The organism is Pararhizobium sp. IMCC3301, from assembly GCF_030758315.1.
In the GTDB taxonomy this organism is placed as follows: Bacteria; Pseudomonadota; Alphaproteobacteria; order Rhizobiales.
This window is the reverse complement of the sequence record NZ_CP132336.1, coordinates 2,878,632-2,936,302: the sequence shown is the minus strand read 5'-3', so window position 1 is coordinate 2,936,302 and position 57,671 is coordinate 2,878,632. Positions and strand designations below refer to the sequence as shown.

45 protein-coding genes, 1 tRNA gene, 4 pseudogenes and 1 other annotated feature (2 of these 51 cut by a window edge) are annotated in these 57,671 nt (G+C 56.9%); of the genes and pseudogenes, 33 read left to right on the top strand and 17 right to left on the bottom strand.

Going from position 1 to position 57,671, the window contains the following annotated elements:
- The 10 genes from miaB to RAL88_RS14180 all read left to right on the top strand — a co-directional run.
- Window positions 1-965: the 3' portion of a tRNA (N6-isopentenyl adenosine(37)-C2)-methylthiotransferase MiaB gene (gene miaB / locus RAL88_RS14225; protein WP_306264398.1), read on the top strand. 463 nt of this gene lie to the left of the window's left edge; only the last 965 of its 1,428 coding nucleotides appear in the window; its start codon lies beyond the left edge, outside the window; it ends in the stop codon at window positions 963-965.
- A gap of 62 nt (window positions 966-1,027) precedes the next feature.
- The gene (locus RAL88_RS14220; protein ID WP_306269702.1) at window positions 1,028-2,080 is read left to right on the top strand and encodes a PhoH family protein; all 1,053 of its coding nucleotides are present in this window, start codon (window positions 1,028-1,030) and stop codon (window positions 2,078-2,080) included.
- Window positions 2,073-2,582, top strand: coding sequence for an rRNA maturation RNase YbeY (ybeY, locus tag RAL88_RS14215; RefSeq protein WP_306264397.1), 510 nt, complete (start codon window positions 2,073-2,075; stop codon window positions 2,580-2,582). Before RAL88_RS14220 ends, ybeY begins: the two co-directional genes overlap by 8 nt.
- 178 nt (window positions 2,583-2,760) lie before the next feature.
- Window positions 2,761-3,846 (top strand): hemolysin family protein, encoded by a 1,086-nt coding sequence (locus tag RAL88_RS14210; protein WP_306264395.1) that lies wholly within the window; start codon window positions 2,761-2,763, stop codon window positions 3,844-3,846.
- 108 nt (window positions 3,847-3,954) lie between these two features.
- Complete coding sequence (gene lnt, locus RAL88_RS14205; protein ID WP_306264393.1) at window positions 3,955-5,676, top strand: apolipoprotein N-acyltransferase; 1,722 nt, start codon at window positions 3,955-3,957, stop codon at window positions 5,674-5,676.
- A gap of 234 nt (window positions 5,677-5,910) precedes the next feature.
- Window positions 5,911-6,342: a helix-turn-helix domain-containing protein gene (locus tag RAL88_RS14200; RefSeq protein ID WP_306264392.1), complete on the top strand. Its 432-nt coding sequence runs from the start codon at window positions 5,911-5,913 to the stop codon at window positions 6,340-6,342.
- A 200-nt stretch (window positions 6,343-6,542) separates the two neighbouring features.
- Window positions 6,543-7,712: a methionine adenosyltransferase gene (metK, locus tag RAL88_RS14195; protein ID WP_306264390.1), complete on the top strand. Its 1,170-nt coding sequence runs from the start codon at window positions 6,543-6,545 to the stop codon at window positions 7,710-7,712.
- 7 nt (window positions 7,713-7,719) lie between these two features.
- On the top strand, window positions 7,720-8,421 hold the full coding sequence (trmB, locus tag RAL88_RS14190) for a tRNA (guanosine(46)-N7)-methyltransferase TrmB (RefSeq protein ID WP_306264388.1): 702 nt from the start codon (window positions 7,720-7,722) through the stop codon (window positions 8,419-8,421).
- Window positions 8,422-8,640: 219 nt separating this feature from the next.
- Entirely contained in the window at window positions 8,641-10,458 is a 1,818-nt protein-coding gene (gene lepA, locus RAL88_RS14185) for a translation elongation factor 4 (RefSeq protein WP_306264386.1), read from the top strand.
- A gap of 188 nt (window positions 10,459-10,646) precedes the next feature.
- The gene (locus RAL88_RS14180) at window positions 10,647-11,189 is read left to right on the top strand and encodes an ActR/PrrA/RegA family redox response regulator transcription factor (RefSeq protein WP_306264385.1); all 543 of its coding nucleotides are present in this window, start codon (window positions 10,647-10,649) and stop codon (window positions 11,187-11,189) included.
- Between the two features lie 24 nt (window positions 11,190-11,213).
- Here RAL88_RS14180 and RAL88_RS14175 read toward each other — a convergent pair whose 3' ends face one another.
- The 8 genes from RAL88_RS14175 to RAL88_RS14140 all read right to left on the bottom strand — a co-directional run bounded on the left by RAL88_RS14175 (window position 11,214) and on the right by RAL88_RS14140 (window position 21,800).
- The gene (locus RAL88_RS14175) at window positions 11,214-11,696 is read right to left on the bottom strand and encodes an MmcB family DNA repair protein (RefSeq protein WP_306264383.1); all 483 of its coding nucleotides are present in this window, start codon (window positions 11,694-11,696) and stop codon (window positions 11,214-11,216) included.
- A 9-nt stretch (window positions 11,697-11,705) separates the two neighbouring features.
- Window positions 11,706-13,763 (bottom strand): M3 family metallopeptidase, encoded by a 2,058-nt coding sequence (locus tag RAL88_RS14170; RefSeq protein ID WP_306264381.1) that lies wholly within the window; start codon window positions 13,761-13,763, stop codon window positions 11,706-11,708.
- A 65-nt stretch (window positions 13,764-13,828) separates the two neighbouring features.
- Window positions 13,829-15,034, bottom strand: a complete 1,206-nt coding sequence (locus tag RAL88_RS14165; protein WP_306264379.1) for a TIGR03862 family flavoprotein — start codon at window positions 15,032-15,034, stop codon at window positions 13,829-13,831.
- Window positions 15,035-15,037: 3 nt separating this feature from the next.
- Window positions 15,038-16,171, bottom strand: a complete 1,134-nt coding sequence (locus RAL88_RS14160) for a DUF2333 family protein (RefSeq protein ID WP_371932100.1) — start codon at window positions 16,169-16,171, stop codon at window positions 15,038-15,040.
- Window positions 16,172-16,294: 123 nt separating this feature from the next.
- Window positions 16,295-17,587 (bottom strand): DUF6638 family protein, encoded by a 1,293-nt coding sequence (locus RAL88_RS14155; RefSeq protein ID WP_306264377.1) that lies wholly within the window; start codon window positions 17,585-17,587, stop codon window positions 16,295-16,297.
- Window positions 17,575-19,491: an AAA family ATPase gene (locus RAL88_RS14150; RefSeq protein WP_306264375.1), complete on the bottom strand. Its 1,917-nt coding sequence runs from the start codon at window positions 19,489-19,491 to the stop codon at window positions 17,575-17,577. The genes RAL88_RS14155 and RAL88_RS14150 overlap by 13 nt, the downstream gene beginning before the upstream one ends.
- Window positions 19,492-19,503: 12 nt before the next feature.
- Entirely contained in the window at window positions 19,504-20,691 is a 1,188-nt protein-coding gene (locus tag RAL88_RS14145) for a hypothetical protein (RefSeq protein ID WP_306264373.1), read from the bottom strand.
- Between the two features lie 20 nt (window positions 20,692-20,711).
- Window positions 20,712-21,800 carry a hypothetical protein gene (locus RAL88_RS14140; protein ID WP_306264371.1) on the bottom strand — a complete coding sequence of 363 codons (1,089 nt, stop codon included), beginning with the start codon at window positions 21,798-21,800 and terminating at the stop codon, window positions 20,712-20,714.
- 527 nt (window positions 21,801-22,327) lie between these two features.
- Here RAL88_RS14140 and RAL88_RS14135 point away from each other — a divergent pair.
- The 5 genes and pseudogenes from RAL88_RS14135 to RAL88_RS14115 all read left to right on the top strand — a co-directional run.
- Window positions 22,328-23,559, top strand: a protein-coding gene (locus tag RAL88_RS14135; protein ID WP_306264369.1) for an IS3 family transposase whose coding sequence is annotated in 2 segments (ribosomal slippage) — window positions 22,328-22,619 and window positions 22,619-23,559 — 1,233 coding nt in all. Because the reading frame shifts where the segments join, the coding sequence is not laid out codon by codon here.
- Window positions 22,612-22,728: a sequence feature (AL1L pseudoknot), on the top strand. It overlaps the preceding gene by 117 nt.
- Before the next feature lie 47 nt (window positions 23,560-23,606).
- A pseudogene (locus tag RAL88_RS14130) lies at window positions 23,607-23,861 on the top strand (transposase); the annotation flags it as partial.
- A gap of 243 nt (window positions 23,862-24,104) precedes the next feature.
- Window positions 24,105-25,472, top strand: a complete 1,368-nt coding sequence (locus tag RAL88_RS14125) for an IS110 family transposase (RefSeq protein WP_306264367.1) — start codon at window positions 24,105-24,107, stop codon at window positions 25,470-25,472.
- Window positions 25,473-25,719: 247 nt separating this feature from the next.
- Entirely contained in the window at window positions 25,720-27,087 is a 1,368-nt protein-coding gene (locus tag RAL88_RS14120) for an IS110 family transposase (RefSeq protein WP_306264367.1), read from the top strand.
- Window positions 27,088-28,002: pseudogene (locus tag RAL88_RS14115) on the top strand (IS3 family transposase); the annotation flags it as partial.
- Here RAL88_RS14115 and RAL88_RS14110 read toward each other — a convergent pair.
- A protein-coding gene (locus tag RAL88_RS14110; RefSeq protein WP_371932098.1) for an IS630 family transposase occupies window positions 27,959-29,022 on the bottom strand; the annotation gives its coding sequence in 2 pieces (ribosomal slippage) (window positions 27,959-28,536 and window positions 28,536-29,022; 1,065 coding nt in all). The pseudogene RAL88_RS14115 and the gene RAL88_RS14110 overlap by 44 nt on opposite strands.
- Before the next feature lie 151 nt (window positions 29,023-29,173).
- Between RAL88_RS14110 and RAL88_RS14105 the strand changes: the two are divergent.
- Window positions 29,174-29,838 (top strand): annotated as a pseudogene (locus RAL88_RS14105) (integrase core domain-containing protein); the annotation flags it as partial.
- A 273-nt stretch (window positions 29,839-30,111) separates the two neighbouring features.
- Here the strand turns inward: RAL88_RS14105 and RAL88_RS14100 are convergent.
- From RAL88_RS14100 to RAL88_RS14080, 5 genes and pseudogenes are all read right to left on the bottom strand, one after another.
- Window positions 30,112-33,033, bottom strand: coding sequence for a metallophosphoesterase (locus RAL88_RS14100; RefSeq protein ID WP_306264365.1), 2,922 nt, complete (start codon window positions 33,031-33,033; stop codon window positions 30,112-30,114).
- Between the two features lie 866 nt (window positions 33,034-33,899).
- Window positions 33,900-34,679, bottom strand: coding sequence for a transglutaminase family protein (locus RAL88_RS14095; RefSeq protein WP_306264364.1), 780 nt, complete (start codon window positions 34,677-34,679; stop codon window positions 33,900-33,902).
- A 542-nt stretch (window positions 34,680-35,221) separates the two neighbouring features.
- Window positions 35,222-36,142: a hypothetical protein gene (locus tag RAL88_RS14090; RefSeq protein WP_306264362.1), complete on the bottom strand. Its 921-nt coding sequence runs from the start codon at window positions 36,140-36,142 to the stop codon at window positions 35,222-35,224.
- Window positions 36,143-36,319: 177 nt separating this feature from the next.
- Window positions 36,320-36,448, bottom strand: a pseudogene (locus tag RAL88_RS14085) (IS5/IS1182 family transposase); the annotation flags it as partial.
- 99 nt (window positions 36,449-36,547) lie between these two features.
- Window positions 36,548-36,623: transfer RNA gene (locus tag RAL88_RS14080), tRNA-Thr, on the bottom strand.
- Window positions 36,624-36,887: 264 nt separating this feature from the next.
- Between RAL88_RS14080 and RAL88_RS14075 the strand changes: the two genes are divergently transcribed.
- On the top strand, window positions 36,888-38,153 hold the full coding sequence (locus RAL88_RS14075) for a lytic murein transglycosylase (RefSeq protein ID WP_306264360.1): 1,266 nt from the start codon (window positions 36,888-36,890) through the stop codon (window positions 38,151-38,153).
- Between the two features lie 15 nt (window positions 38,154-38,168).
- Here RAL88_RS14075 and apaG read toward each other — a convergent pair whose 3' ends face one another.
- Window positions 38,169-38,570 (bottom strand): Co2+/Mg2+ efflux protein ApaG, encoded by a 402-nt coding sequence (gene apaG, locus RAL88_RS14070; RefSeq protein WP_306264358.1) that lies wholly within the window; start codon window positions 38,568-38,570, stop codon window positions 38,169-38,171.
- A gap of 343 nt (window positions 38,571-38,913) precedes the next feature.
- Here apaG and RAL88_RS14065 point away from each other — a divergent pair, with 343 nt between their 5' ends.
- From RAL88_RS14065 to hrpB, 4 genes are read left to right on the top strand one after another with little or no spacing between them, the layout of a single operon-like run.
- Complete coding sequence (locus RAL88_RS14065; protein WP_306264356.1) at window positions 38,914-40,158, top strand: ABC transporter substrate-binding protein; 1,245 nt, start codon at window positions 38,914-38,916, stop codon at window positions 40,156-40,158.
- Between the two features lie 48 nt (window positions 40,159-40,206).
- Entirely contained in the window at window positions 40,207-41,889 is a 1,683-nt protein-coding gene (locus RAL88_RS14060) for an ABC transporter permease (protein ID WP_306264354.1), read from the top strand.
- Complete coding sequence (locus tag RAL88_RS14055) at window positions 41,882-42,574, top strand: ATP-binding cassette domain-containing protein (RefSeq protein ID WP_306264352.1); 693 nt, start codon at window positions 41,882-41,884, stop codon at window positions 42,572-42,574. The genes RAL88_RS14060 and RAL88_RS14055 overlap by 8 nt, the downstream gene beginning before the upstream one ends.
- Window positions 42,571-44,985, top strand: coding sequence for an ATP-dependent helicase HrpB (gene hrpB, locus RAL88_RS14050; RefSeq protein ID WP_306264349.1), 2,415 nt, complete (start codon window positions 42,571-42,573; stop codon window positions 44,983-44,985). The genes RAL88_RS14055 and hrpB overlap by 4 nt, the downstream gene beginning before the upstream one ends.
- A 42-nt stretch (window positions 44,986-45,027) precedes the next feature.
- Here the strand turns inward: hrpB and glk are convergent, their stop codons facing one another.
- Together glk and RAL88_RS14040 are read right to left on the bottom strand one after the other, a co-directional pair.
- Window positions 45,028-46,059 carry a glucokinase gene (gene glk, locus RAL88_RS14045; protein WP_306264347.1) on the bottom strand — a complete coding sequence of 344 codons (1,032 nt, stop codon included), beginning with the start codon at window positions 46,057-46,059 and terminating at the stop codon, window positions 45,028-45,030.
- Window positions 46,060-46,187: 128 nt separating this feature from the next.
- Window positions 46,188-46,616 (bottom strand): methylglyoxal synthase, encoded by a 429-nt coding sequence (locus RAL88_RS14040; protein WP_306264346.1) that lies wholly within the window; start codon window positions 46,614-46,616, stop codon window positions 46,188-46,190.
- A gap of 263 nt (window positions 46,617-46,879) precedes the next feature.
- On the opposite strand from RAL88_RS14040, the gene RAL88_RS14035 reads away from it, so the two are divergent.
- From RAL88_RS14035 to pheS, 12 genes are all read left to right on the top strand, one after another.
- The gene (locus RAL88_RS14035; RefSeq protein WP_306264344.1) at window positions 46,880-47,878 is read left to right on the top strand and encodes a BMP family protein; all 999 of its coding nucleotides are present in this window, start codon (window positions 46,880-46,882) and stop codon (window positions 47,876-47,878) included.
- Between the two features lie 64 nt (window positions 47,879-47,942).
- Window positions 47,943-49,517 (top strand): ABC transporter ATP-binding protein, encoded by a 1,575-nt coding sequence (locus RAL88_RS14030; RefSeq protein ID WP_306264342.1) that lies wholly within the window; start codon window positions 47,943-47,945, stop codon window positions 49,515-49,517.
- The gene (locus RAL88_RS14025; protein ID WP_306264340.1) at window positions 49,514-50,611 is read left to right on the top strand and encodes an ABC transporter permease; all 1,098 of its coding nucleotides are present in this window, start codon (window positions 49,514-49,516) and stop codon (window positions 50,609-50,611) included. The genes RAL88_RS14030 and RAL88_RS14025 overlap by 4 nt, the downstream gene beginning before the upstream one ends.
- A 284-nt stretch (window positions 50,612-50,895) precedes the next feature.
- Window positions 50,896-51,870 (top strand): ABC transporter permease, encoded by a 975-nt coding sequence (locus RAL88_RS14020; protein ID WP_306264338.1) that lies wholly within the window; start codon window positions 50,896-50,898, stop codon window positions 51,868-51,870.
- 3 nt (window positions 51,871-51,873) lie between these two features.
- Window positions 51,874-52,263: a cytidine deaminase gene (gene cdd, locus RAL88_RS14015; protein ID WP_306264336.1), complete on the top strand. Its 390-nt coding sequence runs from the start codon at window positions 51,874-51,876 to the stop codon at window positions 52,261-52,263.
- Complete coding sequence (locus RAL88_RS14010) at window positions 52,260-53,093, top strand: purine-nucleoside phosphorylase (RefSeq protein ID WP_306264334.1); 834 nt, start codon at window positions 52,260-52,262, stop codon at window positions 53,091-53,093. The genes cdd and RAL88_RS14010 overlap by 4 nt, the downstream gene beginning before the upstream one ends.
- Window positions 53,090-53,845 carry a deoxyribose-phosphate aldolase gene (gene deoC, locus RAL88_RS14005; RefSeq protein ID WP_306264332.1) on the top strand — a complete coding sequence of 252 codons (756 nt, stop codon included), beginning with the start codon at window positions 53,090-53,092 and terminating at the stop codon, window positions 53,843-53,845. Before RAL88_RS14010 ends, deoC begins: the two co-directional genes overlap by 4 nt.
- The gene (deoA, locus tag RAL88_RS14000) at window positions 53,842-55,188 is read left to right on the top strand and encodes a thymidine phosphorylase (protein WP_306264330.1); all 1,347 of its coding nucleotides are present in this window, start codon (window positions 53,842-53,844) and stop codon (window positions 55,186-55,188) included. The genes deoC and deoA overlap by 4 nt, the downstream gene beginning before the upstream one ends.
- On the top strand, window positions 55,188-56,408 hold the full coding sequence (locus RAL88_RS13995; protein WP_306264328.1) for a phosphopentomutase: 1,221 nt from the start codon (window positions 55,188-55,190) through the stop codon (window positions 56,406-56,408). The genes deoA and RAL88_RS13995 overlap by 1 nt, the downstream gene beginning before the upstream one ends.
- Before the next feature lie 218 nt (window positions 56,409-56,626).
- Window positions 56,627-56,824 (top strand): 50S ribosomal protein L35, encoded by a 198-nt coding sequence (gene rpmI, locus RAL88_RS13990; protein ID WP_306264326.1) that lies wholly within the window; start codon window positions 56,627-56,629, stop codon window positions 56,822-56,824.
- Window positions 56,825-56,849: 25 nt separating this feature from the next.
- Window positions 56,850-57,206, top strand: coding sequence for a 50S ribosomal protein L20 (gene rplT, locus RAL88_RS13985; RefSeq protein ID WP_306264324.1), 357 nt, complete (start codon window positions 56,850-56,852; stop codon window positions 57,204-57,206).
- A gap of 125 nt (window positions 57,207-57,331) precedes the next feature.
- A protein-coding gene (gene pheS, locus RAL88_RS13980) for a phenylalanine--tRNA ligase subunit alpha (protein ID WP_306264322.1) crosses the window boundary here: on the top strand, window positions 57,332-57,671 show its start. 746 nt of this gene lie beyond the right edge of the window; the window shows 340 of its 1,086 coding nt (coding positions 1-340); its start codon is at window positions 57,332-57,334; the stop codon falls past the right edge of the window.

Sequence of the window (57,671 nt, the reverse complement as noted above, 5' to 3'; positions counted from 1 at the left end):
AAGAAGACAAGTTCAAGCACCTTCCGGCAGCAAAACCGGCTGTCACAAGGGCACGAGGCTTTACTGCCTTTCTGACCGTGCAGGAAGGCTGCGACAAGTTCTGCACCTTTTGCGTGGTGCCCTATACGCGCGGCGCAGAAGTCTCGCGCCCGGTGGCTGATATTGTGGCCGAGGCGCGCGCTCTGGTAGCTGCCGGGGTGAAGGAAATCACCCTTCTGGGGCAGAACGTCAATGCCTATCACGGCAAAGCCGCCGATGGCTCCAGCCAGGGCCTTGGCCGGTTGCTGCAGGAGCTGGCGGTGATCGATGGTCTGGCGCGGCTGCGTTACACCACCAGCCATCCGCGCGATATGGATGAAAGCCTGATTGCGGCGCACCGCGATATTGCCTGCGTGATGCCTTATCTGCACCTGCCGATCCAGTCCGGCTCCGACCGGATGCTGGCGGCGATGAACCGGCGCCACACGCGGCGCGATTATGTGGAACTGATCGGAAAAATCCGCGCCGCGCGGCCTGATCTGGCCTTGTCGGGCGATTTCATTGTCGGATTTCCCGGCGAAACCGAGGCGGATTTTGAAGACACTTTGTCGCTCATCCGCGAGATCGGCTACGCCCAGGCCTATTCGTTCAAATACAGCCCGCGCCCCGGCACACCGGCCGCAGGCCATGACGAGCAAGTGCCCGAAGATGTAAAATCAGCGCGGTTGCAGCGGCTGCAGGCCCTGCTCAACGACCAGCAGATTGCCTTCAACGCTTCCAAGGTCGGCAGCACGATGGAGATCCTTCTGGAGCGCAAGGGCCGTGAACCGGGCCAGCTGGGCGGACGCTCGCCATGGCTGCAGCCGGTGCATGTCATGGCCTCGGATCAGCTGATCGGCACTTTGCAGCCGGTGCGGATTACCGGTATTACAAAATTCAGCTTGTCTGCGGAACTGATAGCATCACCTAATGCCAGTGCGGCCTAGTGAGTCGCCCAAACCTGAGAGATTCTGATTTGAACCCAATGTTCTTTTTCGCCCCGGCTGACATGCGCGGCGATGCCATTCGCGATTTGGCAATTCCAGCGACAGAAAAGGACCAGATTGTTCTGGTGTTCGACGATAATCGTCTGGTTGGAGACCTGTTCGGGCAATTTGATCAGAATCTGGCATTGCTGGAGCAATTGCTGAACGTCGAAGCGCTGGCGCGCGGCAACCAGGTAACCCTGCGCGGCAGCAAGGAAGCCTGTGGCGAAGCCCGCGATGTGCTGGAAACCCTGTATCAGCGTCTTGCCGCTGGTGATGAATTGTCGCCCGGCGATGTGGATGGCGTGATCCGCATGGTGCGCGCTGAAACCGCGCAACCCTCGCTGCCGATCCTGGAAGACGACAATCGCGGCAAGGGCGCCCGTGTTGCCATGTCGCAGATTTCGACACGGCGCAAAACCGTGATTGCCCGCACGCCGACCCAGGATGCCTATATCAGGGCGATGCAGCGCAATGAGCTGGTGTTCGGTCTTGGACCCGCGGGAACTGGCAAGACCTATCTGGCGGTTGCCTATGCGGCCGCGCTTCTGGAGCGCGGCGAGGCGTCGCGGCTGATCCTGTCGCGTCCGGCCGTGGAAGCCGGGGAACGGCTTGGCTTTCTGCCCGGTGACATGCGCGAAAAGGTCGATCCCTATCTGCGTCCCCTGTATGATGCGCTGTATGACATGATGCCGCCGGAACGGGTGGAGCGGGGCCTGCAATCGGGCATGATTGAAGTGGCCCCTCTGGCGTTCATGCGCGGGCGCACCCTGGCCGATGCCATTGTCATTCTCGATGAGGCGCAGAACACGACTTCGATGCAGATGAAAATGTTCCTGACCCGCCTTGGGGAAAATTCGAAAATGATCGTCACCGGCGATTCCAGCCAGGTGGATTTGCCGCCGGGACAGGTTTCCGGGCTGGTTGAAGCCACAGGGTTGCTGGAAAATGTCGAGGGCATTTCAATGATCCGCTTCACTGATCAGGATGTGGTGCGCCACCAGCTGGTGGCCCGCATTGTCCGCGCATATGACAAGGCCGGCGCTCAGATCGCCCGCGGCAGGAAAAATGCCTGACGGAACTGCGCCTGAACCGGAACCGGGACAGTTCCGGTTGAACTGTGTGGCCGGCGATCCGCGCTGGCAGGATGTTCCCGATCCTGCCGGTCTTTGCGCAAGGGTGGCACAGGCCTGTCAGCCGGTGATCAATTATTCAGGTGCCCTTGAAGCCACGGTGCTGCTGACCGATGACGCCCAGGTGCAGGATCTGAATGCCCGCTTTCGCAATCAGGACAAGCCGACCAATGTGCTTTCCTTTGCCAATGAGGACGAACAACCGGATGCAGACAGCGGGGCGCTTTATCTTGGCGATATTGCAATCAGCTATGATACCGTGTTGCGTGAAGCTGACGAGACCGGCAAATCCCTGCAGGACCATCTGACCCATCTGATTGTCCACGGCGTTCTGCATCTGGCAGGTTTTGATCATGAAGACGATGCAGAGGCCGAGGACATGGAAGGGCAGGAAGTGGAAATTCTTCTAGGTTTGGGAATTGTTGACCCTTATATGGCAGTGTAAAGCCGTGCGGATCGGAAATCCGCCACAAAGGACGTGTCAAAACGCCAAGCATGGCCTACATTTTTTGAAATAAGACACATTGAGAATCGCAGAAATGCCCGCCTCTTCAAATTCTGTCAGAAAATCTGACAGCTCTGCTGAAAGTTCATCTGACCAATCTGGCGAGTCCGCACCCAGTTTGAGCGTTTCTTCAGTTCCCCTGCCCCAGGAAAACACCAACCCGGAAACATTGAACGGCTCCAGCCGGGATGGCATTCTGGGCCGGTTCAAGAAAATCCTTGGCATCAAAAATGGCAGCATCCGCCAGGACCTGCAATTCGCGCTGTCTGATGACAGTTTCGATGACGGCCATTTCAGCGCCGATGAACGGATGTTCCTGAGCAATATTCTGGCGTTGCGCGATGTGCGGGTAGAGCATGTCATGGTGCCTCGCGGCGATGTTGATGCAGTTTCCATCACCACCAATCTGGCCGAATTACTGCACCTGTTCCGCAATGCAGGGCATTCCCGCATGCCGGTGTTCGGTGACACGCTGGATGATCCGCGCGGCATGGTCCACATCAAGGATGTGCTGGTCTACATGACCAAGACAGCGGATTACAAACCGGATCCCGGTGTCAAGCGACGGCGCAAAATGGCGGGTGATCTGGATTTGCGGCAGATTGATCTGGCGGCCTCTCTGGAAGACACCGCACTCATTCGGCCGGTGCTGTTTGTCCCGCCATCAATGAAAGCATCGGCGTTGCTGGCAAAAATGCAGGTGGCCCGTATTCAGATGGCGCTGGTCATTGATGAATATGGCGGTACGGACGGGCTTGTCTCGATGGAAGACCTTGTGGAAACCATTGTCGGTGACATTGAAGATGAGCATGACGAGGATGAAAAGCCCACAATTGTCGCCGAAAGCGAGACCAGTTTTGTTGCCGACGCAAAAACCGATCTGGATGAAGTTGTCAGGGTTATCGGACCGGAATTCACACTTGGCGAATATTCCGAGGATGCCGATACCCTTGGTGGGCTGGTCTACGGACTGGTCGGCAGAATTCCAATTCGCGGCGAGCTTATTCCGGCACCCGGACCGTTTGAGATTGAAGTTCTGGAAGCTGATCCACGGCGCATCAAACGGCTGCGTATCCACCGCCGACGCCGCAAGATCGGCAGCAAGATTGCCACCAATCGTAACCGGGAACCGACGACTTCCGATCCCAGCGCCCAGGAGCCGGCGAATTTGCCGCACACTGAAACCCCGAGCACTCCGCAATAGGCTTTTCACCGACGCCACTTCCCCTTGGCCGTTAGCGGCCTGTTGGCTGACTGAGTCCAATTGTGCAGGCCCGTCAATCAAGACAGGTGCTGTAATATGGTGCACTCCATGTTGAAATCGCTGCTCTCGCTGCGCGGCAGACGCAGAGCGGCAAGTGTGATCCTGCTCGGAGCATTCGCGGCGCTGGCAATGGCGCCGGTTCATTTCTCGCCGGCGCTTCTGATCTCGTTCAGCGGATTCTGCCTGATTCTCGACAGCGCCGTTGCCGACCAGACAATTTGCGGGACATTGGGCCGGAAAATACGGATGGCGGCCTGGCTCGGCTGGTGTTTCGGTTTCGGTTATTTCCTTGCAGGTCTGTGGTGGATTGGCTCGGCGGTGCTGGTCGATGGCTGGACATTTGCCTGGGCCCTGCCATTTGCTGTGGCCGGAATTCCGGCGGGCCTGGGATTGTTCTGGGGCCTTGCGGCGGCAGGAAGCGTTCTGTTGTGGCGCTCCAATGCGGAGAAAATTCTCAGCCTGGTGGTGTTTTTCACACTGGCTGAATATCTGCGCGGCCATATTCTGACGGGGTTTCCGTGGAACGCGCTTGGTTACGCCGCGATGCCGACCCCGCTGTTCATGCAGAGCGCAAGTGTGCTCGGGCTGTGGGGCGTTACCTTGCTGACGGTTCTTGTGGCATCGAGTCCCGCGCTATTTTTTTTGCCAGTCAACGGGTCCAGAAATTGGCCGTCTTTGGCGGTGCTGCTGGTCGCGGCAGCGGCGCTCGCGGGTCATACCACGTTCGGCTTCTGGCGGCTTGCACAGCCGCTACCTGCGGGAAGTGACACCGCTCCGGTCATGCTGCGGCTGCTGCAACCCAACATCAGTCAGCGGGACAAATGGCGTCAGGGCAATGAAGAGGCGGTTTTTCAAACCCATCTCGATCTGAGTGCCGCACCCGGACTGGACCAGATCGATGCTCTGATCTGGCCGGAATCGGCCTTTCCATTTCTGGTGCTGCAGAATTCCAATGCCTTGTCACGGATCGATGCATTGTTGCCGAAAGGGGTGATGCTTCTGGCCGGTGCTGTCCGCGTCAGGCCGCTGGATTCAGCTTTGTCACAATTAGCTCTGGCATCTCCGGCACCTCCGGCACCTCCGGATCTGAAATTCTACAACTCAATGATCGCCTTTAATGACCGCGCCGAGCCGGTGGGATTTTATGACAAGCAGCGTCTCGTGCCATTTGGTGAATTCATGCCTTTCATGGACCTTCTGGAGCGCTTCGGAATTGCCAATCTGGTGACTGTTCCGGGTGGGTTTGCATCCGGGACAGGCAGCAACCTGATGGATCCCGGCCCAGCTGCAGCTTCCGACCCGCTCGATGTGGCATTGCCGCCAATGCGTGTGTTGATTTGCTATGAAGCGATTTTTCCAGGATTTTCCGCAGCCGATCATGACGGGTTTTCTGATCGCGACATCCGCGCCACAGGTTCAGGCGCCAGATCTGCGCAATGGATTGTGAATCTGACCAATGATGCCTGGTTTGGCCGTCTCGCAGGGCCGTACCAGCATTTCCAGCAGGCCAGAATGCGGGCGGTCGAAGAAGGACTGCCCCTGATCCGGGTGGCCAATACCGGTATCAGCGCTGTCGTGGACGGGTTCGGACGCGTTGAGCAAAGTCTGCCGCTCGGCACTGAAGGCATCATCGACACTGCCTTGCCGGAAGTGCTTGCCGACACGTTTTACAGCCGCTTCAGAGATATTCCCTTCGCCTTGCTGATGACTCTTTTGAGCACGATACTGATTTGCGGACGGATTTTTGGGAAGCCACATAGCTCCAAGTAAAACCAACACATCTCTAAGATGAAACGCCAAGGTTCTCCTGACCCTACCCGGACATCACAAGTTGTGATTTGCAAATATCGCAGTTTTTTCATTGATCGTGCGAATTTCGCACGATAAAGAAGGAACTGTAAGTTACGACATATTTCGCGACGATCAGTAGTTCTGCGGTGCAACTGCGTCGCATGAGGCCAGTCTATCGATCCTGATTTTACAGTTATGATTAAAGTGCGCGCCATGAATGACAAACCAAAGCCAATTAATAAAAAACGCCCAAATCCAATTGATGCTCATGTGGGAAGCCGGGTGCGGTTGCGTCGGATGATGCTGAATATGAGCCAGGAAAAGCTCGGCGAGCAACTTGGCATCACCTTCCAGCAGGTCCAGAAATATGAAAAGGGCACCAACCGTATTGGTGCCAGCCGCCTGCAGGCGATTGCCAATATCCTCCAGGCGCCTGTTGCGTTCTTCTTTGAAGATGCGCCGGATGTATCACCGATTGCGACAAAGGACCTGGTCGAATCCGGTGCCACCAGCCATGTCATGGAATTCCTGTCCTCCAGCGAGGGTTTGCAGTTAAACCGGGCCTTCGTGAAAATACAGGACCCGAAACTGCGCAAACGCGTGGTCGATCTCGTCCGCTCCATGGCAGGCGAACCGGAAGAATAACGGAGCGTTCTGTCGGGCTGGCGGCCTGTTCAAATAGACCCGGTGTGAGCCAGTGTATTTCAAGCGGCAGACAAGCCTTGACGATCATCCCAAAAACCGGCACATAACGAATTCCTTATATGGCCTCGCAAGTTCCGTGCGGGGCCGGATTGTTATGTGTGCGGCGCACCGGCCGCGACAAATGCAAAGGCAGCCATTTCGTGTCCCTGAAAAATTATCTGTTCACCAGTGAATCCGTGTCCGAAGGCCATCCCGACAAAGTCTGTGATCGGATTTCCGATGAAATCGTTGACGCCTATCTGGCGGCTTATGACCAGTCGCGCACAGCGATTGAAACACTGGCGACAACCAACCGCGTTGTCATTGCCGGGGAAAGCCGCGGACCTGAAGAGATCGACAGCGAGGTGATGGTCTCGCTGGCGCGCAAGGCCATTCGCGACATCGGCTATGAACAGGAAGGCTTTCACTGGCAGACCTGCGATGTGGAAGTACTTGTCCACAAACAATCCGACCATATTGCCCAGGGCGTTGATGCCAATGGCAACAAGGATGAGGGCGCGGGTGACCAGGGCATCATGTTCGGCTATGCCTGCCTGGAAACACCGGATTTGATGCCGGCTCCGATCCACTATGCCCACCGAATTCTTCAGAATCTGGCGCAGGCCCGCAAAAGCGGCGATGCCGCTGTGTTGGGACCGGATGCAAAAACCCAGATTACCCTGGCCTATGAGGACTCCCGGCCTGTGCGGGCAACATCGCTGGTGCTGTCAACACAGCATCTGGATGAAAACCTGTCGTCCGATGATGTGCGCGGCATAGTTGAACCCCATATCCGCCGGACCCTTCCCGATGGCTGGCTGACCGATGAAACCGTCTGGCATGTCAACCCGACCGGAAAATTCGTCATTGGCGGCCCCGATGGCGATTGCGGCCTGACCGGACGCAAAATCATTGTAGATACCTATGGCGGCGCTGCACCCCATGGCGGCGGCGCGTTTTCCGGCAAGGACCCCACCAAGGTGGACCGCTCTGCGGCCTATGCAGCACGATATCTGGCGAAAAACGTCGTGGCCGCCGGGATGGCCGAACGCTGCACACTGCAACTGTCCTATGCCATTGGTGTGCCGCAGCCATTGTCACTTTACGTCAATCTGCACGACACCGGCGAAGTCGATGAACAAAAGCTGGCCAGCGTGCTCAGGGAGTTGATGGACCTGACACCGCGGGGCATCCGCGAACACCTCGCCCTCAACCGTCCGATCTATGCGCGCTCTGCTGCCTATGGACATTTCGGCCGCACACCTGATTCCGATGGCGGGTTCTCGTGGGAAAAAACCGATCTGGTGGACGCTTTGCAGTCCGCTTTCTGATTTCTGAATGATCCGACGGACAAAAAGAAGCGAGTTCATCGGCCGGCGGAAAACCAAACCGCTGAAACCTGCCGCCGCTGCGCTGATGGATCAACTGTTGCCGCAATTGAAGCTGGACACCGCGAAGCCGGCCCCGGCCGAACTGACCACTCTGTTCAACGGCGCAGATTCTGTCTTTCTGGAAATCGGGTTTGGCAGTGGCGAACATCTGTTGCAGCGCGCTGAAGCCAACCCTGCTGTCGGCTTCATTGGCGTTGAGCCGTTTGTCAACGGCCTCTCCCAGGCGCTGGTAAAAATCGATGCTGCCAAACCCGGCAATATTCGCCTGCATGATGATGATGCGGGCGCATTGCTGGACTGGCTGCCGGCCGGTTCGCTTGGGCGTGTGTTTCTGTTATATCCTGATCCCTGGCCGAAATTCAAACACTGGAAGCGGCGCTTTGTCTCGCAGCGCAATCTGGATCGTATCGAGCGGGCGCTGAAGCCGGGCGGGCTGTTCCTGTTTGCGAGTGACATTGAGCATTATGTCGGCTGGACGCTGAATCAGTGCCATGATCATCAAAGCTTCCGATGGGTCGCAAGTCGCGCCAATGACTGGTCGCAGACCGAAGGCGGTGCCTTTGACGGCTGGCCCGGCACCCGTTACGAGGCCAAAGCGATACGCGCTGGCCGTCAACCGAGCTATCTGACGTTTGAGCGCGTGGAATGACGTCCCGGACATGTGCACAAAAAGCTTTGCCGGACACACAGCCGGTGCTAGATCGTTCCACGGCTGCTTTACAGCAACTGTAATTACCGACCCTATGCTCCGGCGAGACTGTCAACGCCGCGCGATGCGGCGCATCGGGCAAGTTGACTCGCAAACCGGGTCACATAATTCAATACAACCATATTCAATACAACCATGAAACGATCTCATTAGCCGCCCATGACAACACCTATCGAGACCATCCGAAATTTTTCCATCGTTGCCCATATCGATCATGGCAAGTCGACGCTTGCCGACCGGCTGATTCAACTCACCGGCGGGCTGGAAATCCGCGAGATGAAGGCCCAGGTGCTCGACAGTATGGATATCGAGCGTGAACGCGGCATCACCATCAAGGCGCAGACTGTACGGCTGCACTATAAGGCGCTGGACGGCATCACCTATATTCTGAACCTGATTGATACGCCCGGCCATGTTGATTTTGGCTATGAAGTCAGCCGCTCACTGGCCGCCTGTGAAGGCTCGCTGCTGGTGGTCGATGCCAGCCAGGGCGTCGAGGCACAGACCCTGGCCAATGTCTATCAGGCGATCGACAACGATCATGAAATTGTGCCGGTTCTGAACAAGGTTGATCTGCCGGCAGCCGATGTCGAGCGGGTCAAGGAACAGATCGAGGAAGTGATCGGGCTGGATGCGTCGAACGCAATCGAAATTTCCGCGAAAACAGGCTTTGGCATCGACAAGGTTCTGGAAGCCATTGTGGCCCGACTGCCCTCACCGGCAAAGGGCAAGCTTGCGGGCGACCCTGATGCCACGCTGAAAGCGATGCTGGTTGACAGTTACTATGATGCTTATCTTGGCGTCATCGTGCTGGTGCGGATTGTCGATGGCAAACTTAAAAGGGGTCAGAAAATCCGGATGATGGGCACCAATGCCGCCTATGATGTTGACAGGGTGGGCGTGTTCACGCCGAAACTGGTGACCGTAGACGAGCTTGGACCCGGTGAAATCGGCTTTCTGACGGCATCCATCAAAGAAGTCGCCGACACACGGGTTGGCGATACGATTACCGAGGATCGCCGTCCGACGAGCAAGGCGCTGCCGGGTTTCAAGCCGGCCCAGCCGGTTGTATTCTGCGGGCTGTTTCCTGTCGATGCGGGCGAATTTGAAGATTTGCGGGCTGCAATGGGAAAATTGCGCCTGAATGATGCAAGTTTCTCGTTCGAAATGGAAACTTCTGCGGCGCTTGGATTCGGCTTTCGCTGCGGCTTTCTCGGCCTGCTGCATCTGGAAATCATCCAGGAACGGCTGGAACGTGAATTCAATCTGGATCTGATCGCAACCGCGCCAAGCGTGGTCTATGAACTGACCATGATTGACGGCACGGAAGCCCAGCTTCACAATCCCGCTGATCTGCCGGACGTGATGAAAATCGAGGAAATCCGCGAACCCTGGATTCGGGCAACCATCCTGACCCCTGATGAATATCTCGGTCCGATCCTGAAACTGTGCCAGGACCGCCGCGGCCTGCAGATTGATCTGTCCTATGTCGGCAGCCGGGCGATGGTTCAATATGATCTGCCGCTCAACGAAGTTGTCTTCGACTTCTATGACCGGCTTAAATCGATCTCCAAAGGCTATGCCAGCTTCGATTATCAGATCAACGAATACCGGGCCGGCGATCTGGTCAAACTGTCATTGCTGGTGAATGCGGAACCGGTGGATGCGCTGGCCATGCTGGTCCATCGCAGCCAGTCGGAACGGCGCGGCCGCGATATGTGCGAGACGCTGAAAGAGCTGATCCCGCGCCACATGTTCAAAATTCCGATCCAGGCTGCCATTGGCGGAAAAATCATTGCCCGGGAAACCATTGCCGCCCTGCGTAAGGATGTCACCGCCAAATGTTATGGCGGCGATGTGACCCGCAAACGCAAGCTGCTGGAGAAGCAGAAAGCGGGCAAAAAGAAAATGCGCCAGTTCGGCAAGGTCGACATTCCGCAGGACGCATTCATTGCGGCCCTGAAAATGAGCGACTAGACCCGCTGCGGCCCGCTATTTAACGCCATAGTCTCAATAATTCACACCCATCTGCGCCGTATTGTCGCAGTTGCGGGTGATTATTTGCCGTCCACATTTTGCGCCATATAACCAAGGTCAGCATGTCGCACGTTGCGACCCGAATTTATTCTATCCGGGGTGGTACATTGGACTTTTCGAAAGACATTATGGCGTCGTCAAAGCAGTCAGTCAGAGAATTATTGCTGGTTGATGACGATTCCATTTTTTCAAACCGCATTGCACGCACGCTTGAGAGCCAGGGTTTTTCCGTCACGCCGGTTGAAACCATGGCTCATGCTAATGTGGTCGTCGACCGGGATGCACCGGATTTTGCAATCATTGATATTCGACTGCCGGATGGCCACGGACTTGATCTGGTGGCCCGGCTTCGCGACCGCAACCCGAAGGCGCGGATCGTCATTCTGACTGGCTATGGCAGCATTGCCACGGCGGTGGCGGCGGTCAAACTGGGGGCATTTGACTATCTGGAAAAGCCTGCCGATGCGGAGCAGCTCTATGGCGCCCTGACGCGAACCGAAGATGAAATGCCAACCCCACCAGAAAACCCGATGTCAGCTGACCGGGTGCGGTGGGAGCATATTCAACGCATATTCGAAGCTTGCGATCGTAATGTCTCGGAGACGGCGCGACGCCTGTCAATGCACCGCCGCACCCTGCAGCGCATTTTGTCTAAACGCGCGCCGCGCTGATCGGCGGTCGGGCTGACGCACCTGTCAAAGTCCGTTGAGGCCCGGATCTGAAAGATGGTGCAACCGAGTGGCCGCTGCCGATGCAAACCGCAGCATCACTGCCTTGCGGCGGGCAGCTGACAGGCGGTGTTCGGGCGCATCGCGCAGAATATCTGCACCGAATGCATCGGCCATGATCAGACCCTGCTCCGGCGGAAACAGCTCCGAGGGCACATCTTCATGGCTGGCAAAGAACATCCGGTCGCAATAATCCTTATAGTCAGGCCATTTCGTGTCAGCCTTGAAATCGGCGACCGATGATTTGATCTCGACAATCCAGACATCACCCCTGGGCGACAGCGCCATGATGTCGGCACGCCGTCCGGAAGCCAGCGTCAGTTCACTGACAATGGAAAATCTCTGGCCGAACAGCATGCGTCCGACCCCACGCTGGATCATCAGCGCCCTGTCACTTTGACGGCCATCGGCAAGTTGCCGCGCCAGGGAATCTTCACCGCGTACCAGCATTCAATAAGTTTAACCTGTTGACGCCGCGCTTTGAAGTCCGCGTTTTTCAAGCAAGGCATCAATGGCGGGCATCCGGCCCCGGAAACGGGTGTACAGCTCTGCCGGGTCGGCGCTGTTGCCGGCACTGTAGATGTGCTGCTTCAGCTTGCTGGCAAGGCCCGCATCAAAGGCATCTCCGGCTTCTTCAAAGGCAACGAAGGCGTCGGCATCCATGACCTCGGACCACAGATAGGAATAATAGCCGGAAGAATAGCCATCACCGGAAAAGATATGCATGAAATGCGGGCTGCGGTGACGCATCGTGATCTGTTTCGGCATGCCAATCCTGTCCAGCGTGCGGGCTTCGAAAGCCAACGGGTCCGCTGCCGCTTCCTGAGCGTTGAGATGCATTTCCAGATCGACCAGCGCCGAAGAGACATATTCAACCGTGGAAAAGCCCTGATTGAAGGTCCGCGCCGCCAGCAGCCGCTGCATCAGAACCTGCGGCAGTGGCTCGCCGGTGCGGGCATGGCGGGCATATTTGGTGAGAATCTCCGGCGTTGTCAGCCAGTGCTCAAACAGCTGGCTGGGCAATTCGACAAAATCCCGTGCAACACTGGTTCCCGATAGGAGAGGGTAGTTCACATCAGACAGCAATCCATGCAGGGCATGGCCGAATTCGTGAAACAAGGTATGGGCATCATCAAATGTCAGAAGGTTGGGCTCACCGGCAGGGGCCTTGGCAAAATTCATCACATTGACGATGATCGGGCGGATATCGCCTGACAATTTTTCCTGCGAGCGAAACGCGCTCATCCACGCGCCGGAGCGCTTTGAGGAGCGGGCAAAATAGTCCCCCAGGAACAGGCCGACATGATGGCCGGCGGCATCCCTGACTTCCCATGCCCGGACATCGGGATGATACAGCTGAAGATCCGTGACTTCGCGAAACCAGACACCAAACAGGCGGTTGGCAGCGGCAAAGGCCGCTTCAATCATGTTGTCCAACTGGAAATAAGGCTTGATTTCCGCCTCATCCAGAGCGTGGTCACGCATCCGCAGTTTTTGCGAATAATAGCGCCAGTCCCATGGCGCAATCTGCGCATTGTCGCCAAGGCCGCGGGCAAGGTCGGATAATGCCACCGCCTCTTTTTCAGCGCGGGCTTTTGCCGGGGTCCAGACATTTTCCAGCAGATCGCGCACCGCGTCTGGCGTTTTGGCCATCTGATTGTCGAGTTTGAAATGAGCAAAACCGTCAAAGCCGAGCAGCCTGGCGCGTTCGTCCCGCAATTGCAGGATTTCGGAAATGATCGCCCGGTTGTCGCTGTCATTGCCGTTCTCGCCGCGGGAGGTCCAGGCCTTGAAAGCTGTTTCACGCAAATCACGGCGGCTGGAAAACTGAAGAAATGGCTCGATCAGAGACCGCGACAAAGTGATGACATGCTTGCCCTCAAGGCCGCGTTCCTGCGCCGCAGAGCGCGCCGCGGAAATTAGAAAATCCGGCAAGCCGGCAAGATCGGATTCATCCTCCAGAACCAGTTGATAGGCCTTTTCGTCGGCCAGCACATTTTGCGAAAACTGCGTGCCCAACTCTGACAGACGTGCGGAAATTTCAGACATGCGCTCGCGATCATTCCCGGTCAATGCGGCACCGGAGCGAACAAAGCTCTCGTAATATTTGCTCAGAACCCGGCTTTCTTCCGAGCCGAGCGCGAGGCTCTCGATGGCATCGAACAGCGTCTTGATGCGCCCGAATAATCTTGCGTTCATGACGGTGGCGCTGGAATGGCGTGACAAGCGCGGGGCGATCTCGCGCTCGATCTTCTGCAAGGCATCATTGGTGTTGGCACCGGTGAGATTGAAGAATGTGCTGGCCACTTTATCGAGTTTATCGCCGGATTTTTCCAGCTCCACGATGGTATTGTCGAATGTCGGCGCATCCGGATTATCAGCAATTGCATCGATTTCGGCGCGGTTCGACACCATAGCCCGGTCAAACCCGTCGTTGAAATGCGCCGTCTTTATCTGACCAAAGGGCGGAATTTCAAAAGGTGTGGACCATTTGGCAAGCAGTGGATTGTCGGACATTTAGATTTCCTGAAACGGTTGGGATGGAGAGTGATTTTGCGGGCGGCGCGTTATCCAGATGTAAGTCAATCTTCCTTGCGTGCAAGAAATTCCACCGCCCCCTGCCCGGCCATGCGGCCGGAAGCCAGAGCAGCCTGCAGCAGATATCCGCCGGTCGGGGCATCAAAATCAAGCATTTCTCCGGCCACGAACAGACCGGGCTTTGCAACCAGCATAAAGCTGTCTGTCAGCGCAGTGGCGGCGATGCCGCCGGCCGATGAAATCGCCCGCTCCAGCCCCTGATGACCGCTGACTTCAAGTGGCAGATTTTTCACCAGAGCCGCAAGGTCACGGGCAAGGTCTGGCGGTGGTCCGGCCTCATGCAGCAAGGCCCGTTCATGGGCGGAAAATTTCAACGCCCGACGCAGCCGGTTGGCGAGGGAGTGTTTCGCCGGCGTTCGGGCGAGGCGCTCGGCAATGGCCTGTTGCGACAGCGCCGGGCGCAGATCAATGCGCAGTGTGGCCGGTCCCTGGCTGAGGGCCTGCCGCAGATCTGCGCTGAGTGCATAGATGGCGGTTCCCTCGAGGCCGTAATTCGTCACCACAACTTCCCCGGCAACAGACCTGTCTCCCAAATGAAGCCGGATTGCCTTTAACGGCGTGCCGGCAAAGCCGGATTTGATAAAATCGCTCCAGGCGATATTGATGCCCATATTGGACGGCACCAGCGGTTCGACCGGGGCCAGTGCGGCCAGATGGTCAACCCATTTGCCATCGCTGCCAAGGCGCGGCCAACTGGCACCGCCCATGGCAAATACTGTTGCTGCACTTTGAAAGGTCAGGCACTCGCCATTCCCGGTTTGAAACAGAAGCGCGCCATCCTCATCGAAGCCGATCCAGCTATGGCGGGTCAGCAGCCGGACGTTGCTGCTTTCCAGGCGCCGCAGCCATTTGCGCAACAGCGGCGAGGTCTTGAAACTGCGCGGGAAGATCTTGCCGCTTGAGCCGGTAAAACCCGGCTCGCCGAGCGCTTCCATCCAGGCACGGACAGCGTCCGGCGGAAATGCGTCAATCGCGCTGCGCAAGGCCGGCGAAGCGTGAAAATACGCCTGTTTGATATCATCTGCAGTGCCGCTATGGGTGATATTCAGACCGCCCAGACCGGCCATCAGGAACTTGCGCGCCGGACTTGGCATTTGCTCAAACAGCGTCACTTGATGACCGGCCCCGGCCATCATTTCCGCTGCCATCAACCCGGCGGGACCTGCGCCGATAACGGCGACATCAGTCATAATTCAGCGATCAAGAATTGAGCGCAGTTCGACCAGATTCGACCGCACCCGCAAAATGTAGAACCCGATAGTGGTCAGATGGGTTGGCATCAGCCAGCCATCCTCCTTGCCATTGGAGACAATCAGCGGATCAAGATTGATGGCACTGAGGGTCTGCGCCTCCATTTCGTCCCACAGGGTACCAAGGCCGCGTGAGGTGATAATGTCTGAAAAATCGGCGCGCGCGCCTTTGAGAATACCGTAATAGGCGTAAAGCTGACCCTTGGCGTTCCAGAAAATATCGTCGGCCCTGGTGTCGAACCAGCCCGCATTATAGGCCTCCGCCCGGGTTTTCAGACTGGCCGAGGTGGAGCCAATATCATTGGCAATGCGGTCGATGAACTGCATCAAATTGTCGGCTCTGGCATCAAAGGTGGCTTTACATGATACCAGATCGCTCTGATAGGCATTCAGCGATTTGATGGCGCTGCGATAATATGTCTGGCTTCTGGTGGTCGGGCCAAAAGGCCGATCACCAACGGGATTGATAAACCAGGTATACTGGTCGAATTGCAGCGAGCCGCGGGCGGATTTCAAATTGGGATCGATCTGCGAGGTGCCGCGCACCCGGCCGAGCCGGTCGGACATTTCAATGGCGGTTCTGCCGATGGCCTGATGAATGCCGCGCTGAAACGCCGCCTTGTTGTCGAGAATCCAGGTGCGGTCCCAGTCAATGCCGAAAAAGCCGAGCTTGTAGAGCGGATTACTCGACATCCAGTTGTTCTTGTTGACATTGAAATCCGTCAGATAGGCAACTGCATCGACGGTGTAGGACCGGCCGCAGGTCTGGGCGGCATTACCGGTAGCCTCCACGGCCACCTGATCGCCGGCTGAAACCGTGCGCGATGCTGTGTCGAAACTGTCGGGATAGGCCGGATCATAGTCGCGAATCCAGGCCGCGTTCCAGATCAGCAGCGCGTAACCGATGACGACCGGAAGGATAAGCAAGGCAATGACGATCCGTATCCATATTTTGCGCCGCATGACGAAACGATGCGCTGCACGAAACGGCCACAGAATCGAATGCCACAGTCCCTTGGCCAAGGCCACAAGACCAGCCCACAAGGCCTTCAGCCCTTCAATCAACGGGTCCAGCATAGTACAATCTTCCTTGATTCGGCTTCCTGGTTTCGGGCATTGGCGCTGAAGACATAGGATTTTTGGCGGTGATTCACAAGAAAGACCGCAGGCGCCGCGCCGCGCTCGGGGCTGCTGATGATCTCACTGCGACCCGTTATCGCCGAACAATTTCTGCCAGTGAACTTCCTTGTCCCTGAAATAGGTTGCCTCTATCAGGGCGACCACATAGTCGCGCAGATTGTTGGGATAGGTTTCATAATCGCGGTAGAAAGCTTCCTTGTTGACCATGAAGCGCAGCACAAAATCAAACGGCACGAATTCGGCGATCAGGCGGTTGATCAACCCGGCATCGGGGTGATCCGGTTTTGCCCGCTGCAGCAGAAAACGCAAATCCGGCGCTATTCCACCCAGATCAATTTTCTGCCCGGCAAGAAGCGTCTTTTTGCTGCGGGTCAGGAACGACAGGATGCGGTCATTGGAGACATCGGCAGCATGGGCATTGACCCATTTTTTGACATTGGCCGGGGATAATTTGCCAAGATCCGCGCCGTTGCCGGACAGGCCCATCAGCGCCCTGATATGCTGTTCGATGCGGCTATCCAGCACGCCCGAATTCAACAGCCAATCGCGGTTGAGCGGCTCCAGCCGGTCGGTTTCAGTCAGATAAGTATGCAGCGTTTTGGGATCGGCCAATGACAGATACCAGTCGACAGCTCGGTTTTTGCTGGGGAAAGGCGGCTCTTCCGGCTCGCCGACAACGATGTGGCCGTCCTCATCGCGCAGAACATATACGCCGCCGAAATGATCCGCCCAGAAGGCGTTTTTGGTGAAGCGGGTGGTGCGCGGCACCGGGTCATTCTTGCGGATATCGCCGGTCAGCGCGGCGAGGCTGATGATCTCGCCCATCAGCTCATCATTGTCCCAGGACGTGGTTTCCCGCTCAAACCGGGCAATCAGACCTTCCAGCTTGTAGGCCGCTTCCAGAACGCCATTGGCGCTGTTCAGATCAAACACCACATTGCGGATCGACAGCAGATCCTCAATCGTGGAGACCGTATAGGTATCATCCTCAATCTCGCCAAAAATCACGTCTTTCAGCGTCAGAATATCGAGCGCCATCCGGTTCGCCCGGTAAAACGACCGCATCAGTTCCGGTGTCGAAGAAAACGACACCTGAATATAGGGCAGATCATGCTGCTTCGGCGTCAGAATGATGAAACGCGGATTGACCCGGTGCGGATTGAGATACTGCGGATCGTCGAGAATTTCGGCAATCTGCGGCGAGAACCCCATCGCATCAATGAAGAATGAGGCTGGTGCCACCGGCTTGAAGCCGAACTGGGTCAGCGCGGTGTTGTAATTCTTCACCAGATGCGGCTGGGAGACCTGCATCAGCCCGCCGTAAATCATCTTGCTGGCGATCAGGCGTTCCATTGGCCATCCCGTTTCAGCTGTTCCATTTCCCGGGCGGCGCGCTCGCGGACACGCTGCTCGCGGAGGATTTTTTCCGTCGCCGCCTCATCCGACTTGTCCGAATAGCGGAATTCGGACGCCGCATAGCGGTTGATTTCCTGCAGCACCATTTCCATCGTGATCGGGCTCTGCAACTCCTTGATCATGGCCAATTTATCGTCATAGGAGCGGTGCATGAATTGCCCCGGCGTCTCAAACCACTCATCCGGCAGTTCCACATCGAAAGCGCGCATCTTGATGGCATCGGTGACATTCTTGATGGCGCGGCCAGTAAAGCGCGGCTGGGCCTGCTTGATGGCATGGAGATAGCGCCCGATATCGGCCAGGGTCTGCGGACTGCCATTGACCGCCATGACATGATCGAACACCTGTTTCAGGCCGTCTTCCTGCGGCACCAGCAGATCGCCATAGGCTTCGGTGGCGGCGCGCTGGATATTCTGGTTGGCATAAAGCTCGTGATCGCCGAGTTGCAGATTGTGGTTACCGCCAAGCAGCAGCGTGAAAATATCGACATAATCCTCGCGGCTTTGCGGCCCGTCCACCAGCCAGCGGGCTCCGGCGCGCTGGCGCAGCGCATCATCGACCATTTCCGGATAATTGGAGAACATGCCGAAGCTGCAATTGCCGCGCACCACCGTGTTGGCCCCGGAAAACGCATCCATCAGAACGGCGGTGATTTCCTGCTGACCGGCCGAAGTGTTGTTGGCGTCGGAGCGTTTGGCTGCCACCTGATCGATATCATCAATGGTGCCAAATCCGATCGAGCGCGGCTCCAGCACCGCGTCGATGAAGGCGCGGCAGTTCTGGCCGGATTTACCCTGATAGGACGAAATCTGGTCGACGCCGAAATTCTGATAGTGAAAGCGGTAGCCGCCGATCAGGCTGTATTCATGCATCAATCCGGCGATCATCTGGATCAAGGTAGTCTTGCCGGTGCCGGGAAAGCCGTCACCGATAAAGGTGAAAATGAAGCCGCCGAGTTCGACAAACGGGTTCATCTGGCGGTCGAAATCATAAGCCATCAGCATTTTCGACAATTTTACCGCCTGATGCTTGGCGATGTGATTGCCGACCACCTCATGGGGTTTCTTGAAACTCATGGTCAAAGGTTTGGTGGCCTTTGAGGGGCCGGTTTCGAGGCCATCGAGGGTAAAATCATCGGCATCGAGGCGGATATGCATCGCTTCGAATGTGCCGATCTCGTCAAACCGCCGGGCGCGGGCCGACAGGGCCTGAAGAAAATGCTGCGTCGCGGCCCGGGCGCGGGACGTCATGACGGCATCGCTGTCGGCACCCTCCAGCGCTTCATCAAGGGTTGCGACAAAGCCTTTCAGCGCATCACGCACTGTGTCGAATTGCAGGATCGGGTCGGGCTGGTCGCTCTGGCTCTCGCCATTGGCCGGCAAGGCGTCGAGCACAAACCGCGCGGCGGTAAAGGCGGCGACAAAAGCGGCAGTGTTCTGCAGAGTGTGGAAGCGTTGCGCCGTCTCGCCACCGAGGGCCCCGGCACGGTTCTGCTGCTGCAGTTTTTCCAGCTCGGTCTGACGCGCAAAGACATCCGCGACGGCGTGACCGACCGCCATGCCGCGGCGCAATTTATAGGCCAGCGCATGTTCTTCCGGCGTCAGCAGCGTATCATCGGGATGGATCGCCTGAAGCCGATGCAGAAAGCGGATATCCCTGGCCTGGCGCTGCGGCGCGGTGGACACGGTGCTGACAAAGCGCCGCCGCGTGCCGGCCAGCTCGGTGGCAGAGCGGCTGCGGTCTTCGGTCACGACAATGCTGGCGCGCTCCAGCATCGCCTGCATGATGCCGATATGTCCGGCAATGTCGTTTTCCGACAAGGTGGTCAATCCGATATCCATCGCTCTTTTCCTTTAAATTTGACGGATAATATCGTCTTCACTGACGATGGAGCACTGATAGCGCCCGAAAACCTCTGCCGCCTGGCCGCTGGCATAGACCGCCTGATAGGCGGCGTGAGGTATCAGCGCATGATATTCCACCGCACTGACGCCCTGCTGCACGCAATCGATATCATCGGTGTTGATATAAAAAATCTGCTGCGGCGGGCTTTGGCTCCAGAACCGTCTTTGACCCGGTTTTTCGCTTTCCGAAAACAGCTCTTGCATGGTCCATGTCAAAACCCAGCTGTCGGCACTGGCATCAACCTTGTCGAGCAGGCCCTGCATCAACTCGTTATGGGTGGTGATGCCGCCGGCGTAAAACGGCCCCAGCACGAAACGGCGCAATTGTTTGGGGTGCAATGCGTCAAACTGCTGATCCATCGCCGTGGCAATGGTTGTGAGGGTCAGGCTGTAAGCGGAATTGGCCTCGACAAAACCGGAGAATGCCTTTGACACTGCCGTGTTCGGCAGGCCCTCCATGCCTTGCTCGGCCCTGGCGCGCAACGGCTTGCCGGCGGGCGGACGCATGGCCGCCTCAAACACCGCCTCGGCCCTGCCATCAGCGACCGATGCGGCAGAATCCTCGACCACCAGCGTATACAGCAAGGGCAGATTGGCGGTGCCGTCATAGACCGACCAGTAGACCACATAATAGGGCCGGCCGTTTTTCGGATTGCTCGACAGGCGAATGGTTTTCGGTGCTGTGAAAGCGGGGAAAATACCATCGGCCGCGGCGGTGCGGCGCAATTCCTGGTAAAACAGCCGCTCGGCCATCTGCTTTTGCAGGGCGTGCGGCTTGTTGCGGCTGGCCAGCATCTGATCGACCATCTTGCGCTTGATGGCGGTGGGATCGGCCAGGGCCTCCAGCCGGGCGCTTGCCTGCTGTTCCGCTTCGGCCAGCGCCATGATTTCCTGCAGCACCGGAAAGCCGCTTTCCTGCAGATCAATGCGGAAGCGGTCCTGATAGCGCGCCTGCAACGCGAATGCGCTGGTGGCGTTTTCAAGCCGCGCCAGATTGGCGCTCATCACCGCGCCCAGAATATCATGCGGGCGCGCGCCCCACGGCCCCTGATCGCGCGCCACCACGGCGCGTTCGAGAAACACAATGGCGGCTTTCAGCGCATTGAAATAGCGTATCAGAACTGTTTGCGCCGTCACAGGCAACTCCCGAGCTCCCGTCAGGAGGACGCTTTATAATCTGCCGTCTGATGCTGCTTCATGACGTCGGAAAAGCGCCGTGTGAAGGCATCATCGGCCAATTTCTTGCGGCGCTGGATTTCAGCGGAATTGACCATCGACTGCTCGTGCATTTCCAGCAGATCGGCAATATGCGACTGGGCCGCCGCGCCAATGCCAGCCATGGTCTGCTCGGCAGCCAGATCGACCTTCGAGCCAAGCGTGTTGATCTTGTGGGCGACATCCTGCTGGGCGGCGGTTTTGAGGGAATCCTCGAGTGCTTTATACAGCACGATGCGCTGCTCGGTGTCGATCTTCAGCTTGTTGATCAACGTGTTCTGCGCCGCAATCTGATTGTTCAGACTGTCAATGAAGGTCTGGAACATCGAGGTGTAGCGCTCCAGCGTCTGCGAGGCGGCGAGCAGTTCCTGCTCTCTGGCCTGAGCCTGATTATACTCGGTTGCCGTTTCAGAGCGTTTGGTTTCCAGTTCGGTACGCTGCTGCTGATCGGTGGTGGCGGCAATGCGGTTTTCCAGATCCATCAGCTCCGGGTTGAGTTCCTCGATCCTGTTCTGGGTTTCCAGCAACGCATCGGTGGCGGCCTGACGCCGCTCCAGCACCGTGCGCAGGCTGGTCTCGGAGGTGGCATAGCGCGTTTCCAGCACGGTTTTCTGATTGGTCAGAATGCCGACAATCGTGTCCGATTTCGACAGAAGATCCTGCAGATTGCCGCCCAGAGACGTGGTGCGGACCCGCTCGTTGCGCATCGATTTGGCCTTGTTCTTGGAAAACATGCCGACGAATTGCTCGATGCCGGAAAAGCTCTGCATATTCTTGAATTCGGCGCCGAAGGAATTTGTGACATCTTCCAGGCTGAGGATCAGATCGGCAATATTGCCTTCCATCAGTTTCTGCTGGTTCAGCACATCCTGAATGCGGGCGTTCTCGATGTCGAAATCGACCTCCATGATGCTGTCGCTGGCGGCCAGGGTGTCGAGCACTTCGGAGGACTGATCGATCTTCGAGCGCATCGCCTCGACCATCTCGCGGGTTGTCTCGATTTCCTGATCAAATTCCTGATTGCCGGCCATATGGTCCCCCTGAAAGCGAAAATTTTCGTCAGCTAAATGTGCTGCAGGCTAATATAGGCATTTGCAGCGGAAACGCACGCAGAAGATGTTTGGGGGGATGCAGAGCTTTTCGGCGACTTTATGGGCTATGCTTCATTTAAGTAAGTCAATTTTCAACTTCGCCGTTCTCCCCATGTTCTATTTCAACAGACGCGGCTCCGCCCAATGCAAGGTACCTGCGCTCTGCCAACCATTGGAGACGCTTGGCCTGCGTCAACAAGACCCGCCGCAATCCTCCATGAACCTTTCGTTCAGAGATGACCTGAGCCAGTCTTGAAATGATGAGAGCTCGTCTAGCAATACGAAAGTCGGGGTGCGATCTAATTCTATGAACTTCGTTCGAGACGATGCAGAAACGAATAGATGGCGGCGCTGTTACCTTTGAGCTGCTGCCGGTTTCGTGGACACCGAGATAAGGTGTTTATGAGATTGGAGATTGAACCGCCCCGGGATTGTCGGAGGCTCTAACTCCTGAGTAGGATAGAGCAATGACAAGCAAGACAACGAACAAATTTTCATCTGAAGTACGTGCCCGTGCGGTGCGTATGGTACTGGATCACGAAGGCGATCACCCGTCACGCTGGGCAGCGATTGTCTCGATATCCCAGAAGATCGGCTGTGTGCCGCAGACGCTGAATGAATGGGTAAAGAGGGTTGAGGTGGACAGCGGTCAGCGTGCCGGCGTTCCCACCGATATGGCTGACAAGGTCAAGGCTCTTGAGCGGGAGGTTCGGGAACTGAGGCAGGCCAACGAGATATTGCGCAAGGCGTCCGCATATTTTGCCCAGGCGGAGCTCGACCGCCCGTTCAGACGATGATCGCGTTTATCGACGAACATCGCGGTGCATACGGGGTCGAGCCGATCTGCAAGGTATTGCCGATTGCCCCCTCCACCTTCCATCTGCATGCGGCGAAGCGACGGGATCCTGCCCATTTGTCGGCCCGTGCCAAGCGTGACCGGGATTTGCAAGGCGAAGTCAGGCGTGTGTTTGACGACAACTTTGGCGTCTATGGCGTGCGCAAGGTGTGGCGGCAAATGCAGCGGGAGGGTTTTGATGTTGCCCGCTGCACGGTGGCAAGGTTGATGGGAAGAATGGGGTTGCAGGGGGTTATCCGCGGCAAACCCGTGCGAACCACGATCAGCAACAAAGCCGCACCTTGTCCGCTTGATCACGTCAACCGGCAATTCCACGCGCCAGGACCAAACATGCTGTGGGTTTCCGACTTTACCTATGTCACCACCTGGAAAGGGTTTGTCTACGTCGCCTTCGTCATCGACGTTTATGCCCGCTACATCGTCGGCTGGCGTGTCTCGCGCACGGCCGATACAGGTTTCGTCCTCGATGCCTTGGAACAGGCACTGCATGAGCGCCGGCCCGTTCATCGGGGAGGTCTTGTCCATCACAGTGACAGGGGCAGTCAATATGTATCGATAAGGTATACAGAGCGTCTGGCAGAGGCTGGTATTGAGCCATCCGTCGGCAGCGTCGGAGATTCATATGACAATGCATTGGCCGAGACCATCAACGGTCTCTACAAGGCCGAGGTGATTCACCGGTGTGGCCCCTGGCGCAACTTTGAAGCCGTCGAGTTTGCAACGCTGGAATGGGTCGACTGGTTCAATAACCGCCGCCTGCTGGAACCCATCGGCAACATCCCGCCGGCCGAGGCAGAAAAACGCTACTACACAATGCTGGACGAACCTGCCATGGCCGCATAATTTAAACCAAACAGCCTCCGGCAAACCCGGGGCGGTTCAGATCAGCGATGACGAGAAGAGTTTACAGCCGTGAGTATAAACGCGAAGCTGCGCAACTTGTGACGATGCGCGGTGTGAGCGTTGCACAGGCTGCCAGAGATCTGGATGTGCATGCGACAGTGCTGCGCAGATGGGTGCGCGAGTTTGGATCAAGTGGCCCAGATGCCTTCCCGGGCAAAGGTCAGTTAAAGCCGGATGACGAAGAGCTCCGCAGCTTGAGGCGTGAAGTCGCAAAGCTGAAGGCGGAACGCGATATCTTAAAAAACCGTCCCGGGTTGGGGCCCGCCTGTGCGCGGTAGAAACAGCCTGTGCTACCGTTGTGCGATGGAGGGTAGCGGCCGTTAGCTTATTGGAGGCCCCGCCTATGTCGGGGACCCCGTTAAAAAACGTGGCCCATGGGTTGATGCGAACTTGAGAGTGGTGACGCCGCGCTGCGGTGATCCCGATTAGGAAGATGACGGATTTGCATAGCCCACGCCCTTCTGCTGCCAACAGGAGGATAGATGATGGCCAGAAAGACGACCCGAAAGAACCCCGCAATTGAGACTGTGAACACTGGCGCTGCTGCCATCGACATCGGTTCAAGGATGCACATGGCAGCCGTGAACCCTGACGTAGCAGATATGCCGGTTCGGGCGTTTGGAACCTTCACGCACGATCTGCATGATTTGGCGGCTTGGTTCAAATCCCACGGTGTCACCAGCATCGCAATGGAATCTACAGGAGTGTATTGGATCCCGGCCTACGAGATTCTCGAGCAGCATGGCTTTGAGGTTATTCTGGTGAACGCCCGGTACGCTAAGAACGTGCCGGGCCGAAAGACGGATGTCAGCGACGCCAGTTGGCTGCGACAGCTTCACTCCTATGGCCTTTTACGCGGTAGCTTCAGACCATCCGCCCAGATTGCTACCCTGCGGGCTTACCTGCGCCAGCGAGAGCGCTTGGTCGAATATGCGGCGGCCCACATCCAGCACATGCAAAAGGCGTTGATGGAGATGAATCTGCAGCTGCACCATGTCGTGTCAGACATCACCGGCGTGACAGGGATACGGATCATCCGCGCCATCGTTGCGGGCGAGCGGGACCTGGATGTGCTGGCCTCCTATCGGGACGTCCGGTGCCATGCCTCTGTCGAAACGATCAAAGCGGCACTGAACGGGAATGACCGACCAGAGCACATCTTCGCCCTTACCCAGTCGTTGGACCTCTACGACTATTATAAGGCCAAGATGCTCGAGTGTGATCGCAACCTTGAAGCCGTGCTGGGCGTTCTGGCTGCTGATCAGAATCATGACGCCAGTCAATTGCCACGCGTACGAACCAAGACCAAGCAGGTGGGCACGCCCTCCTTCGATGTACGTGCTGCACTCTTTGGCGTCCTCGGGATCGATCTGACCCAAATCCATGGGTTGGGGCCGTCCCTGTCCCTCAAACTGGTTGGTGAATGTGGGACTGATCTGCGCGCCTGGCCAAGCGCAAAGCACTTCACATCGTGGCTCTGTCTGGCACCGGGCAACAAGATATCGGGCGGTAAAATACTGTCATCGCGCACGAGGCGATCCTCCAGCCGCGCTGCCGCCTTACTCCGACTGGCTGCCGTCACGATCGGACGCAGCGATACTGCTCTGGGTGCCTTCTATCGTCGCTTGGCTGCACGGGCAGGCAAAGCAAAAGCAGTCACAGCCACCGCTCGAAAGATCGCCGTCTTGTTCTACAATACCTTGCGGCACGGCATGACCTATCAGGACCCAGGCGCGTCGCACTATGAAGAACGATATCGCAGCCGCGTCCTCGGCAATCTTAAGCGAAGAGCAAAGTCGCTCGGCTATGATTTGCAAGCGTTGACCAATGAGACTGAGATGTCTGTTTCTTAGGAAAAACCGTCCCGGGTTGGGGCCCGCCTGTGCGCGGTAGAAACAGCCTGTGCTACCGTTGTGCGATGGAGGGTAGCGGCCGTTAGCTTATTGGAGGCCCCGCCTATGTCGGGGACCCCGTTAAAAAACGTGGCCCATGGGTTGATGCGAACTTGAGAGTGGTGACGCCGCGCTGCGGTGATCCCGATTAGGAAGATGACGGATTTGCATAGCCCACGCCCTTCTGCTGCCAACAGGAGGATAGATGATGGCCAGAAAGACGACCCGAAAGAACCCCGCAATTGAGACTGTGAACACTGGCGCTGCTGCCATCGACATCGGTTCAAGGATGCACATGGCAGCCGTGAACCCTGACGTAGCAGATATGCCGGTTCGGGCGTTTGGAACCTTCACGCACGATCTGCATGATTTGGCGGCTTGGTTCAAATCCCACGGTGTCACCAGCATCGCAATGGAATCTACAGGAGTGTATTGGATCCCGGCCTACGAGATTCTCGAGCAGCATGGCTTTGAGGTTATTCTGGTGAACGCCCGGTACGCTAAGAACGTGCCGGGCCGAAAGACGGATGTCAGCGACGCCAGTTGGCTGCGACAGCTTCACTCCTATGGCCTTTTACGCGGTAGCTTCAGACCATCCGCCCAGATTGCTACCCTGCGGGCTTACCTGCGCCAGCGAGAGCGCTTGGTCGAATATGCGGCGGCCCACATCCAGCACATGCAAAAGGCGTTGATGGAGATGAATCTGCAGCTGCACCATGTCGTGTCAGACATCACCGGCGTGACAGGGATACGGATCATCCGCGCCATCGTTGCGGGCGAGCGGGACCTGGATGTGCTGGCCTCCTATCGGGACGTCCGGTGCCATGCCTCTGTCGAAACGATCAAAGCGGCACTGAACGGGAATGACCGACCAGAGCACATCTTCGCCCTTACCCAGTCGTTGGACCTCTACGACTATTATAAGGCCAAGATGCTCGAGTGTGATCGCAACCTTGAAGCCGTGCTGGGCGTTCTGGCTGCTGATCAGAATCATGACGCCAGTCAATTGCCACGCGTACGAACCAAGACCAAGCAGGTGGGCACGCCCTCCTTCGATGTACGTGCTGCACTCTTTGGCGTCCTCGGGATCGATCTGACCCAAATCCATGGGTTGGGGCCGTCCCTGTCCCTCAAACTGGTTGGTGAATGTGGGACTGATCTGCGCGCCTGGCCAAGCGCAAAGCACTTCACATCGTGGCTCTGTCTGGCACCGGGCAACAAGATATCGGGCGGTAAAATACTGTCATCGCGCACGAGGCGATCCTCCAGCCGCGCTGCCGCCTTACTCCGACTGGCTGCCGTCACGATCGGACGCAGCGATACTGCTCTGGGTGCCTTCTATCGTCGCTTGGCTGCACGGGCAGGCAAAGCAAAAGCAGTCACAGCCACCGCTCGAAAGATCGCCGTCTTGTTCTACAATACCTTGCGGCACGGCATGACCTATCAGGACCCAGGCGCGTCGCACTATGAAGAACGATATCGCAGCCGCGTCCTCGGCAATCTTAAGCGAAGAGCAAAGTCGCTCGGCTATGATTTGCAAGCGTTGACCAATGAGACTGAGATGTCTGTTTCTTAGGAAGGCCGCAGCCTACTTCGCCAGGGACCAACTGTGATGTTTGGGTTCGTCGCGAAACACCGAGGGGTTTGGCCGGTCAGTTGGATGTGTGACGCGCTCGGTGTGTCTCGAAGCGGTTTCCACGCGTGGCTGATACGACCACAAAGTGCGCGGGCCCGTAAGGATGAGATGCTCGGCGCTGTGGTGCGGGCAAGCTTTGTCCGATCTGATCGGACTTATGGCGCGCGCCGCGTTTGGCATGACGTCCTTGCTGAGGGCTTTGAATGCGGCCTCCATGGCATTAAACGGCTGATGCAACTGAACGCCCTCAGGGCGCGGCCGAGGCGTCGCCAGCTTCCCAAGGATCAGGGAAAGCGATCCATCGTCGCCCCAAACGTGCTTGAACGGGAGTTCGGGGCGGCCGCACCGAACCAGAAATGGGTTGCCGACTTCACTTACATCTGGACCGCTGAGGGTTGGCTTTATGTGGCGGTCGTCATCGATCTGTTCTCACGCCGCGTTGTTGGTTGGTCAATGAAGAATGCCATGACAGCGCAGATGGTCACAGATGCCCTGATGATGGCAATCTGGCGCAGGGGGCGGCCAAAGGAGTTGCTACATCACTCCGATCAGGGCAGCCAATACAGCAGCGAACCGTTCCAGCGACTGATGGCCGACAATGGCGTCACCTGTTCGATGAGCCGTTCCGGGAACGTCTGGGATAACGCCGCGATGGAAAGCTTCTCCTCATCGCTCAAGATCGAGCGGGTGAAGCGCAAAGTCTACAGAGCACGCGATCAAGCCCTTGCAGACGTCTTTGATTACATCGAGCGTTTCTACAATCCGACACGGCGCCACTCGACCATCGGATATCTAATACCAAAGTCAGAAATCACTGACCCACATGAGCCCAGTTTCTCATTCCGATTGATGTGATGACTTCTGGATGATGGATGAGATTGTTCCATGCATCGCATGCTGCATCGACGATAGCGGTGTAGTCTTTGAAGACGCAGTTTGAGAGCCAGTTTGCCCGAAGGTATTGCCAGATGTTTTCGACCGGGTTCAGCTCTGGCGACTTTGACGGCAGCAAGATGATGGTGATGTTTTTGGGTACGTTGAGTTTGCTTGTCGTGTGCCAGCCTGCGCGATCCATCAGCACCACTGCATGGGCCTTGCGGGCGACATATTTGCTGATCTCATCGAGGTGCAATTGCATCGCTTCGGTATTGGCGGAGGGCAGGACCAAAGCCGCACCTGTTCCGCGCTTGGGACAAATGGCACCGAACAGGTAGGTGTTCTGGTAACGCTGGTCGGCAGGCAGGCGTGGTCGAGTTCCTTTCTTCGCCCAGATACGGACGCGTCCGTTCTTTTGTCCAATACGAGCTTCGTCCTGGAACCACACCTCAACTGGAGTGCCCTCCGGCAGGTCGGCTATGTGGGCTGCGAGCGTATTGGCGAAGTTTTTTTGAAAGCCTCGATCACCTGCGGATTTTGAGCAGGATGCTGCGGACGGCCTGAGATATGGGAAAAGCCGAGCTCAGCCAGATAATCGGAGACGACGCTTTGAGAGCACATTACCCCGAACCGTTCGCTGATCATCCGAACCAGATCAATGCGCCGCCACCGCACAACACCATTTATCTTTCGCTCTGGTCCCGTTTCGACAATCTGCGCCAGTTCCAGCATTTGCTCATCGCTCAGCAAACGAGGGCGTCCGGCTCCTGAGCGGTTGGTCAATCCATCAGGGCCATCTTCGTTGAAGCGATGCACCCAATCGCGCAGCGTTTGACGATCCATCCCGCCAATCCGCGCCGCATCTGTCCGGTTCATACCTTCGTACACAGCGGCCAACGCAAGCAACCGGCGTATCTGACGGTTGTCACGACATCGACGCGCAAGCCGGCGCAGAGTAGGAGCATCAAAATCACAGCGAAGCGGTATGGCAGTAGGCATGGCAAATCTCCTTTGCCATGATGAATCACAAAATCAGAGCCTTGGGAATCCCACCTGAGTCAGAATTTGCTGATGTTGGTATAAGCCCTATGAAATACGAGGAGAGAGCGATGAAAGCTTAAGTTGCCGTCCACAAAACCAGCAGCAGCTCAGATATCGCCGGCTGCACTTTCTGCTGAAGCGCGAAGGCTGGCAGGCGAATTGGTAGAAGCTGAATAGGATTTACAAAGAGGAAGGGCTCACCGTACGCAAACGTGGCGGAAGGAAGCGTGCCTTGAGCACCAGAACGCCTATGACGATCCCGCAGGGGCAAAACCAACGATGGAGCTTGGACTTCGTATCTAACAGCCTGTCTTGCGGCAGAAGCTTCCGAATTCTGAACGTCATCCACGACTTCAGCAGAGAACGTCTGGCTGCAGTTGTTGATACGTCACTGTCAGGTATACGCGTGACGCGGGAACTAGACCGGATTGCTGAGATACGAGGGTATCCCAGTTTGGAGGTCGGCGACAATGGCACCGAGTTGACGTCTAACGCGATCCTGCAATGGTAAGAAGATGCAAGGTCGAATGGCACTACATCGTCCCCGGAAAACCGATGCAAAACGGCTTTGTTAAATCTTTCAATGGCCGGATGCGGGACAAACTTTTGAAAAAACACCTGTTTGACAACTTGCACCATGCCCAAAATTTAGTGGCGGCATGGCGCACCGACTTCAACCAACATCGCCCGAATTCTGGGCTAGCTGGCATGACACCGCGGGAATATGCTAATCGGTCAAAGAAAGACCAAAACCTGAACAGAGCGAAATCATGACAGCTGACTCTAATGGGGGCAGGTCACAATCGGCAGCGCACAAAATTCCTCAAAACACTGGGAGAAATTGCCAATTCGCCAGCTTCCGCCTTAAATTTTATGCTTTATGCAGGAAAGCTATCTAGCTTGAGGGATTATCGGTTTTCCTACGAACGAGTTCGGAACAATCGGTTTTCTTACAAACTCAACTTTCAAAATTTTCGTCATGCTGCTCTCCAAAGATACGACTTTTAGTTGATATGCTGTCTCGAAAAGAGTCAAAATTCAAGCGAATTAGTTGTCTGATGCATAATTATTCACCACTTTATGAGCAAATAGTAAAGAGTCTATTTCATCAACATCGTTGAGCCATTTCATCACCCTGACGAGCCAGCTATCCGAGTAACGAATCTTATCCAACACTTTTCGTACACCGCTTCGTTCGCTAGCAGCCTTTTCCAATAAGTTGCAAACGACCGTTGCAGCCCGCATGGCTTCATGCATCATGCCTACATCAACGCATACTCGAGCTAGGGTGTCAGCAGTACGATAGCTAGGAATATCCGTGTTTTCGTAACATTTGACCAACTCAATCGCCAGACGCTTGTACTCCTCGTCACTCAAGCTAGGTTTGGAGCGGAGTGATCCAGATTGATGTCGTTCTTCCCATGAATAATAAACTAGATCGTTCAATGCTTGCTTCTTAACAGCCTGATTTCTCCCAACCTCGTATACTATTGAGGCATCCGAAATCGCATTTTCCAAACCCTTGATACGATCATTTTCTGCGTAATCTCCACTCTCAAATATACGGAAATTCGCCAATCCCTTTCGAAGAAGCGCAAGGTCGCGAATTCTATTATTGGTATCGGCGTCATGAATTGGTGGTTTATCCAAATTATGAATTGTTTGATCTAGGTACTCGATTCCTTTTTGAAGATCCTGCTGTTCAATCATGAGCTGGCCCATTCTCAAAAGCAAAATGCTATCTGACGGGCAGGCGGACAAGAGATCAGTGTAAATTTGGTGTGCCGTATTCAAATCCTTTTCTGAGCCAGCGCAGAGCAACATATATGCACGCTCTTGTTTGGCGATGTTGCGAAGAAGCTCTAAAAGCGTCAGATCGGAAACTTCTTCAGAATGCCCGTTCGACAATGATTCAAAGGCTTTTGCGGCTTCACGAAATCGGGCTGCATCACCCCCAAATTGACGACTAATGTCAGCTTGTTCCCATAAGTCATACGCCTTTCGGACGCTGTTAAACACATCAGCGGGTAGTTCACTCAGCTTAGCGATTTGCTCGTCAACATTCGAAAGACTTAGGGCGCTCTCATCATAAGCTGTCCACCCGGATTGGAATTGTTTTTTATTGGAGTGTTGATTGTTGGAATCGTTTCCTGATGCTATATCTTTAATCAAGTCAACGTATTGTATTATTCCGTCGAACTGCGTTTTGAGAACATTTAGGTGTTGATGCCAACCGCCTTCTCCTGCAACACGACCCTTCTCCTTGCTTAGCGCGTACCGTAACTGACTGTCGACATGCGCCCAAAACTCCTCAAGACCGCTTCGAAGTTGAAACTCTACCGGCATCCCTTCCAAATCAGATTCGCTGCGTTTTATCATATGCCTCAAAACAATATGAACTGCCGAATATGAAGTAGATCGTTGCCTAATCTCGATCTGGCTTGGGCCAATCCACTCTCTCAAACTGTCTTTTATGTGCGGAACTACTGAGAGAGGATCAACGTCAGGTCTCGATGTATGAATTGTTATTCTTGCTTCAGTCGCTGGCCGAAACAGGGTGCCCGATCCTGTGTTGTAAGCCGACTTGAAGAGTTCGTTAGCCAACAATGGCAAGTCACTCTGAAATAAAGTAACAAATCTAAAACCACAGACATCATCTACATTCAATACCGTATAATCTTTCTTCCCCGAAATAATCTGCCGGCATATTTTGTCGGTCAGGCTTATTCTTGCCTTTATTCTGTCTGCATGCCGATACAGGTCAACCTTATTTGCAAGCTGCGCCTGCATATACGATGCAATTTCTGTACGGACACGTTCTGCATCTTGATCAATATTGGGTGTTAAACGCTCAATGTCTTTCTCGACTCGTCGACGCAGTTCGTCTGGAACCACAGTCGACGGCTTCGATCCATTGAGCGAAATTGGCTCGGTTAGAGGGTATGAAATTGGTTCCGATTCCGCGTCGTCGACGGAATTCACTTTCCGAGTTTTTCTTTGTAGTTGCGGCAACTGCGATACTATTTCCTGCGACCTTGCTGTATCTGTCAGCCAGCGTCCGGTGCTAAGGGAATAAGACATTACCGCGCTTTTAATTTCGCGATTAAGGAAATCCAGTTTATAGAATGCATAAAATTGAGGCCATTGTGAACCTTGATATGCTGCGCCACACTCCAGAGTGGACAAGCTTTCACCGCTCCCCTTTGAGATTGATTGCAGCGTTTGGTTGTGGTTGTGGCCGTGAAGATAGACGTGAGCCCCAATGGATTGGTTCAACAATCGGTCGACTTCGCTTGAATTCCAGTCTATTAGCCAAGACAGAGGATGGTGCCCAACCGCGATTACGCACTCGTCCCGTATTTCTTCAGGTTTGTCGAGTGCAGCATTTAGAGATTTTATGTCTTGGACTAGGCTAAATTCATCTTCGCTATCGCAAGACATAAGAGAAGTATTCAGTCCGACAAGCCGAATTTTTGCCGCGTGGAAATCGAGTACGTTATGAGTGCAGAATGGATTTTCATTCCAATTCGATACTACCCGATCTCCAATTTCGTCTCTGAGTTCTTTGTGCCAGTTGAAGAAATTCTCGAGGTGCGGGTGCCTAGTCTGAATCTCGTTGCGAATACTGTTAAATTTTTCCGCGTCCTCAAAGGCTCGGCGGAGATGTAACAGTGCTGCATTTCGCGTGACATCATGATTTCCAGGTACGATAAATAGCTTACAGTTAGGCCATTTCGAGAGTAACCGTAGTAGCCAATCCTGTCCTTTTTCGAATTCTTCTCCAGTCCCTGAGAAGGAAAGGTCTCCGCTGAAAACCAGTAGTTCTGGCTCCCATCCATGATCATGCGCGCTCGTAATCAATGAATTTGTGAGGCGATCTTGTTCACCTTTTTCATCGGGTGACCCAAAGTGAGCGTCTGAAATGTGAAGAATAGTTATTTCGTAATCTGAAGGTAACAATTTACTCATTTATCGCAGCCCCATTGCAATAATATCGAAAATGTTTGGTGTGTAGATAATTGATTGCAATCAAAAGTGAAGAAGTCAATCTTAGAACTCGATTTAAAAGTTGTTGAGTGATACCAGGGGAATACGATTCCGTCGGATTTGTTGAAGATTCGATGGAGACCACGATGCTCTGGACTGATATTTCCCGCGCCTGACAGAGTCGCAAATTCGCCCGCTATCCATGCGATCTGACCAACGCCCATTCGGATTTGCTCTCGAGTCTCGTTCCAATGAGAGATCGCACATTTTCATGATTTTCGGGTCCGAGTAAAATCTGAAGTGCTGTTTCATCGGTATGTGTCCGGTTCTCTGGAAAGAGACCATAAAGTTCTTCCAGAGCCAATTCACCCTTGAGGCTCCGGTAATATTCCTCGGGAAAGCCATGCTGAAATGTACGAAGAAAATGTCGCAAATGGAGCGTTCTGAAAGAAAATTGATCGCGTTCAATTGAGGCGGCGCTCTCAAACCGAGGGCGTCCCGATTCGTCCTCCAGGGACGCAAACCCTTCGCCCAGCCCGCCTGGTCCCGCAAACAAATCAACTACGGGATACCTGTTCTAAGCCATGACCGGTCTCGGTTTTCTTGCTGTCATGCGCCGCGAATAAGTATCCGGTGACTTCGAAATCGATCATACCAGAGCAATCCGGCCAAACAAAAATTACTACAACCCAAATGACTGGACCCAACTACCACAAATTCGATCAATTTGTTCGACAAACTCAACCTGCGCGTTTCCTACTGTATAATTCGCCCGCTCTGCGCCTTAGCCTATCGATTCAGAGCCCACCCGGACACTCCAAATTCGTTCTGCCGGCGCTGGCATGCCCTCAAAGTCTCGTCACGGACACCTGCTGGGTCTGCAATGTAATCGGGGCGAAGGCTGAGAGGAAGGCGACTTCTGCGGCGTCGGAGCCGACGCCGATGCGGGCGATGTTGGTGGCGTTGGACATGTTGGTCGGGTCGATCAGATGCCAGGTGCCGTCGAGATACACTTCGACAACGGCATGGAAATCCTGGGGCATGACATCCGGCGCATAGGCGCTGACAAATCGGGCCGGAATAGCTGAGGCGCGGCACAGCGCGATCAGAACATGGGCAAAATCCCGGCACACGCCCTGGCGCTGGACAAAGGTGTCGAGCGCTGTTGTCTGAGCGTTGCTGGAGCCGCTTGCATAGCGAAATTTGTCAAACAGCCACTGGCGCATGGTGTCGACACGACGGCCGCCTGACAGATGGCCAAAATCTGCCGCCACAAAGCTCTGGAATTCGTCGGAGGGGCAATAACGCGAGGGCATCAGATACCGAACCGTATCGCCGGGCAGCAGATGCGGCGGCACAGCGTCGAGCCGGGCGATATCAAGCGCCGGACGGTCAATGGCAACGATGCAGGAATAGTCGCAGCGGAAATCCTCGGCCACGCGAATCCAGGTTCGCACTCCGATGCCGTTCTCCGCTGCTACATCGGCGGTATGGATCGTATCGGGCAAGGCAACGCTCTCCGATGAGACGACCTGATCGGCCATATCCGCAACCCGTATCTGCGACAGAATATCAGTCGTCTGTGACAGACCGTAATGCAGATTCACGTCAATTTTGAGCCTTGTCATGGCGCGATTGTCCTAAAGGGGCCGGAGTTTCACGGGGCCCAGCACGAGGAACGGCCGGAAGCAGTTCGGGCCGTGTAGCCAAGCCAATAAGGGTTAACGCCTCTTGACGATGATAGTTCCCGGAGGATGGCCCTGTGCACTGCAAAACCACGTATCCTCTCGCATTGATAACCGAGAGTCATAAATTGTATAGAACGCCGCGTAGCTGACATTCCTGTATGATGTTCAGCGCATCTATTGGGTCACGCCCAAGGTGATCAATCCGAGTGATTCTCAGTTCGTCACCAGCTGTCTAAAATGCGATAACTGCTTGAGTTCCGCACGACATTCGCGCCCGCAGCCGAGAGCTTTTCATATCGTATGATTTCGCAGCCTTCAGCTTTCAAATCGGGTTAATGATCGACGCATGCGCGCAGGCCAGATCCATGCCCGGCGACACCAGATACGACGTGGACTGGTTGCGCGGCATTTTGGTCAAACGCGGGATCGCGGCCGGCATTCTCTCGAATGCCAACCGCAAAATCCCGATCCACAGGCGCCAGCTATTCGATTTCGTTGGCCGATGTAGAAATCCAGCGGTTGATTGGGGGAAGGTCGGCACCAGCAGCGCGACGATCATTCTCCATTATGCTGCCTGCACCGAACAGGAGCGAAGCTCCGATCCTGAATTCGTGAACAACAGGCGCATCGCTTTCGTTGGATGCTGCATCGCCCTCATAGTCGAAGCCGTTATAGGCAAGCATCAAGCCGACTGGAAAGTCTGGAAAGAAATGATCCAGGCGGGCACCCCAACTGATGACGTCCATCGAACCGCTCGAATTGCCATTCGCGCGATCACCGGTGAAGAAAGCCAGATCGCCGGAAAGCTTGGTATCCTCCCCGAAATAATAGCTGGTGGCAGCGCGCGCAAACCAGGCATTGCTGATTGTCTCGTCGTAATTATCGTCCGAATCCACATAGCCGATCTGGCCACCAAGGGTCAGATTGTTGAGGTAAGCCTGGCCTTCGAGCCCGGCAAACCAAAACGGAATGGAATCACCGTCATTGTCACCATCGTCAAACGACTGGCCGCCGCCAGCGAATGCACCAAGCAGATATGACGAGGGGTCGCGTGCGTCGAGATGGATCGCGCCCATGTAATCGCCGCGGGTCAGATCATTATTACCGTTGGATCCGGTGATGTTGCGCTCACCGAGAAGATCGAATTGTGCGCTGAACATCGAAGACAGTGGCAGCGAATAGGCACCCCGGGCTCCCACAATCCCCTGATCCTGATCGTCGATGTCTATCTCTTCCTTCTCATAGGCAAGATAGCCACCGTAGATGCTCAGGATCCCTCCTGCCAGCAAACCTTCGGGCGCACTGACGGGTGGCTCTTCTGCAAACGCCGTGTTGAAATCGGCGGCAAAGCCATTGCCGTTTGCCGTGAGAAGCAGTGCTGCAGCGAAAAATAACCGTTTCATACGAAAGAAGTCCCCAAAATTGATTCTTGTGTGAGGAAACTATAGCGACGTTCTAACGTTTTAGGTGTGCCTTGAAAGCAACACTCGTGATTGTATTTTTGCGAAAATGGACTTTAAAAGCCAGCCTCGCATTTCGCACTACGCATATACAAGGCTTTGCGATTGAAGCTTCCCGGTTTTTACAACCCGGCGGTAGCGGCAAAGCCAAGCAAAAACCCGCTCCACAATCCAGTGTTTCGGCTAGCGTTTGGACAAGACGACAAGATCTTTGGCCTGATCAGAACGCTTGACGATTTCAACAACAACGCCTAAAGGCGCTGTGCGAGAGTCAGTTCCAACTTCTCGTCTACGTATTCGCCATCGGCAAACAGCCCACGCACAACATACTGTTTTCATTGGGAAAAATGGTGCCGCTTATAGGATTCGAACCTACGACCCCATCATTACGAATGATGTGCTCTACCAACTGAGCTAAAGCGGCACTGGCGCGGGAAATAGCGCATTGGGGGCGGGTCCGTCAAATGACGATTGAGGCGGAGGGGCGAATTTCATCGCCCTGGTGGGGCAGCGGGTCTGTTTCATGTCGGGCGTACGGGGCGGGCCCAATTCCGGCGCTTTTACGGCCCGGTCAAACTCTTGCTTTAAATTTGTAAAACTGTGATTCTGCGGCGGTGTGATTCCCTGCCGCTGATCGCGGGATGCAGCGCTTGTCGCAGATATGTTTTCAAGACAGATGGACAATATCATGAATGGTTTTCGGTGCATGAAACTGGTTTTTGCTGCTGTTGTTTCGCTTGCAGGTGCGGGCGTGGCCTATGGCCAGAGCTGTCCGGCCGGTGCCGGGTTTGAAGCCTTCAAGACAAGCATCGCCGAAGAGGCAATCGCGGCCGGCGTTGGCGCAAATGTGGTACAGCGCATCGTGCCGGGGCTGAGCTATTCTGACAGCGTCATTGCAGCCGACCGCAAACAGGGTGTGTTTGCGCAGAGTTTTCTGGAGTTTTCAGACCGGATGGTGGCGCCCTACCGCGTCAGTGGCGGGCGCGAGCGGTTGCAGCGCCATGGCGACATTTTCCGGCGGATCGAGGCGGAATATGGCGTTCCGGGCGCGGTGATTTCGGCATTCTGGGCGCTGGAGACGGATTTCGGCGCGGTGCTGGGCAATTTCAACACGCTGAATGCGCTGGCCACCCTTGCTTATGATTGCCGCCGGCCGGAGCTGTTCCGCCCGCAACTGATTGCCGCATTGAAACTGCTCGACCGGGGCGATCTGACAGCGGCTCAGATGCAAGGCGCGTGGGCGGGAGAGCTGGGACAATTACAGATACTGCCGTCAGATTATCTGGAAAACGGCGTCGATTACGACAGCGACGGGCGCGTTGATCTGCTGAAAAATACCGGCGATGTGCTGGCCACCGGAGGCAAACTTTTGAACGTTCTGGGCTGGCGGCGCGGCGAGCCATGGCTGCAGGAAGTCAGTGTGCCGGGCAGTTTGCGCTGGGAACAGGCCGGGATCTACACCACAATGCCGGCCAGCGAGTGGGCGGCGATGGGAGTTGCCGCGCGCAACGGCCCGGCGCTGGAAGGCACTGCACTGCCGGCCTCGCTGATCCTGCCGATGGGCCGCAACGGGCCGGCGTTTCTGGCCTATCCGAATTTCGGTGTGTTTCTGGAGTGGAACCAGTCGCTGGTCTACACCGTCAGCGCGGCCTATCTGGCAACGCGCATCAATGGCGCGCCGAAGCTGGAGCGCGGCAATCCCGGCGATATTCTGTCGGTCGATCAGACCAAAGCACTGCAGACCCTGTTGCAGGCGCGCGGCTATGATGTGGGGGAAATCGACGGCATTATCGGCTCGGGCACAAGGGCCGCGGTGCGCGCCGTGCAGATGGAACTCGGCCTTCCCGCCGATGCCTGGCCAACCCGCGATCTGCTGGCGCAGCTTCAGGGCAATCAGAGCGGTGCTGCTGGCGCGCCCTCCGCTGCACCACCACTGCCGCTTGTGCGACCGTGACAGTGTTACAGCGCTCTAATTCAGCATCCGTCTGGTATAGGGACTGTCGAGCGAGAATGCCGGGATATCCGCCTGAAACCGCTCGCCGTCCGGGGTGCGCATGGTGTAGCTGCCGACCATCAGTCCGTTAGGCGTCATCAGCGGGCAGCCGCTCATATAGGAATAGCTGTCGCCGGGGTTGAGCACCGGCTGCTCGCCGACCACGCCCTCGCCGTCGACCTGATGCTGCCAGCCATTGCCATCGGTGATGACCCAGTGGCGGGCTTCCAGTAGAACCACTTCATCGCCGTAATTGACGATCTCGATGGCATAGGACCAGACATAGCGGCTTTCCAGCGGATCGGACTGATCTTCCAGAAATCGCGGCGCGACAGAGACCGCAATTCCGTTTGTCCTGGAATGGTAGGGATGGATCATGGCAATTCTCACTCACCAAATCCGGCACCGAATCCGGCACCGAATCCGGTTGTTGATCTTGACTTCAAAGCGCTGGCGCCGCCAGACGGCCGGCCGACCTTGCCGGATCGCAATCCTATGCACATTGAAAGCGCCCTTTCTACGGCACCCTGCCGGCGGTCGCGGAAAAACCCGATTTGCCCGCTGCGGCAAAGGCCGGGCTGCAATCGGGTTGCCGAGTGTGGCCTGAGGGGTGATCGCGCGTTGATCAAAAAAATGTTAGTTGACCGGAGCCATGGCAGCGCGCCATTTGCTATGGCACACACAGCCGGAGATGGGCGCCCGGCTTTCAAGGGAGAGCACAATGCTGAAATTTCTGATACGGGCCGTGATGGCCGGCTTGCTACTGGCCGGAATCGCACAGACCGGAATCGCACAAACCGGAACCGCACAGGCTGACAGCGCGCCCGATGCGGCGGACTGGCCGCAGGTTCTGGCCACGGCCAAAGGACAGACGGTGTACTGGCATGCCTGGGGCGGCGAGCCGCGCATCAATGATTATATCGCCTGGGCGGGCCGCGAGGTTGAAGAGCGCTTCGGCGTCAAACTGGTGCATGTCAAGGTCAATGATACCGGAGCCGTGGTCTCCCAGGTGCTGGCGGAAAAAACCGCCGGAACCGTGGAGGGCGGCTCGGTTGATCTGATCTGGATCAATGGCGAAAATTTTGCCGCCATGAAGCGCGAAGGCCTGCTGCTGGCGCAGGGTTGGGCCAACCTTCTGCCGAATTTCCAGTATGTCGATATCAGCGGCAAACCGACGGTAATCAATGATTTCACCGTGCCGACAGACGGGCTGGAAGCGCCCTGGGGCATGGCGCAACTGGTGTTTTACAACGACACTGCGATCAGCAATGAGATGCCGAAAAGCATGGCCGGTCTGCTGCAATGGGCGCAGAACAATCCGGGCCGTTTTTCCTATCCGCAACCGCCCGATTATGTTGGATCGACCTTTCTGAAGCAGGCGCTGTATGAACTGGTCGGCGATCCGACCGTGTTGCAGCAACCGGCGGATGAGGCGGATTTTGACGCCGTCACCGCGCCGCTGTTTGCCTATCTCGACCAACTTCACCCTGCCATGTGGCGCTCCGGCCGCGCATTTCCGCAAAATACAGCAAGTCTGCGCCAGTTGCTGGCCGATGGCGAGCTGGATATCGGCTTTGCCTTCAATCCGTCTGCGGCGTCGAACGCCATTGCCAATAATGAACTGCCCGATACGGTGCGCTCCTTCGTTCTCGATAAAGGCACCATCGGCAACACCCATTTCGTGGCCATTCCCTTCAATGCCAATGCCAAGGCGGGAGCAATGGTTCTGGCGGATTTCCTGATGTCGCCGGAAGCGCAGTTGCGCAAGCAGGACCCGACTGTGTGGGGCGATCCGACAGTGCTTGACGTCACCCGGCTGCCAGATGACGCGCAAAGCGCGTTTGAAGCGCTCGATCTGGGCATTGCCACATTGGGACCGAGCGAATTGGGCATCGTGCTTCCCGAACCGCATTCGTCGTGGATGGTGGCGCTGGAAAAGGCCTGGCTTGCACGCTACGGCGTTTGAGCCGCCGGCACCGTTGATGATGTATCATATAGGCAAGGGCGGGAAACCATGCTGAAGCATGTTCCCGCCCTCACCCTGTTTTTTCTGGTCGGTCCGGTTCTGGCCGGATTGTTCGGCGTTCTGCTGCCGGCTCTGGGTGTGCTGCCAAGCCTTGGCGGCACCAGGCTGACGCTGGAGTTTTTCAGCGATGTTCTGAACACGCCAGGCGTGCTGCGCTCCGCCGCGCTGAGCCTGGCTGTCGGGCTCGTCACCACCGGCGTATCACTGGCGATGGTGATGCTGCTGATTGCCGGCTGGCAGGGCACACGGTTCTTCAGGATACTGCAAAGCCTGCTGTCGCCGCTGCTGTCGGTGCCGCATGCCGCCGCGGCCTTCGGACTTGCATTCCTGATTGCGCCTTCCGGCTGGCTGATGCGGCTGGTCTCGCCTTGGGCCAGCGGTCTGGAGCGGCCGCCGGACTGGCTGATCGTCAATGACCCGCTGGCGCTGTCGATGATGGCGGGACTGATTACCAAGGAAATGCCGTTTATTTTGCTGGTCTCGCTGGCGGCGCTGCCGCAAAGCGATTTGCGGCGCAAGGCCGCACTGGCCGCGACCCTTGGCTATGGCCCTGTCAACGGCTTCTTCAAAACCACATTTCCGCTGGTCTACCGGCAGATCCGGCTGCCGGTTCTTGCGGTGCTGGCCTATGCCACCTCGGTTGTTGATGTGGCGATTATTCTGGGCCCCTCGACTCCGCCGCCGCTGTCGGTGCGGTTGCTGCAATGGATGAATGATCCGGACATAACAGAGCGCTTCAGGGCGTCCGCCGGTGCCATGCTGCAACTGGGCGTCACCGCTTTTGCCCTGCTGGTCTGGTTTGCCGGAGAGCGCATTGTGCGACAGTTCGGCATGCACGCCATCGGCCGTGGCCGCCGTCACTGTGCCGATTCCGCGCTGCGCCGGCTGATCGCGGTTCTGACTGTCGCATCTTCGGCCATGGTGCTGGCAGGGATCATCGTTCTTGGCATCTGGTCAGTGGCCGGTTACTGGCGGTTTCCTGACGCCCTGCCGGTCAGTTTCACTCTGGCCAACTGGACGCGGCAGGGGATGGGGCTGGAAACGCCGCTGCAAAACACGCTGCTGATCGGTGTTGCCGCAACCGCTCTGGCCGTGGTCCTGACACTGGCCTGTCTGGAGCAGGAAGTGCGCTCCGGCAAGACCGCCACCAACCGCGCTCTGGTGCTGCTCTACATTCCACTGATCGTGCCGCAGGTCAGTTTTTTGTTCGGGCTGAACATTCTGACGCTGCAACTGGGCGGCAAAGCCCATATTCTGCAGGTGGTGCTGACCCATGTGATTTTCGTGCTGCCCTATGTCTATCTCTCGCTGGCTGATCCGTGGCGGGCCTGGGACCGGCGCTATGCAGCGATTGCCCATGGCATGGGCCATGGCGCCAACCGAGTGTTCTGGTCGGTGCGCCTGCCGATGCTGCTGAGAGCAGTCCTGACGGCCGCGGCAGTCGGATTTGCCGTATCGATCGGCCAGTATCTGGCCACCCTGCTGATTGGCGGGGGACGGGTTCCGACGATCACAACGGAGGCTGTGGCGCTGGCTTCCGGGGGTGACAGACGGGTGATCGGCGTATATGCGCTGATACAGGCGGCGCTGCCCTTTGCCGGGTTTGCCGCGGCACTTGCCCTGCCGGCGCTGCTGTACCGCAATCGCCGCGACATGAGAGCCAATGCCTGATGCGACAAGAACGCCCATGACTATCGCTGCGCAAGGCCTGACCCTTGAAGATGTCTGCATCATGCTGGATGGCCGGCCCATGGTTCATGTCAGCGCCCATGTGGCACCGGGCGATGTGCTGACCATCATGGGGCCTTCCGGTTCGGGAAAATCGACTTTTCTGGCCTATATTGGCGGCTTTCTGGATGGCGCTTTTAAGGGGATGGGCAAAGTCTATCTGAACGGTCAATCGATTGAACATCAGCCGGCGGAACAACGTCATGTCGGCATTCTGTTTCAGGATGCGCTGCTGTTTCCCCATATGAGTGTCGGCCAGAACCTGCTGTTTGCCATACCGGCAAAGATCAAGGACCGGGCCGAGCGCCGCAGGCTGGCGGAAGAGGCTCTGCAAGAAGTCGGACTGGCGGGCCTGTTTGACCGCGATCCGGCAACCCTGTCCGGCGGCCAGGAAGCGCGTGTCGCGCTGATAAGGGTGCTGCTGTCGTCGCCCAAGGCGCTGTTGCTCGATGAACCTTTTTCCAAGCTTGATGCGGACCGCCGTCTGAGTATCCGCAAAATCGTGTTTGATCTGGCGAAAGCGCGCAATCTGCCGGTGCTGCTGGTCACCCATGATGCAGCGGACGCAAAAGCTGCGGGCGGGCGGGTCATCATTCCGCTTGAATCGGCGCGCGATTCACAACCATGACACTGCCGATCGAGGCGGTCAGGGCCGAACTCCTGACGCAGTTCCGGGCGCATTCCAATCTGGTGCTTGTGGCTGAACCGGGCGCCGGTAAAACTACACAGGTGCCATTATGGCTGTTGGACGAGGCGGTGCTGAAGGGCGGCAAAATCATCCTGCTTGAACCGCGCCGGATTGCGGCCCGCGCCGCTGCACATCGCATGGCCAGCCTGCTCGGTGAAGAGGTCGGACAGACCGTTGGCCTGCGGATGCGGGCGGAAACCAGAGTCAGCGCCGCGACCCGTTTGGAAGTTGTCACGGAGGGCGTGTTCTCCCGGATGATCCTTGACGATACAACACTGCCAGGCATCGCTGCCGTGCTGTTTGACGAATTTCATGAGCGCTCGCTCGACGCCGATCTTGGCCTGGCTCTGGCGCTCGATGTGCAGGCCGCTTTGCGCGACGATCTGAAGCTGATGGTGCTGTCGGCGACGATTGATGCAAAGGCGGTGTCCGCGATCATGGATGATGCGCCGGTGATTGCATCGAGCGGGCGCGGCTTTCCGATCGAGATGCATTATCTGCCGCGACACCCGCGCCGGATGATCGTGCCGCAAATTGTGGATGCGGTGCTGTTGGCGCTCAAGCAGCAAAGCGGCAGCGTGCTGGTGTTCCTGCCCGGCCGCAGCGAAATTGAAGCGGCGCGCCGTCAGCTTCAGGATGCTCTTGGCGAAGACCCGACTGTCCTGATTGCACCACTTTATGCCGGCCTGCCGCAAAAGGCCCAAATTGCCGCGCTGCAGCCAGCACCGGCGGGCAAGCGCAAAATCGTGTTGTCCACCAACCTTGCCCAGACCTCGATGACCATTGAGGGGGTTCGCGTGGTTGTCGATGGCGGCCTGTCCCGCCGTCCCCGCTTCAACCCGCAAACCGGCGTATCGCGCCTGGAAACCGTATTTGTCAGCAAGGCGGCAGCGGACCAGCGTGCCGGACGCGCCGGGCGGACCGAGCCGGGAGTGTGTTACCGGCTCTGGCCGGAGCAGTGGATGCGCACGCTGGAGGCGCAGGATCAGCCTGAACTTCTGGAAGCGAATTTGACGCGATTTGCCCTGGATCTGGCAGAATGGGGAGTGTCCGATCCAAAGCAGCTGGCATTTCTGGATTATCCGGCGAGCGGCAAATTTGCCGCAGCGCAAAGCCAGCTGAGATCATTCGGCGCGCTGACAAAGGCCAATCACATCACGCCACTCGGGCGTCGCCTGCAGGCACTGCCGCTTGATCCGCATCTGGGCGCGATGGTGCTGAAGGCGTCAGAGCGCGGCGCAACCGAATTGCGGAGCGCGCTGCTGGTGGCGGCGCTGCTGAGCGATACCCAGCGCCAGCGCGAGCCTGATCTGGGTGTGTTGTACAGCCGCGCAGCCGCGCGCGCAGAAGGCACGGTGAAGCAAAGCTTCGAGCGTCTCTGCCGGCTGCTGTCGATTTCCGCCAGAGGCCCGACACTGCCACGCGACGAAATTGGCGCTTTGCTGCTGATCGCATTTCCACAATGGGTGGCGATCACCCGCGGCGGCGGACAGTTTCAGCTTGCCGCCGGGCAAAGAGTGGCCGTCTCCACCGATCATCCGATTGCCGGCGAGCCTTATCTGGTGGTCGCCGACATGATGGGTGAAGCGGGCAATCTGCGGCTGCTGTCAGCCGCTGCGCTGGACGCAACAAGTTTTGCCGCGCATGCCGACCGGCATTCGGTCGCTGAAGAATTACTGAGCTATAACGCTGCCGATGCGCGGGTGAAGGCAGAGCGTGTGACCCGGCTCGGCGCGCTGGTTCTGGAGCGCAGACCCCTGAAGCAGTTCGACAGGTCAAAGGCGGAAGCTGTGCTGTGGCAGGCAATAGCGGAGCGCGGCATCGATGCAATTGTTTTTTCACCGAAGGCAAATGCGCTGATGCAGCGTCTGCAATTCCTTCACCGCGCCATTGGCGCTCCATGGCCGGATACCAGCCGCAGCACTCTGGGAACTACACTTGAAACCTGGCTGCGGCCATTTGTGCCCGGTGCTGTGGCGCTGTCCGATCTGACGCAAGATGCGATCATCGGCGCGCTGAAATTTCGCACGCCGCAAATCCACCAGATCGACACCTTGGCACCAGAGCGGTTTCAGCTGCCCGGCAATCGCAGTGTGGCAATTGACTACAGCGATGAAAACGGACCGGTGCTGCGGGCCCGGGTGCAGGATTTTTTCGGTCTTGATGAACATCCGGCCATTGCCGGTCATGTTCCGCTGATTCTGGATCTGCTGTCTCCGGCACGGCGCAGCATTCAGATCACCCAAAACCTGCCTGCCTTCTGGAAAGGGTCATGGCGCGATGTGCGCGCCGAAATGCGCGGCCGCTATCCCAAACATGACTGGCCGGAAAACCCTGCCGGCAAGGCGTAACGTGCATGCCTTGCTTCGGCCGAGCGCATTTCATGAAACAATCTATTCGCCGTTGTGCCAGCGCCTACCATTCAGATCAACGCCGAATAATTGCGGTGTGCGGGCAAAAGCGGCCAATCCCAAAAGCGCCGGCTTTTCATGGGTGATGACGGCGGTTGCCATGGTGTTCATCAACTCCTCATGCGGCGCTTTGGCAATAAAGGCAGCGCGGAAATCGGATTCAGCGAGAAAACCGGCGATCTTTTTGGAAATGCCGCCGGCCAGATAGACACCGCCGGTTGCCATGAAGGCAATGGCGAGATTTCCGGCGACACGACCAAGCAATCTGCAGAAAATATCCAGCGATTCCTTTGCTGTCTCGTCGGACCCGGCAAGAGCCGCTGAGGTGATCTCGCTGGGGCCATCGAATGTGACCGGCCGGTTGCGCCAGCTGGCGACGCCTTTATAGAGCCGCACCAGACCGCGACCGCATAACAGCGCCTCGGCGGAAATACGGCCATGCTCTTTTTCAAAATGCGGCCACAGCGCAAATTCATCTTCGGTGACGGGGCCCAGATCAATATGACCACCCTCGCCGGGCACCGGCACCCAAAGCGCTCCGGTATGAATCATGCCCGCCGCACCGAGCCCGGTTCCCGGTCCGACCACGACCTTGGTTCCGGTGGAAGCCATCTCGACATCGCCGATCAGTTCAAGATCGTCGTCTCGCAGCGAAGGCAGTGCCAGAGACTGGGCTTCAAAATCATTGACCAGAACAACTTCGTCGAGCTGCAGCGCTTGCATCAGCGCGTGGGGGCGGATCACCCAATGACAATTGGTCAGGGGAACTTCATCGCCGCTGATCGGACCTGCCACTGCCAGAACCGCAGAGCGGGGCGTGGTGGCGGTGCGGGACAGAACCATAGCTTCCGCCGCCTCTTCAAGGCCGGCATAATCGGCAGTCTTGGCGGTCTGGAATTCTTTCAGTTCCGCATGGGCATCGGTGAGTATACCAAAGCGTGCATTGGTCCCGCCAATATCTGCGACAAGGACCGGATAGGGAAGATTTTCGTGACTTTGGACTGACGTGGTCATGGCGCTAACTTATTCGTTTCAACTGTGCAGAACACAAACCAAAAAGCGCCTGGACCGTCAACTGCGAGAGGCAGATAATGGGCGAATGGTTTTGATGGATGCCCGTCAAGACGGCAATTTGAATTCTGTCATGAGACACTTTCCTGAGCCGGCTTGCACGGGTTGGTCAGACGTGAGGGATCCGCAATCAGCAACTCGGCAGTCGCTTCATTCAACGCCGTTGCCACATCATAGACGACGGCGAGGCGCATCAACGCCTTGACATCCACATCATGAGGCATTGGCGTCAGGGGATCGATGAAGAAAATCAGGCCCTGTATCTTGCCCTCGGCAATCATGGCACCGATCTGCTGATCGCCGCCCAGCGGGCCGCTGCGCATTGGCGTGACGGACAATGCCGGGCAGGCTTTGAGCAATCTGGTGCCGGTCGTGCCGGTCGCGACGATATCAAACTGCTGCAAAGCTGTCAGATGCCGCTTGGCAAATTCCACCAGAGCGTCTTTTTTCTCATCATGAGCAATCAAAGCCAGTCTTGCCCTTGCCGGCCGCACAATCATGTCCAATTCCACTTCTGGTTCGCCTGTGGCGCAATTTTCGCCCGATGACGGTGACCAAGCGTGCACAGGCCTGCACCGGCGTCCAAGGTGCCTGTCTCCGATTTTCCAAATGACCACGTCTTTATAAAAAAAGCGATGCAAATTTTCGAAAGCCGTGCAAAGCTGACTACACTTTTATTGGAGAAACCAAGCGCTGACGGACCTTTGAGACGCATCAGATGCTGTGTCCAGTGGACCGAAAGCCGAAACAAGAGAGCATTGTTATGAAACTCAAACTCTTTGCGACTTTGGCTGCCGCAGCGATGATGGCGACGACAGCCTTTGCACAGGAATTCAAACCTGCCTTGATCTTCGATATGGGCGGCAAGTTCGACAAATCGTTCAATGAAGCGGCCTATAATGGCGCGGAAAAATTCAAGGCAGACACGGGCATCGAATATGGTGAGTTTGAAATCACCAATGCCTCCCAGCGTGAACAGGCGCTGCGCAATTTTGCGCGCCGGGGTTACAATCCCATTGTGGTGATGGGCTTTACCCAGGCTGAAGCAATGAACAAGGTTTCAGCCGAATTTCCTGATCTGAAATTCGCCATTATCGACGAAGTGGTTGATCAGCCGAATGTGCGCTCTGTTGTCTTCAAGGCACATGAAGGATCATTTCTGGTCGGTCTGCTGGCGGGTATGAAATCGCAAACCGGCACAGTCGGATTTGTTGGCGGAATGGATATTCCATTGATCCGCAACTTTGCCTGTGGATATGTCCAGGGCGTGAAAGCTGCGAATCCCGATGCCAAAATTATCCAGAACATGACTGGTGAAACCCCGGCTGCCTGGAATGATCCTGTGAAGGGCGCAGAGATTACCAAAGCGCAGATCGATGCCGGTGCGGATGTTGTCTATGCGGCAGCAGGCGGTACCGGCGTCGGTGTGTTGCAGAAAGCCGCTGATGAAGGCAAGTTCTCAATCGGTGTGGACAGCAATCAGAATTATATGCATCCCGGCAGCATTCTGACATCCATGCTGAAGCGCGTTGATGTGGCTGTCTATGATGCCTTCATGGATGGCAAGAACAATGACTTTGCGACCGGCTTCGTTGCGGTGGGTCTGGAAGAAGACGGTGTCGGCTGGGCACTTGATGAAAACAACGAGTCCTTGATTACCGAGGAGATGAAACAGGCGGTCGATCAGGCCAGGGCGGATATCATCGCCGGCAAAGTTGCTGTGCATGATTACAACACCAGCGATTCCTGCCCTGTGATGTAGGCAGTGTCAGAAACCCCCGCGCCAGGCGCGGGGGTTTTTTACATTTGCCTGTAATTTAACAGTCATGTCACAGACCCCATCCAATCCCCAGGCCGCCTCTGCGGAAACCGCTCCGCGTGCCATCGAGTTGATCGCGATCAACAAGCGCTTCGGTTCGGTCCATGCCAACAAGGACATCAACCTGTCTGTGGAACAGGGGTCGATCCACGGCATTATCGGTGAAAACGGCGCTGGAAAATCCACATTGATGTCGATTATCTACGGCTTTTATCAGGCCGATTCCGGTGAACTCCGGATCAAGGGCGAGCCGATCACAATCAAGGACAGCCAGGCCGCAATTTCCGCGGGTATCGGCATGGTGCATCAGCATTTCATGCTGGTGGAAAATTTCTCAGTGCTGGAAAATATCATACTTGGTGCCGAAGGCGGTGCGGTGCTGGCCGGAGCCATCGGTAAAGCCCGCAAGGATCTGAAGCATCTGGAGGAAGAATATCAGCTCGATGTGGACCCCGATGCGATCATCGAAGACCTTCCCGTTGGGCTTCAGCAGCGTGTCGAAATCCTGAAGGCGCTGTATCGCGGCGCTGATATTCTCATTCTCGACGAGCCAACCGGCGTTTTGACCCCTGCGGAAGCAGACCATCTGTTCCGCATTCTTGAGCAGTTGAAAGAGCAGGGGAAGACAATTATTCTGATCACCCACAAACTGCGCGAGATCATGGCAATTACAGACACGGTGTCGGTGATGCGCCGCGGCGAGATGGTAGCAACAGTCACCACCGCTGAGACAAGTCTGGCGGAGCTGGCCGAATTGATGGTCGGGCGCAGTGTGCTGCTGAATGTGGAAAAAGCGCCTGCGGCGCCGCAAGACGTGCTGCTGGAGGTGGACGGCCTGACGGTGCGCGACGAGCGCGGCGTCATCATGGTCGATAATGTTTCCTTCCAGGTGCGCGCCGGGGAAATTGTCGGCATTGCCGGCGTTGCCGGCAATGGCCAGTCGGAACTGCTTGAGGCAATTTCCGGCATCTTTCCGGCCAAGAGCGGGCGGGTTCTGCTGAAAGGCGAACCAATACATGTCACCGGCAAAGCTGACCCGGCGCTGTTGCGTGAAAAGGGTATGGCGCACGTTCCCGAGGACCGCCACCAGATGGGTCTTGTGCTGCCATTTGAGGAAAACGAAAACAGTATTCTGGGCTATCAGACGCGTGATCCCTATGTAAACGGACCTTTCCTCGACATCACGGCAATGCGCCGGGACGCCGCCGAGAAGATCGAGAAATATGATATCCGGCCACCGAATTGCCGGCTCAAAACCGCCAGTTTTTCCGGAGGAAACCAGCAGAAAATCGTTCTGGCGCGGGAAATGGAACAGGACCCCGATGTGCTGATCATCGGGCAGCCGACGCGCGGTGTCGATATCGGCGCGATTGAATTCATCCACAAGCGCATTGTGGAAATGCGGGATGCGGGAAAGGCTATCCTGCTGGTGTCTGTCGAGCTGGATGAAATCCGGTCTCTGGCCGACCGGGTTCTGGTGATGTTTGCAGGCCGTATTGTCGGCGAGTGCGCCCCGGAAACACCGGAAGGCGAAATCGGCATGCTGATGGCCGGCATTGAACGCCCGAAGGCCGCACAATGAAGAACGATTTACCGCGCTGGGTGGATTTCGGCCTGATCCCGCTGCTCAATGTGACCGCTGCATTTCTGGTGTCCGGACTGGTGGTGCTGTTCATTGGTGAAAACCCGATCCAGGCGGTCCAGGAAATGATCTTTGGTGCGCTGGGCTATGGCGAAGGCTTCGGCTTCACGCTTTACTACACCACCAATTTCATCTTCACCGGGCTGGCGGTGGCGGTCGCGTTTCATGCCGGGCTGTTCAACATTGGCGGTGAAGGCCAGGCCTATATTGGCGGGTTGGGTGTCGCATTGGTGGCCCTGTCCTTTGGCGACATCTTCCCGTGGTGGATCACCTTTCCCATTGCCATTATCGGTGCCGGCCTGTTCGGCGCGGCATGGGCGCTGATCCCGGCCTGGCTTCAGGCGACGCGCGGCAGCCATATTGTGATTACCACCATTATGTTCAATTTTATCGCAGCGTCGTTGATGGTCTATCTACTGGTCAATGTGCTGAAAGTCCCCGGTTCGATGGAACCCGCCACGGCCCGTTTCGCTGCGGGCGGCACCTTGCCGTTCCTGCGCGAAATCATTCCCGCCTTCGGCTTTTCGCCGGCCAATATTTCGATCTTCTGGGCTCTGGCGTGTTGTCTCTTTGTCTATATTCTGATCTGGCGCACGCGGCTTGGCTATGAAATGCGGACTTTTGGATTCAACCAGACTGCAGCCATCTATGCCGGGATTTCTCCAACCAAGATCATTGTCGTGACGATGCTGATCTCCGGCGCTCTGGCGGGAATGATGGCGCTCAATGAAGTGATGGGTCAGGCCCAGAAACTGCAGGATAATTTCACCGCTGGCTACGGCTTTGTCGGAATTGCCGTGGCGCTGATGGGTCGCTCCCACCCTGTCGGCATCGTGCTGGCGGCCCTGTTGTTCGGCATTTTATATCAGGGCGGTGCGGAACTGGCCTTTGCCATGCCCGCTATCACCCGCGACATGATTGTTGTCATTCAAGGACTGGTGATTCTGTTTGCCGGGGCTCTTGAACATATGTTCCGTCCCGGCCTGACGCGGTTGTTTGCTGGACGCGAACCCCCGCTTGTACCGGCGGAATAGAGCGTTTCATGGTTACATTGAACCATTTGATGCTCCAGATCAGTTCATCGGCAAGGCAGTCAACGCCGCTCCCATTACGACTTGGGGCGGCGCATCGGGCAAGTTGGCTAACGCTGTCCGGTGGGCTGATATGGAGCACCGAAGGCCGGCTTTGCACGCCCGCCGGACGTCGTTACACTCCACTTGTGGTCATGAAGACCACGGCGCGAAGTGTGCCTCGCCGGCAAACGCGCAAAACCGGTCAAATGATGCAATGTAACCATGAGACGCTCTAGGAGGCCGCGATGGACGATTTCCTGATCAAACTGCCGCTGTTGCTGGATTCCATGGTGCGGCTCAGCGTCCCGCTGTTGTTCGCCGCTCTGGCCGGGCTTTTTTCCGAGCGGTCGGGTATTTTCGACATCAGCCTGGAAGGCAAAATGCTGGGTGCTGCCTTTGGCGCCGCAGCGGCAGCCGGTGTCACCGATTCAGCAACCCTTGGGCTGCTGGCCGGGATTCTGGTCTCGGTTGCACTGGCACTGGTGCACGGGTTTGCCTCCATCAGTCAGCGCGGCAACCAGATCGTGTCCGGTGTCGCGATTAATTTCATCGCACTCGGCCTGACGGTTTTGCTCGGACAGGCATGGTTTTCCCAGGGCGGACGCACGCCGCAGCTCAGCGCCAATGGCCGCTTTGGCGAATTGACCCTGCCATTTGCCGACACGCTGTCAGACATACCCTTCATCGGCCCGCTCTATGAAGGCATTCTGTCGGGTCACAATATTCTGGTGTATCTGGCATTTCTGTCGGTGCCGCTGTCGTGGTGGGTGCTGTTCCGCACCCGCTTCGGCCTGCGCCTGCGCGCCGTTGGCGAGAACCCGGCGGCGGTTGATACAGCTGGAATATCGGTGATCTGGCTGCGCTATCGCGCGGTTATCGTCTGCGGTGTGCTGTGCGGGTTTGCCGGTGCCTATCTGTCGATCGCTCAAGCCTCCGGCTTTACCAAGGACATGACGGCGGGCCGGGGCTTTATCGCACTGGCCGCGCTGATCTTTGCCAAATGGAAGCCGGTTCCGGTGATGATGGCCTGCCTGTTGTTCGGGCTGCTGCAGGCGATCCCGATCCAGTATCCGCAAATCTCGCTGCCGGGCATCGGCATTGTTCCCGGACAGGTGATGCAGGCCCTGCCCTATGTGCTGACAGTTGTGCTGTTGGCTGGTTTCATTGGAAAGGCAACGCCGCCAAAGGCGGGAGGCGTGCCCTACGTCAAGGAGCGCTGAACGATGTCCAGGGATCTGTTTGAAGCAGCCCTTGCTGCGCGGGCCAAAGCCTATGCGCCGGCTTCGCAGTTTTCGGTCGGGGCTGCGATTCGCGGTCGCAACGGAAAAATCTATGCGGGCTGCAATATTGAAAATGCCGCCTATCCGGAAGGCTGGTGCGCGGAAACCTCAGCCATTTCCCACATGGTGATGGATGGCGAACAAAGCATTGCCGAAGTCTGTGTCATCGGCACGGGCGATGTGTTCTGCACTCCCTGCGGTGGCTGCCGTCAGCGCCTTGCCGAATTCGGCTCGGCAGATGTGCCGGTGCACATCGCGAAAGATAGTGGCATTGTCGAGACCTTCACACTGGGTGATCTGCTGCCCGCCAGCTTTGAACTGGACCGCTCATGAGCGAGATATCCGATCTTGCCAGCGCCGAGGCGACTGACGCATTGAGACTGGTGCGCCAGTCGACCGGGCGACGCTTTTCAGCCGGTCTCATCCTCGGCTCCGGTCTGGGCGGGCTCGCCGACATGGTGGAGAACCGCATTGAAATCCCCTTTACCGAGTTGCCCGGATTTCCCGCATCCGGCGTTTCCGGCCATGCCGGCATGATGATTGCGGGGGATCTGGCCGGCTTGCCGGTGGTGCTGTATTCCGGGCGTTCGCATTTTTACGAGCAGGAAGACGCAGCGGTGATGCGCCGACCGATCGCTCTGATGAAGGCGCTGGGCTGTGACATGGTTGTGCTGACCAATTCCGCCGGATCGCTGCACCCAAAAATGGCTCCGGGTTCCGCAATGCTGATTACCGATCACATTAATTTCTCCGGCTCCAACCCGCTGTTCCGGGAGTCGTCGGACCGGCGGTTTGTCGGCCTGACCGAAGCCTATGACAAGAGCCTGCGCGACCGGTTTGACCGGATCGCAGAACGTCAGTCCATCACGCTTCACCATGGCGTCTATATGTGGTTTTCCGGCCCGTCCTTCGAAACCCCGGCGGAAATCAACATGGCGCGAATTGTCGGCGCTGACGCGGTGGGCATGTCAACTGTTCCGGAAGCCATTCTGGCGCGCTTTTTCGATATGCGCGTGGTGGCGCTGTCTGCTATCACCAATCTGGCTGCCGGGATGACCGGGCAGGAACTGTCACATGATGAAACCAAAGAGAATGCGCCGAAAGCGACGGAAAAGCTGAAAGCGCTGATTGGTGGTGTGTTGGAGGAACTGGCAAGAACATGACTGATACCGGATTGCTGAAAGGTCTGATTCGCTGTCTCGATCTGACAAATCTGAATGATGATTGCGATTCAGCGGCACTGGCCGAACTGTGCAAAAAAGCACAGACGCCGCACGGCAATGTCGCTGCGGTCTGTATCTGGCCGCGCTTTGTCAATGAGGCAAAAAAGCTGCTCGCCGGAACCGGCATCAAGGTCGTAACCGTGGTGAATTTCCCGCAAGGCGGCGAAGCCACGCTGGCGGTGGAAGAAGAAACCCGTCAGGCCCTGAGCGACGGTGCCGATGAGATCGACCTGGTGATGGCCTATCAGGCACTGGCTGAAGGCCGTGCCGGGTTTGCCGAAACGCAGATTGTGAGGATCAAGCGCATTTGCGGTGAGAAAGTGCTGAAAGTCATTCTGGAGACCGGCGCGTTGAAGACGCCCGAACTGATACGAGCAGCCTCTGAATTGGCGCTTGCGGCAGGCGCGGACTTTTTGAAAACTTCAACCGGCAAAGTCGCGGTCAATGCCACGCTGGAAGCGGCGGAAATCCTGTTGTCAGTAATCGCCGACAGCGGTGCGACAAAAGGCTTCAAACCCGCCGGCGGCATGAAGTCCGCAGCGGATGCGGTTGCCTATTTTGAAGTGGCACAGCGGGTCCGTGGTGACAAGGTGCCCGATCCCGACACATTCCGCCTTGGCGCCAGCAGCGTGCTGAATGCCCTGATCGCCGCCATAGAAGGGCGCGAGGAAACCAGGGGAACGGGCTATTGAGCTATCTGCCTCAAGAGTTGATCCGCAAAAAGCGTGATGGATTTGCGCTGGAAGCCGATGAAATCAAGTTTCTGATCAACGGACTGGTCGGGCAAAGCGTCAAGGCCGAGCAGATTTCCGCCTTCGCCATGGCGGTGTATTTCAACGACATGACCATGGCCGAACGTGTGGCCCTGACCGAGGCGATGCGCGACAGCGGTGATGTGCTGGACTGGTCGGATCTGCCGGGTCCGGCGCTGGACAAGCATTCCTCCGGCGGTGTCGGCGATAATGTGTCGCTGATGCTGGCACCGCTGGTAGCGGCCTGCGGCGGCTATGTGCCGATGATTTCGGGGCGCGGCCTTGGCCATACCGGCGGCACGCTCGACAAATTTGACGCCATTCCCGGCTATCAGACCAGCCCGGATAATGCCCTGTTCCGGAAGACCGTGCGCGACATCGGCTGTGCGATTATCGGCCAGACAGCCAACCTCGCCCCTGCAGACAAGTTGATTTACGGCATTCGCGATGTCACCGCGACGGTGGAATCGGAAGCCATGATCACCGCATCAATCCTGTCGAAGAAACTCGCCGCAGGGCTTTCGGCGCTGGTGCTGGATGTGAAATGCGGCAATGGCGCCTTTATGGCGACGGAGGCGCAGGCGCTTGGCCTTGCCAATTCTCTGGGCACGGTGGCAAATGGCGCTGGCCTGCCGACCCTGGCCCTGGTGACTGATATGAATCAGCCGCTGGCTAATGCTGCCGGCAATGCAGTTGAAGTGCAGAACGCAGTGGACTTCCTGACCCGCGCCCGGCCGATGCCGCGGATGGAGCGCATTGTGCTGGCACTGTGTGCGGAAATGCTGGTTCTGGGCGGTCTCTACAGCGATACAGCGGACGCCCACACGGCGTTGCAAAAGGTCTGGGAAAATGGCCAGGCGGCTGAAGTGTTCGAGCGCATGGTGGCAGCCCTTGGCGGTCCGGCTGATTTCATCAGCGCAGCTGGACGACATCTGCCGGTGGCACCGATTATCCGCGATGTGTTTGCTGATGAGGCCGGACCGGTCAGCCGGATCAAGACCCGCGACATCGGCCTCGCCGTCATCGGTCTTGGCGGCGGGCGCACCACGCCGGATGACCAGCTCGACTATTCGGTCGGGTTTTCGGCTCTGGCCGGGATTGGTGATATGGTGGATCATCAGACGCCGCTCGGCCGGGTCCACGCCAGCTCGCAAGCCCGCGCAGAGGCAGCGGCGGCGGCGTTGCAGGCCTGCTATGAAATCGGCGGCGAGGTAGAACACAACCCGGTTATCCTGCATCGTCTTGGACCGGAGGATTTTGCAGGCGGGCAGGAGGGTTTGTGATGGCGCGGGTGTTTTTGATTGTCATGGACAGTTTCGGCATTGGCGGCGCGCCGGATGCTGCCGCCTTCGGCGATGAAGGGTCAAATACGCTGGGACATATCGCCGAGCAGTGTGCCAGAGGCGGCGGTGACCGGGACGGCCTGCGCGCCGGGCCACTGCAACTGCCCAATCTGGACCGGCTGGGGCTTGGTGCAGCAGCAAAATTATCGACCGGGAGGCGCCCTGCGGGACTGGACTATTCCGGGCCCATTGATGCGGCCTGGGGTGTGGGACGGGAAATTTCCACCGGCAAGGACACGCCTTCCGGGCACTGGGAGATTGCCGGACTGCCAGTGCCATTCAGCTGGGGCTATTTTCCCGACACCGAACCGTGTTTCCCGGACGAACTGATTGCCGCAATTGTGGAGCAAGCCGGTCTGCCCGGTATTCTGGGTAACAAGCATGCCTCCGGGACAGCGATTATTGAAGAGCTTGGTGAAGCGCATATCAGCAGCGGAAAGCCGATTTTCTACACGTCGGCGGATTCAGTGCTGCAGATTGCAGCCCATGAGAGCCATTTTGGTCTCGACCGGCTGTACCAACTTTGTCAGATTGCCCGTGAGTTGACCTATGATCTGGTCATAGGCCGGGTTATTGCCAGACCGTTTAACGGCGAAAGCGCGGCCGAGTTCGAACGCACCGGCAACCGCCGCGACTATGCCATCGAACCCACCGAAGATACATTGCTTGACCGCCTGAAAGCCGCCGGCCGGCAGGTCATCGGAGTGGGAAAAATCTCCGATATCTTTGCCGCGAAAGGGATTACGAAATCCATCAAGGCGAGCGGCAATCCGGCCTTGTTCGAGGCGATGATGGAGGCGGAAACCCTGGCCGGGGACGGCGATCTGGTGTTCGTCAATTTTGTTGATTTTGACATGTTGTTCGGCCATCGCCGCGACGTGCCAGGCTATGCGGCGGCGCTGGAAGCGTTCGACGCCATGCTGCCGCGCTTCATCGGGCAGATGCAGGCGGGAGATATGGCGATCATCACTGCCGATCATGGCTGCGATCCGAGTTGGACCGGCACGGATCATACACGCGAACAGGTTCCGATCCTGGCCTTTGGGCCGGACATAGCACCACTGGAAATCGGTGTGCGCACCAGCTTTGCCGATATGGCCCAAACCGTGGCCGCGCATCTTGGCATTGCGCCGGGCAAACATGGCCGTAAATTCCTCTGAAGAGACAGAGGCAGCGCGCTGTTGCGCAATCAGCAGAATCGTCAAACACCCCCTTGCCCTCACCGCCACACCCCGTTATAAGCTGCGGCTTCATTGGAACTGGCCGGCAGGGCATGCCGAGTCCGTTCAAAATGCTCCAGCCCACACAGTGAGTTGCCGAGGCGCTTCCAGCGCATCAGGGAACTCCGGGCTGACAAAGACAAACCAAGGAGAGCAAAATGCCCAAAATGAAGACCAAATCGGGTGCGAAAAAGCGCTTCAAGGTCACTTCGAGCGGAAAGATCAAGGTTGCGCAGGCCGGCAAACGCCATGGCATGATAAAACGCAGCAAGAAATTCATCCGTCAGGCGCGGGGCACCACGGTGCTGTGTGCCCAGGATGCTCGTATCGTGAAGAAATTCCTTCCTTACGCCTAATTGATCTTACCGGAGAATACAGAAGATGGCCCGAGTTAAACGGGGCGTTACCGCCCACGCCCGTCATAAAAAAGTTATCAAAGCTGCCAAAGGTTATTATGGCCGCCGCAAGAATACCATCCGCGTTGCCAAGCAGGCAGTGGAGAAAGCCGGTCAATACGCCTATCGCGACCGCAAAACCAGAAAACGCAATTTCCGCGCCTTGTGGATTCAGCGCATCAACGCTGCTGTGCGTGAACATGGCTTGACCTATGGTCGATTTATCGACGGCCTCAACAAGGCCGAGATTGCTGTGGATCGCAAAGTTCTGTCTGACATTGCCATTCATGAGCCTGCTGCTTTCAAAGCTCTGGTGGACAAAGCGCAATCCGCGCTCGCCTGATTCAAAGCCGCTGCTTCGGCCCTGTTGGGGCCTGACACTGAACCCACGTTGGCGGCACCAGCGTGGGTTTTGTCATGTTGACGCGCCATCGATTGAATTGAAATCTTGAACATCGGAAGTCTCCAATGAGTGATCTGGACACATTAAAGCAATCCGTATTGTCTGATATTGCGGCAGCGGCAGATGAAGCGAAGCTGGAAGCGGTGCGCGTTGCCAGCCTTGGCAAGAAAGGCTCCATTTCCGAGGCGATGAAGTCTCTTGGCCGGATGGATGTCGAGGAGCGCAAAATCATGGGCCCGGCCCTGAATGCGCTGAAAAACGAAGTCGCCGATGCGATTGCCGCGCGCAAGGATATTCTGGAAGCGGACGCTCTTGAACAGCGCCTTGCCACCGAACGTATCGACATCACCCTGCCGGTGCCGGCCGGCCCGGCGGAGCGCGGCCGCATTCATCCTGTGTCCCAGG

Coding starts and splice junctions, on each gene's coding strand:
- RAL88_RS14220 (WP_306269702.1), top strand. CDS start 1,028: ATGCGCGGCGATGCCATTCGCGATTTGGCAATTCCAGCGACAGAAAAG.
- ybeY (WP_306264397.1), top strand. CDS start 2,073: ATGCCTGACGGAACTGCGCCTGAACCGGAACCGGGACAGTTCCGGTTG.
- lnt (WP_306264393.1), top strand. CDS start 3,955: ATGTTGAAATCGCTGCTCTCGCTGCGCGGCAGACGCAGAGCGGCAAGT.
- RAL88_RS14200 (WP_306264392.1), top strand. CDS start 5,911: ATGAATGACAAACCAAAGCCAATTAATAAAAAACGCCCAAATCCAATT.
- trmB (WP_306264388.1), top strand. CDS start 7,720: ATGATCCGACGGACAAAAAGAAGCGAGTTCATCGGCCGGCGGAAAACC.
- lepA (WP_306264386.1), top strand. CDS start 8,641: ATGACAACACCTATCGAGACCATCCGAAATTTTTCCATCGTTGCCCAT.
- RAL88_RS14180 (WP_306264385.1), top strand. CDS start 10,647: ATGGCGTCGTCAAAGCAGTCAGTCAGAGAATTATTGCTGGTTGATGAC.
- RAL88_RS14175 (WP_306264383.1), bottom strand. CDS start 11,696: ATGCTGGTACGCGGTGAAGATTCCCTGGCGCGGCAACTTGCCGATGGC.
- RAL88_RS14170 (WP_306264381.1), bottom strand. CDS start 13,763: ATGTCCGACAATCCACTGCTTGCCAAATGGTCCACACCTTTTGAAATT.
- RAL88_RS14165 (WP_306264379.1), bottom strand. CDS start 15,034: ATGACTGATGTCGCCGTTATCGGCGCAGGTCCCGCCGGGTTGATGGCA.
- RAL88_RS14160 (WP_371932100.1), bottom strand. CDS start 16,171: ATGCTGGACCCGTTGATTGAAGGGCTGAAGGCCTTGTGGGCTGGTCTT.
- RAL88_RS14155 (WP_306264377.1), bottom strand. CDS start 17,587: ATGGAACGCCTGATCGCCAGCAAGATGATTTACGGCGGGCTGATGCAG.
- RAL88_RS14150 (WP_306264375.1), bottom strand. CDS start 19,491: ATGGATATCGGATTGACCACCTTGTCGGAAAACGACATTGCCGGACAT.
- RAL88_RS14140 (WP_306264371.1), bottom strand. CDS start 21,800: ATGGCCGGCAATCAGGAATTTGATCAGGAAATCGAGACAACCCGCGAG.
- RAL88_RS14125 (WP_306264367.1), top strand. CDS start 24,105: ATGGCCAGAAAGACGACCCGAAAGAACCCCGCAATTGAGACTGTGAAC.
- RAL88_RS14120 (WP_306264367.1), top strand. CDS start 25,720: ATGGCCAGAAAGACGACCCGAAAGAACCCCGCAATTGAGACTGTGAAC.
- RAL88_RS14100 (WP_306264365.1), bottom strand. CDS start 33,033: ATGAGTAAATTGTTACCTTCAGATTACGAAATAACTATTCTTCACATT.
- RAL88_RS14095 (WP_306264364.1), bottom strand. CDS start 34,679: ATGACAAGGCTCAAAATTGACGTGAATCTGCATTACGGTCTGTCACAG.
- RAL88_RS14090 (WP_306264362.1), bottom strand. CDS start 36,142: ATGAAACGGTTATTTTTCGCTGCAGCACTGCTTCTCACGGCAAACGGC.
- RAL88_RS14075 (WP_306264360.1), top strand. CDS start 36,888: ATGAATGGTTTTCGGTGCATGAAACTGGTTTTTGCTGCTGTTGTTTCG.
- apaG (WP_306264358.1), bottom strand. CDS start 38,570: ATGATCCATCCCTACCATTCCAGGACAAACGGAATTGCGGTCTCTGTC.
- RAL88_RS14065 (WP_306264356.1), top strand. CDS start 38,914: ATGCTGAAATTTCTGATACGGGCCGTGATGGCCGGCTTGCTACTGGCC.
- RAL88_RS14060 (WP_306264354.1), top strand. CDS start 40,207: ATGCTGAAGCATGTTCCCGCCCTCACCCTGTTTTTTCTGGTCGGTCCG.
- RAL88_RS14055 (WP_306264352.1), top strand. CDS start 41,882: ATGCCTGATGCGACAAGAACGCCCATGACTATCGCTGCGCAAGGCCTG.
- hrpB (WP_306264349.1), top strand. CDS start 42,571: ATGACACTGCCGATCGAGGCGGTCAGGGCCGAACTCCTGACGCAGTTC.
- glk (WP_306264347.1), bottom strand. CDS start 46,059: ATGACCACGTCAGTCCAAAGTCACGAAAATCTTCCCTATCCGGTCCTT.
- RAL88_RS14040 (WP_306264346.1), bottom strand. CDS start 46,616: ATGATTGTGCGGCCGGCAAGGGCAAGACTGGCTTTGATTGCTCATGAT.
- RAL88_RS14035 (WP_306264344.1), top strand. CDS start 46,880: ATGAAACTCAAACTCTTTGCGACTTTGGCTGCCGCAGCGATGATGGCG.
- RAL88_RS14030 (WP_306264342.1), top strand. CDS start 47,943: ATGTCACAGACCCCATCCAATCCCCAGGCCGCCTCTGCGGAAACCGCT.
- RAL88_RS14025 (WP_306264340.1), top strand. CDS start 49,514: ATGAAGAACGATTTACCGCGCTGGGTGGATTTCGGCCTGATCCCGCTG.
- RAL88_RS14020 (WP_306264338.1), top strand. CDS start 50,896: ATGGACGATTTCCTGATCAAACTGCCGCTGTTGCTGGATTCCATGGTG.
- cdd (WP_306264336.1), top strand. CDS start 51,874: ATGTCCAGGGATCTGTTTGAAGCAGCCCTTGCTGCGCGGGCCAAAGCC.
- RAL88_RS14010 (WP_306264334.1), top strand. CDS start 52,260: ATGAGCGAGATATCCGATCTTGCCAGCGCCGAGGCGACTGACGCATTG.
- deoC (WP_306264332.1), top strand. CDS start 53,090: ATGACTGATACCGGATTGCTGAAAGGTCTGATTCGCTGTCTCGATCTG.
- RAL88_RS13995 (WP_306264328.1), top strand. CDS start 55,188: ATGGCGCGGGTGTTTTTGATTGTCATGGACAGTTTCGGCATTGGCGGC.
- rpmI (WP_306264326.1), top strand. CDS start 56,627: ATGCCCAAAATGAAGACCAAATCGGGTGCGAAAAAGCGCTTCAAGGTC.
- rplT (WP_306264324.1), top strand. CDS start 56,850: ATGGCCCGAGTTAAACGGGGCGTTACCGCCCACGCCCGTCATAAAAAA.